This is a genomic window from Sporomusa sp., assembly GCF_035561155.1.
Taxonomy (GTDB): Bacteria; Bacillota; Negativicutes; order Sporomusales; family Sporomusaceae; genus Sporomusa.
The window spans coordinates 1-42443 of the sequence record NZ_DATMYD010000162.1 but is presented as its reverse complement, the minus strand read 5'-3'; the positions used below and the strand labels follow the sequence as shown (position 1 = coordinate 42443).

Annotated in this window: 35 protein-coding genes, 9 tRNA genes and 1 riboswitch; of the genes, 39 read left to right on the top strand and 5 right to left on the bottom strand. The window is 44.7% G+C overall.

The features are described 5' to 3' along the window. The first annotated feature begins 226 nt into the window (after positions 1 to 226). From VN447_RS22735 to VN447_RS22675, 13 genes are all read left to right on the top strand, one after another. Positions 227 to 302, top strand: a tRNA-Asn gene (locus VN447_RS22735). Between the two features lie 8 nt (positions 303 to 310). Next, a tRNA-Ser gene (locus VN447_RS22730) sits at positions 311 to 401 on the top strand. Between the two features lie 103 nt (positions 402 to 504). Then, positions 505 to 579, top strand: a tRNA-Glu gene (locus VN447_RS22725). 180 nt (positions 580 to 759) lie between these two features. Continuing rightward, positions 760 to 835, top strand: a tRNA-Val gene (locus tag VN447_RS22720). A gap of 8 nt (positions 836 to 843) precedes the next feature. Continuing rightward, positions 844 to 920: transfer RNA gene (locus tag VN447_RS22715), tRNA-Asp, on the top strand. A 4-nt stretch (positions 921 to 924) separates the two neighbouring features. Beyond that, a tRNA-Phe gene (locus tag VN447_RS22710) sits at positions 925 to 1000 on the top strand. Positions 1001 to 1005: 5 nt separating this feature from the next. Next, positions 1006 to 1080: transfer RNA gene (locus VN447_RS22705), tRNA-Gly, on the top strand. Between the two features lie 7 nt (positions 1081 to 1087). Continuing rightward, positions 1088 to 1162 (top strand) — tRNA-Cys (locus VN447_RS22700). Positions 1163 to 1170: 8 nt separating this feature from the next. Then, positions 1171 to 1259: transfer RNA gene (locus tag VN447_RS22695), tRNA-Leu, on the top strand. Between the two features lie 250 nt (positions 1260 to 1509). Further along, entirely contained in the window at positions 1510 to 2109 is a 600-nt protein-coding gene (locus VN447_RS22690; RefSeq protein ID WP_325528649.1) for a carbonic anhydrase, read from the top strand. Positions 2110 to 2335: 226 nt separating this feature from the next. Next, the gene (locus VN447_RS22685) at positions 2336 to 2599 is read left to right on the top strand and encodes a GlsB/YeaQ/YmgE family stress response membrane protein (protein WP_325528647.1); all 264 of its coding nucleotides are present in this window, start codon (positions 2336 to 2338) and stop codon (positions 2597 to 2599) included. A gap of 282 nt (positions 2600 to 2881) precedes the next feature. Then, the gene (locus tag VN447_RS22680; RefSeq protein ID WP_325528645.1) at positions 2882 to 4591 is read left to right on the top strand and encodes a methyl-accepting chemotaxis protein; all 1710 of its coding nucleotides are present in this window, start codon (positions 2882 to 2884) and stop codon (positions 4589 to 4591) included. Positions 4592 to 4755: 164 nt separating this feature from the next. Beyond that, a complete protein-coding gene (locus VN447_RS22675) occupies positions 4756 to 5190 on the top strand; it encodes a hypothetical protein (protein WP_325528643.1) in 435 nt (144 codons plus the stop codon). 3 nt (positions 5191 to 5193) lie between these two features. Here VN447_RS22675 and VN447_RS22670 read toward each other — a convergent pair whose 3' ends face one another. From VN447_RS22670 to VN447_RS22650, 5 genes are all read right to left on the bottom strand, one after another. Next, the gene (locus VN447_RS22670) at positions 5194 to 5772 is read right to left on the bottom strand and encodes a carbonic anhydrase (RefSeq protein ID WP_325528641.1); all 579 of its coding nucleotides are present in this window, start codon (positions 5770 to 5772) and stop codon (positions 5194 to 5196) included. Between the two features lie 141 nt (positions 5773 to 5913). Next, positions 5914 to 6444 carry a hypothetical protein gene (locus VN447_RS22665; RefSeq protein ID WP_325528639.1) on the bottom strand — a complete coding sequence of 177 codons (531 nt, stop codon included), beginning with the start codon at positions 6442 to 6444 and terminating at the stop codon, positions 5914 to 5916. A 100-nt stretch (positions 6445 to 6544) separates the two neighbouring features. Further along, complete coding sequence (thiC, locus tag VN447_RS22660; protein ID WP_325528651.1) at positions 6545 to 7846, bottom strand: phosphomethylpyrimidine synthase ThiC; 1302 nt, start codon at positions 7844 to 7846, stop codon at positions 6545 to 6547. A 67-nt stretch (positions 7847 to 7913) separates the two neighbouring features. Beyond that, positions 7914 to 8011, bottom strand: a riboswitch (TPP riboswitch). Positions 8012 to 8052: 41 nt separating this feature from the next. Then, positions 8053 to 11502: a pyruvate carboxylase gene (gene pyc, locus VN447_RS22655; protein ID WP_325528637.1), complete on the bottom strand. Its 3450-nt coding sequence runs from the start codon at positions 11500 to 11502 to the stop codon at positions 8053 to 8055. A 143-nt stretch (positions 11503 to 11645) separates the two neighbouring features. Then, positions 11646 to 11840 carry a hypothetical protein gene (locus VN447_RS22650; protein WP_325528635.1) on the bottom strand — a complete coding sequence of 65 codons (195 nt, stop codon included), beginning with the start codon at positions 11838 to 11840 and terminating at the stop codon, positions 11646 to 11648. Positions 11841 to 12000: 160 nt separating this feature from the next. Here VN447_RS22650 and VN447_RS22645 point away from each other — a divergent pair, with 160 nt between their 5' ends. From VN447_RS22645 to VN447_RS22520, 26 genes are all read left to right on the top strand, one after another. Beyond that, positions 12001 to 13887 (top strand): ATP-binding protein, encoded by a 1887-nt coding sequence (locus VN447_RS22645; RefSeq protein ID WP_325528633.1) that lies wholly within the window; start codon positions 12001 to 12003, stop codon positions 13885 to 13887. A gap of 34 nt (positions 13888 to 13921) precedes the next feature. After that, positions 13922 to 14632 (top strand): response regulator transcription factor, encoded by a 711-nt coding sequence (locus tag VN447_RS22640; RefSeq protein WP_325528631.1) that lies wholly within the window; start codon positions 13922 to 13924, stop codon positions 14630 to 14632. A gap of 213 nt (positions 14633 to 14845) precedes the next feature. Further along, positions 14846 to 16963, top strand: coding sequence for a CDC48 family AAA ATPase (locus VN447_RS22635; RefSeq protein WP_325528629.1), 2118 nt, complete (start codon positions 14846 to 14848; stop codon positions 16961 to 16963). A 98-nt stretch (positions 16964 to 17061) separates the two neighbouring features. Continuing rightward, complete coding sequence (locus VN447_RS22630) at positions 17062 to 17754, top strand: oxalate oxidoreductase subunit delta (protein ID WP_325528627.1); 693 nt, start codon at positions 17062 to 17064, stop codon at positions 17752 to 17754. 30 nt (positions 17755 to 17784) lie between these two features. Beyond that, positions 17785 to 18075 carry a 4Fe-4S binding protein gene (locus VN447_RS22625; RefSeq protein WP_325528625.1) on the top strand — a complete coding sequence of 97 codons (291 nt, stop codon included), beginning with the start codon at positions 17785 to 17787 and terminating at the stop codon, positions 18073 to 18075. Positions 18076 to 18087: 12 nt separating this feature from the next. Next, complete coding sequence (locus VN447_RS22620; RefSeq protein ID WP_325528623.1) at positions 18088 to 19332, top strand: oxalate oxidoreductase subunit alpha; 1245 nt, start codon at positions 18088 to 18090, stop codon at positions 19330 to 19332. Between the two features lie 16 nt (positions 19333 to 19348). Then, a complete protein-coding gene (locus VN447_RS22615) occupies positions 19349 to 20311 on the top strand; it encodes an oxalate oxidoreductase subunit beta (protein WP_325528621.1) in 963 nt (320 codons plus the stop codon). Between the two features lie 130 nt (positions 20312 to 20441). Further along, positions 20442 to 22022, top strand: a complete 1581-nt coding sequence (locus VN447_RS22610) for an L-lactate permease (RefSeq protein ID WP_325528619.1) — start codon at positions 20442 to 20444, stop codon at positions 22020 to 22022. 39 nt (positions 22023 to 22061) lie between these two features. Then, positions 22062 to 22292 (top strand): hypothetical protein, encoded by a 231-nt coding sequence (locus tag VN447_RS22605; protein ID WP_325528617.1) that lies wholly within the window; start codon positions 22062 to 22064, stop codon positions 22290 to 22292. Between the two features lie 61 nt (positions 22293 to 22353). After that, positions 22354 to 22938 carry an HPP family protein gene (locus VN447_RS22600; protein ID WP_325528615.1) on the top strand — a complete coding sequence of 195 codons (585 nt, stop codon included), beginning with the start codon at positions 22354 to 22356 and terminating at the stop codon, positions 22936 to 22938. Positions 22939 to 22942: 4 nt separating this feature from the next. Continuing rightward, positions 22943 to 24235 carry a chloride channel protein gene (locus tag VN447_RS22595; RefSeq protein WP_325528613.1) on the top strand — a complete coding sequence of 431 codons (1293 nt, stop codon included), beginning with the start codon at positions 22943 to 22945 and terminating at the stop codon, positions 24233 to 24235. A gap of 123 nt (positions 24236 to 24358) precedes the next feature. Beyond that, the gene (gene thiM / locus VN447_RS22590) at positions 24359 to 25165 is read left to right on the top strand and encodes a hydroxyethylthiazole kinase (RefSeq protein WP_325528611.1); all 807 of its coding nucleotides are present in this window, start codon (positions 24359 to 24361) and stop codon (positions 25163 to 25165) included. A 26-nt stretch (positions 25166 to 25191) separates the two neighbouring features. Next, positions 25192 to 25695, top strand: coding sequence for an energy coupling factor transporter S component ThiW (gene thiW, locus VN447_RS22585; protein ID WP_325528609.1), 504 nt, complete (start codon positions 25192 to 25194; stop codon positions 25693 to 25695). 165 nt (positions 25696 to 25860) lie between these two features. Beyond that, complete coding sequence (locus VN447_RS22580; RefSeq protein ID WP_325528607.1) at positions 25861 to 27177, top strand: hypothetical protein; 1317 nt, start codon at positions 25861 to 25863, stop codon at positions 27175 to 27177. Between the two features lie 278 nt (positions 27178 to 27455). Then, a complete protein-coding gene (locus tag VN447_RS22575) occupies positions 27456 to 28250 on the top strand; it encodes a DUF3100 domain-containing protein (RefSeq protein WP_325528605.1) in 795 nt (264 codons plus the stop codon). Then, positions 28250 to 28702: a hypothetical protein gene (locus VN447_RS22570; protein ID WP_325528603.1), complete on the top strand. Its 453-nt coding sequence runs from the start codon at positions 28250 to 28252 to the stop codon at positions 28700 to 28702. The genes VN447_RS22575 and VN447_RS22570 overlap by 1 nt, the downstream gene beginning before the upstream one ends. 36 nt (positions 28703 to 28738) lie before the next feature. Next, positions 28739 to 30055 (top strand): amidohydrolase, encoded by a 1317-nt coding sequence (locus tag VN447_RS22565; RefSeq protein WP_325528601.1) that lies wholly within the window; start codon positions 28739 to 28741, stop codon positions 30053 to 30055. 319 nt (positions 30056 to 30374) lie between these two features. Beyond that, a complete protein-coding gene (locus VN447_RS22560) occupies positions 30375 to 30941 on the top strand; it encodes a glycerol-3-phosphate responsive antiterminator (RefSeq protein ID WP_325528599.1) in 567 nt (188 codons plus the stop codon). A gap of 297 nt (positions 30942 to 31238) precedes the next feature. Further along, a complete protein-coding gene (locus VN447_RS22555) occupies positions 31239 to 32015 on the top strand; it encodes an SDR family oxidoreductase (RefSeq protein WP_325528597.1) in 777 nt (258 codons plus the stop codon). Positions 32016 to 32087: 72 nt separating this feature from the next. After that, positions 32088 to 33536, top strand: a complete 1449-nt coding sequence (locus VN447_RS22550; RefSeq protein ID WP_325528595.1) for an FAD-binding oxidoreductase — start codon at positions 32088 to 32090, stop codon at positions 33534 to 33536. Positions 33537 to 33549: 13 nt separating this feature from the next. Further along, positions 33550 to 34359 (top strand): hypothetical protein, encoded by an 810-nt coding sequence (locus VN447_RS22545; RefSeq protein ID WP_325528594.1) that lies wholly within the window; start codon positions 33550 to 33552, stop codon positions 34357 to 34359. Continuing rightward, positions 34356 to 35312, top strand: a complete 957-nt coding sequence (locus tag VN447_RS22540) for an electron transfer flavoprotein subunit alpha/FixB family protein (protein WP_325528592.1) — start codon at positions 34356 to 34358, stop codon at positions 35310 to 35312. Before VN447_RS22545 ends, VN447_RS22540 begins: the two co-directional genes overlap by 4 nt. Positions 35313 to 35327: 15 nt before the next feature. After that, the gene (locus tag VN447_RS22535) at positions 35328 to 36869 is read left to right on the top strand and encodes an FAD-binding oxidoreductase (RefSeq protein WP_325528590.1); all 1542 of its coding nucleotides are present in this window, start codon (positions 35328 to 35330) and stop codon (positions 36867 to 36869) included. Positions 36870 to 36923: 54 nt separating this feature from the next. Beyond that, the gene (locus VN447_RS22530; RefSeq protein WP_325528588.1) at positions 36924 to 38357 is read left to right on the top strand and encodes an FGGY-family carbohydrate kinase; all 1434 of its coding nucleotides are present in this window, start codon (positions 36924 to 36926) and stop codon (positions 38355 to 38357) included. Between the two features lie 591 nt (positions 38358 to 38948). Next, on the top strand, positions 38949 to 40568 hold the full coding sequence (locus tag VN447_RS22525) for a BCCT family transporter (protein WP_325528586.1): 1620 nt from the start codon (positions 38949 to 38951) through the stop codon (positions 40566 to 40568). Positions 40569 to 40867: 299 nt separating this feature from the next. Continuing rightward, positions 40868 to 42301, top strand: coding sequence for a sigma-54 interaction domain-containing protein (locus tag VN447_RS22520; RefSeq protein WP_325528584.1), 1434 nt, complete (start codon positions 40868 to 40870; stop codon positions 42299 to 42301). Positions 42302 to 42443: the final 142 nt, after the last annotated feature.

The following is a 42443-nucleotide window of genomic DNA, read 5'->3' as shown; positions in this document are numbered from 1 at the left end:
GGTTGATAGGCCAGATGTGTAAGTGGCGCAATCCACTCAGCTGACTGGTACTAATAGGCCGAGGACTTGACTTAACAACCTCGTTTGCATGAAGTGCAAACATTGAACCTAATGCGCAATGCTTTTCTTCTGTGAAGTTTTGAAGGAACAAGATATTACCAAAAGTTACAAGTTGCAGACAACGAGTAATTATGATAATATATAGTTCCGTCAGAAAACAAAACATTCCTCGATAGCTCAGCTGGTAGAGCAATCGGCTGTTAACCGATCGGTCGTAGGTTCGAGTCCTACTCGAGGAGCCACACTATTTGGAGTGGTACTCAAGTGGCTGAAGAGGACGGTTTGCTAAATCGTTAGAGGTCGTGAGGCCTGCGTGGGTTCAAATCCCACCCACTCCGCCATAAGCAGCGAACTAGGTTCTCACGAGCCGATAGGCGAAATGAGAACCTATGTGAGTCGCTTAGTTCTGAGCGAGAGCGAAGAACTATCTTATTATTAATTATTGGCCCGTTGGTCAAGCGGTTAAGACACCGCCCTTTCACGGCGGTATCAAGGGTTCGATTCCCTTACGGGTCACCATAAGCAGCGAACCGGGTTCTCACGAGCCGATAGGCGAAATGAGAACCTGAGTGAGTCGCTTACTTCCGAGCGGAAGTGATAAGCAGAGAGTCAGGTCTTTAGGAGCGAGAGCGACGCGAAAACCTGTGCGAATCGCTTAGTTCTGAGCAATAGCGAAGAACATCCTTATGCTAGTTACACGGGCGATTAGCTCAGCCGGGAGAGCGCCTGCCTTACAAGCAGGATGTCGGCAGTTCGATCCTGTCATCGCCCACCATTTCAAACGGCCCTGTGGTGTAGCGGTCTAACATGCCGCCCTGTCACGGCGGAGATCGACGGTTCAAATCCGTTCAGGGTCGCCATTTCGCCTCGGTAGCTCAGTCGGTAGAGCAGAGGACTGAAAATCCTCGTGTCGACAGTTCGATTCTGTCCTGAGGCACCATTTAAGCGGAAGTAGCTCAGCGGTAGAGCATCGCCTTGCCAAGGCGAGGGTCGCGAGTTCGAATCTCGTTTTCCGCTCCATACATTCGGCGACATAGCCAAGTGGTAAGGCAGAGGTCTGCAAAACCTCTATTCCCCAGTTCAAATCTGGGTGTCGCCTCCAATAATCATGCCGGGGTGGCGGAACTGGCAGACGCAACGGACTTAAAATCCGTCGGAAAGAAATTTCCGTACCGGTTCGATTCCGGTCCTCGGCACCAGTAACATCAAGGCTTCGCAGGTTTTTGCCTGCGAAGCTTTTTTTGCGCCTACTTTTAAGATAGATCATCTGGTGCGTGGGACGACCATCCGCCTGCGACAAGCTTGTCAGTAGCCTGGCGGGTTTTCTTTTTTAGGTGATGCTATGGAAGCAGCGGTTGGTATGGTTAAAATATAATGCTATAATATTTATAGTTATTATCCAAAATAGTAGATAGAGTACGAGATAGAATAGTATGATAGGAGATCATAATGAGTATATTAGAACAAGTATTAGCAGCTAATCGTCATTTTGTTGAATATTTGCCTGATGAATATATTCACTATTGTCCTGAGACTAGCAAATTGCCTAAGCGGCATTTAGCGATTTTTACGTGCATGGATACACGATTGGTTGATTTTTTAGAACCGGCAATGGGAATCAAACGCGGTGAAGCAAAAGTGATAAAAAATGCAGGCAATTCGGTGACTGGTCCATTTGAAGCTACTATTCGCAGTTTAATTGTAAGTATCTACGAGTTAGGTGTAAAAGAAGTAATCGTGATTGGGCATCTTGATTGTGGTATAGCTCATACAACGGCTGAAAGTCTTATTCAAAAGATGTTAGCACGAGGAATTTCGATGGATGCCATCAAGATGATAGAAGCAGAGTTGAAGGATTGGATAGACCACTTTCATCACCCCGTAGATAATATAGAGGAAGTGGTTATAAAAATTCGTAGTAATCCACTTATTCCTAAGGATGTACCTATTCATGGTTTGATATTTAATCCGCAAACAGGACAAATTGAGGTTGTAGTGGATGGCTATCAGGCTTGTACAAATAGTAATGTCGCAAATCGGGAAGAGTAAAACTCGAGGCACTTGGTGAGTTTAACTTGCATGGCTGCGATTTCAGGATGGTGCACTTTTCCTTTTCGTTCTTTGTAATTAATATCCATGTCCTGGAAATAGAACAGGCCATCAGGTCAATTATCAAAAAAGAGAGAACAATGGTAAATTTACTCCGATACCATGGTAGAAGCCTGCTAATATCCTGATTAGCGGGAATACTAGATATGGAAAGGAGGGAAATATATTGAGTAGTACAATTTGGTTGCTAATTATAGGAGCAGTTGCAGGCTGGCTGGCAGGACAATTTGTAAGAGGTCATGGGTTTGGAATATGGGTAGACATGATTGTCGGGGTAGTTGGCGCATTTATTGGTAGCTATCTACTCGCAGCAATTGGAATCGGAACCTATGGCTTAATTGGAGAGCTTATCGCAAGTTTTGTCGGGGCCGTTATACTTGTTTCGATAATTAGAATGTTTAGTGGTAATCCGGCTAGAGATAAAACATAATGGGAAAAAGAGGATAGATCTCCAGATGGGGACTATCCTCTTTAATATTTTCTCCTTTAATATTGTCTTTTTAATTCGGCCACAGGACTCATTTCTATATCCTCCAGGTTATACATCTTCAGAATAATTTGTATCTTGTCTAATAATGAGATAACAGGCTCTTTTTTTTCTTCAAAAGCAACAACATGCTTTTTGTAAATAAGATTCATAAAACCTATGAAGGTAAATTATGGTAAAGAACGAATATCTATATACAAATTAACAAGTATTGGGGGAGGACGTATGAATAGGTTGTCTGACCTAAAAACCGCCACAAAGATTTATGGATTAATAATGTTTACGGTGTTATGTTTAATGGGGGTCGGTTTTGTAGGAATATATTCAGTCCGAACATTAAGTCATCAAATGACAATAATGTACAAAGAACGGTTAGTGCCTGTCCAAATACTTGGCGAGGTTCGCTTGATTAGCAAGGATTCAGAATCGAAATTGCTTGAACTAATCTTAGCAAAAGATCAGGGTAAACAGCAGATGATTATTCGGAATATTCAAGATAATACTGGTAAAATAAATAAACTACAAGAAGAGTATAAGCAGATACAACTAGATACATATCAAAGAAGCAAATTGGATGATTTGGAAAAAGAGTTGACAGAATACCGGAAGGCTCGTCAAGATATTATTAAGCTTGCTACAAGCGGGCGACAAGATGATGCTGTTGCCTTATACACTCAGAGTATTCCTTTATTTCAAAAGGCAACAGAATTGAGACGCGAACTGATCGACTACAATAAAAGTTTAGCCGAAGAATCAAATGTACAAGGGATTAACGAGGCATCACAAGTGGAAACGGTAGTCTTGGTTGTCACTGTATGTACTTTGATGTTAGCATGCACTTGTGGTTGGCTGATCGTACGGCTAATTGCCAGACCATTGAATCTACTTATGATAAAGGTGCGTGAGGTTGCTGAGGGAAACCTTGCCCAGCGGGTCAATATCAATTCTAGAGATGAAATTGGTCAACTAGGGACTGCCTTTAACAGCATGACAGAAAAGCTATGCCGTTTAATTGGTCAGGTAATCGGCACAACTGAGCAGGTAGCAGCCTCTTCCCAGCAATTGACAGCCAGCGCGGAACAATCTGCTTTAGCCGCAAACCAGGTAGCCTCTTCCATCACTGATGTTGCTCAGGCTTCTCAGGGCCAGTTCCAATCACTGAATCAAACTCGGAGTTCTGTAGGAAATATATCATCTATGATTCGACATATTGCATCAAATGCTAATGCTGTAGCTATAGATACAGATAAAGCTGCTTATGCTGCCCACGGCGGTAATAAAGCAGTTGGAACTGCAATTAGTCAGATGGAACGCATCGAAAAATCAGTTGAGGAATCGGCACAGGTAGTAACTACTTTAGGGGCTCGCTCTGAAGAGATTGGTCAAATAGTGAGTGCAATATCAAATATTGCCAGTCAAACAAATCTATTGGCCCTAAACGCAGCAATAGAGGCAGCTCGCGCTGGTGAACAGGGGAGAGGGTTTGCTGTAGTTGCTGACGAAGTCCGAAAGTTAGCAGAGCAATCACAAGCGGCGGCCAAGCAAATTGCAGCACTGATTGGGGAAATACGCCAAGATATTAATAAAGCTGTTATCGCTATGAGTGAGGGAACTAAAGAGGTTAAAATCGGGACGCAAGTAGTTCACACTTCAGGTAAAACGTTTCAGGATATTGTGGGCCTTATAGAGAATGTATCTAATCAGGTCAAAGCCATATCTACGGATATTCAGGTAATATCTGAGAGTAGCAGCCAAATCGTCACAGCTGTTCAAGAGGTGGAGGAAACCGGTAAAGACATACTTGGACAGACTCAGACAGTCTCAGCCGCTACTGAGGAGCAATCGGCAGCTATGGAGGAAATTGCTTCAGCCAGCCAGGCCTTGTCCAAAATGGCCGAGGAACTGAGTGTGGCCACTAGAAAGTTTCGGATTTAGCGATTCCTCTCAGGCCTGCATAGTAAGATAAATAAAACAAACGCGCTAGTCTATAGTGCGTTTGTTTTATTTATAAGATTTTTTATTACAAGATCTCAACCATGGTTTATACATACCAAATTTTGTAATACTAAGTACTACTAGAAAAAAGGAGTGATTGTTTAGTGGCCCAATGTGGACATACCGGCGAAAGTGATGAATCTAAATTGCTATGTGTTAGCTGCAATACAACTCAGTTTGAGATTGTAGACAAAACGGACGCAGGTGAAGTGATAGCCCGTTGCGGTTTGTGCGGACAAGAGACCGATCTTGGGGTTATTGTTGGCGCCCGCTATGGTGGGGCTGTAGAGGTAATCGCTGCACTCAGGACCTTATACGCTGTCAGTCACTATAAGGCACAAAAAAACAAAGATGAGATTAGTGAGATCAGATATTGCAGAAAACATGACCAGCTTCAAGAGATCATAGCAGGACCTGTATACCATAATCCATTGGACATGGCGGCTGATTTATTCAAAATCATCGAGAATACAAGTATCAACGTAATTGAGGCAAAAAAACTAATTGATGCTATGATAAAAAAACAGAATAATGAATAAATTTTAGGTATAATCAAAGAGTACGTTGCCGTCGTGGATATTGTGAATGGCTCCAATAATTTGGAGGCCTTTAGCATTAATCGCTTTTCTAAGAACAGGGCTAGCTGACTTTAACTTATCAATGTTAAAGTCAATGTTAGCCTTAATTGCATTTGGGAGTAATTCACCTGTACGAGTCTTGGCACTTTCGATGGCAGGTACGATAGCCTGCAGGATGGAACAGATATGTAACGAAGCCTGGTCGCCTGTTAAGGCGGCTTTAACCGCGCCACAGTCTTGATGCCCTAATATCAAGATTAGTCGTACCGCGAGATATTCAACTGCATATTCGAGACTGCCCAGTACAACAGTGTCCACGACTTGGCCTGCTGTTCGCACAACAAATAAGTCCCCAAGTCCTTGATCAAAGATAATTTCGGGGGGGATACGTGAATCTGAACACCCCAATATTACTGCAAATGGCTGTTGGCCCTGAGTTAGTTCAAGACGCTTTTTATAGCCGATGTCAAGCTTAGCATACCTCTCCGTTACATATCTCTTATTACCTGCGATTAGCTTCTCCAGGGCTTGATAGGCATCCATAAATCATCTCCTCCTTATTTACACAGAAAGATTATAGGACAATAACCCAAGTATCTGAAGATTACAACCTGCTAAAAGAGAAAATGGTACTGTCACAAGTATTAAGCGCTAATTACTTGCGAACAGTACCACAAAGAGATCTTACAACGCAGATGACTTACGTCTAGATCCTGCAAAAAAACTTACTGGCTGATTATTCACGGGTTCTAATATCAAGTCAGAGAATAAGTTACCTACGTCTTCTAATATTGTAAAAAGCAATGTTGGGTTGAGCAGCTCAGCAGTATATCCATATGTAGTGATAAAGTGCTGGTCGCGGTAAATTGTCACTGAAACATGCCCGCTTTCCGCGAAGTTGTCTTGCTGGCGGAGTATTCTTGCATGCATAGCATCTAACAAGTCGAAAGAACGAGCATGGTCAGTCTGTACATTATGTTTTTTCGATAAAGCTCTATAGACCTTACCAAGAGACCCATATTCTGATTTAGGTGTTACTTCAGTTTGAAATTGGGTTAATCTGTCTAGCTGTTTTCCAATACAGTCAAAGGCTGCCTGGAAAAATATGAAGGTGATAAACCATCGGAAATTATGTTCATGAAGAACATAATTTTGACGGCAGCAAACAAGTGCTTGAAGCATATTCTTGAAAAATTGTATGCGTTCATCATCCAAATAATATCTGTCACATGTGTACAACAGTTTCGAACGGTAGAAATCCACTAATCGCTGTAATTGCACTGTTTCCGAAACGGGTGTCATGTGCGTATTCATGTTATACGACGCTCAAGTCTTCCCCATTAAGGATTTTTTTCATGTTCTTCATGGGGCACATTTTGCCGCACATAGTACAAGTATCTTCACACTCAGGCTGGGATTCCTTGCGGTATCTTCTTGCCTTTTCCGGGTCAATAGCTAATTCAATCATGCGGGGAAAGTCTACATCGGCCCGGGCAGCACTCATCTGATTATCCCAATCGCGTGCGCCGGGTATTCCTTTGGCGATGTCGGCTGCATGGGCTGCAATCCGGGTGGCGATAATACCTTCTTTCATATCATCCAAATTGGGCAAGCGCAGATGTTCGGCCGGTGTTACATAACAAAGGAAGTCTGCACCGCTGGCAGCAGCGATAGCGCCGCCAATCGCGCTCGTAATATGATCGTAGCCAGGTGCAATATCGGTGACAAGTGGGCCCAAAACATAAAATGGCGCGCCATGACACAATCTTTTTTCTAAAAGCATATTAGCGGCAATTTCATTAATGGCCATATGACCAGGGCCTTCGATTATTACTTGCACATTTCTGGCCCAGGCGCGTTTAGTTAATTCGCCGAGAGTAATAAGTTCCTCAATTTGCGCAGCATCGGTTGCGTCATGGATGGAACCCGGACGACAGGCATCGCCCAAGCTTAATGTTACATCATATTTTTCACAAATATCCAGAAGTCTATCGAAATATTCATAAAAAGGATTTTCCCGGTTATTCAGTTCCATCCAGGCAAATAACAATGAACCGCCACGGGAAACAATGTTGGTCAACCGTTTGTTTTGTTTCACTCGCTCGGCTGTTTTCTGGTTCATGCCGCAGTGAATGGTCATAAAATCTACACCGTCTTCAGCATGTCTTTCAACAACTGAAAAAAATTCGTCAACTGAAATATCTTTTAAATCCTTATCAAGCATTCCGACTGCATCATACATCGGTACAGTGCCAATCATCACAGGTGAATTTTCAATCAGCCTGCGACGAAACTCCCGGGTTTTACCATAGCAACTTAAGTCCATAATGGCTTCGGCTTTTAATTCAATGGCTTTTTTTGCTTTTTCTAATTCAAGCTCAATATCACAGCAGTCTTTTGAAACACCTAAATTAACATTAATTTTGGTACGAAGTTTTTCACCAACCCCCTTAGGGCTCAGGCTGGTGTGATGACGGTTTGCAGGGATGACAACCCTGCCGCTTGCCACTAATTCGCGCAGTAACTCAAGATCAATGTTTTCCTCCTGAGCTACTCTACGCATCTGTTCGGTGAGGATGCCTCGTTTTGCGGCATCCATTTGTGTAGTATACATAATTATTTTCCCCTTCCTCTTTAATTATATTTTAGCTATAGGCGGAGGTGAGGGTAGGCAAGCTTCTTTGCTTTGTAATGAAAAGCTTTCCTACGGTGGTACTAACCACATCAGGTTCGAGGGTTGGATTTTAATCCTCTCAGCCGTCTGGCACCCCTAGCTATAACTAATTAACAATGGTAACGCGGTCTTAATAGACAGTATGTCAGCTACGCTTTTACTGTTTTCAAGAGTTCAATCAACAAGTCACCTGTTTCCACAGGGTCTTGAGGTTTTACATACAATTCTTTTATTACGCCGTCAAATGGAGCTTGAATGGTTGTTTCCATTTTCATGGCTTCAGTCACTACTAAATGTTCGCCCTTTTTGACATGATCTCCTCTTTCGATCATGACTTTCACAACTTTTCCTGTCATGGAAGCGCCAAGATGATTAGAATTGTCTTTTTCGGCTTTAATACGGGAGATGACAACTGTTTTAATGTTTTTATCCTTGACAACAACTTCCCGGGGCAACCCATTCAGTTCAAAATTGACAATCCGGGTGCCGTCTGGAAGCGGTTCCTCGACAGAAATAAGCTTAACTACAAGAGTTTTTCCTTCTTCAATATCAACCCTGATTTCCTCCCTGGGTTTTAAGCCGTGGAAGAAGGTCGGTGTATCCAGAATAGATACGTCGCCATAGGAATTGATAAAGTTGACCCAATCGGAAAATACTTTCGGATACAGGGAGTAGGCCAGCATATCAGAGGTAGTTACAGGGCGCTGCAGCGTGCCTGCCAACGTATCACGGATTTCAGCAAAATTAGCCGCTTCCAGCAGTTCACCAGGACGTTTGGTTAACGGTTTTTTTCCTTTTAGAATGATTCGTTGCAGCTCTTTCGGGAAGCCCTGGTAAGGCTGGCCGATTTGTCCGGAGAAGAACTCCACGACAGAGTTAGGAAAGTCTAAGGTATCGCCTGTTTCATAGATGTCGTCTTCTGTCAGGTTATTTTCGACCATGAACAAGGCCATGTCGCCAACAATCTTAGAAGAGGGGGTTACTTTTACAATATCCCCAAACATGTCATTTACTTGGCGATAAATCTCTTTGACTTTATCCCACTGGCTTTCGAGGCCCAATGATTTAGCTTGCTGTCTCAGGTTGCTATATTGTCCGCCAGGCATTTCATGCTGATACACCTCAGGATTTGGGAAAAAGAGGCTGCTTTCAAAATCTTTATAATAAGCGCGGACATCTTCCCAGTAATGGGATAACTCATTCATTTTACGGATATCAACAATCGGCTGCCGTGCATGCCCCTGTAAAGCGTAATACAGGCTGTTGCCGCTGGGTTGGGACGACATGCCGGACAAGGAAGAGATGGCGGTGTCGACAATGTCTACACCGGCGTCAATTGCACGGGCGTAGGCATAGATACCATTGCCGCTGGTGTCATGCATATGAAGGTGAATAGGGATTTCGACAGTATCTTTAAGCGCAGACACAAGTTGATATGCGGCCTCCGGTTTCAGTAAACCGGCCATATCTTTGATGCACAGCATATGGGCGCCGGCTTTTTCGATATCTTTGGCCATATTTACGTAGTATTTCAAATCATATTTATTGCGTGAAGGGTCAAGGATGTCGCCTGCATAACATATAGCGACTTCGGCTACCTTACCGGAGCGCCGCACTGCGTCAATCGAAGCAGACATACCGGCGAGCCAGTTCAAGCTGTCGAAAATTCGAAAGACGTCAATACCGGCTTCAGCGGCTTGCGCGACGAAAGCACGAATGACATTATCGGGATAACTGGTATAGCCGACGGCATTAGAACCGCGCAATAGCATTTGAAATAAAATATTAGGGGTTTGTTTTCTCAGGTCCTCAAGGCGTTGCCAGGGATCTTCTTTTAAAAATCTGTAGGCAACATCAAAGGTAGCGCCGCCCCACATCTCTAGAGAAAATAGATTTGGCAGCATATGTGCGGTAGGAGAAATAACATTTAACATATCATGTGTCCGCATCCGGGTAGCCAGGAGGGATTGGTGAGCATCCCGCAGCGTGGTATCGGTCAATAAAACTTCTTTTTGTTCTTTAACCCAAGCCATCAAGCCTTCCGGGCCATGCTGATCAAGAATCTGTTTGGTTCCATTAGGCAGTGGGCCTGTGGGCGTTTGCGGAAGTCTAACCGGCGGGAAACCTGGTTTAGAGCGTTTAGTCAGCCCCTCAAAGCCATTGATAGTTGTTTCAGCTAAGTATTTAAGAAGTTTAGTCCCTCGATCCTGAGGTATCGGGAAGACAAAGAGTTCGGGAGTTGTATCGATAAAGGTGGTGTAATAGTTACCACTTAAAAAGTCTGCATGATTAACTACGTTATAGAGAAAGGGTATATTGGACTTTATTCCGCGGATGCGGAATTCATTGAGGCAGCGCTTCATTTTAGCGATAGAACTTTTATGAGTGAGGCCCCAGGTAGAGACCTTAACAAGCAGCGAGTCATAATAAGGTGTAATGACTGACCCCGCATACGCATTACCGGCGTCAAGACGCACACCAAAGCCGCCGCCGCTGCGATACGCTGTTATTTTTCCAGTATCAGGCATAAACTGGTTCGCCGGATCTTCGGTAGTTACCCGGCACTGAATGGCATGGCCGTTACAGGTAATGTAGTCCTGATTAGGAATGCCAATACTCTCATCACTTAAGCGTGCACCATCGGCAATATGCAGCTGGGCTTGAACAATGTCAATACCTGTGATCATTTCAGTAATGGTATGTTCTACCTGGATACGGGGATTAACCTCAATGAAGTAAAATTGCTGGTCAGGTGTAACCAAAAACTCAACAGTGCCAGCACTAATATAACCAACAGCCTTCATCAATTTGACTGCAGCATTGCAGATATCATGCCGTAGTTCTTCAGATAGTGATATGCTGGGCGCAATTTCGATTACCTTCTGATGGCGGCGTTGAACAGAACAGTCTCTTTCATATAGGTGGATGATATTGCCATGCCGGTCTCCCATAATTTGAACCTCAATATGCTTGGGGTATTCGAGGAGACGTTCGAGGTAGATTTGGTCATCGCCAAAAGAAGCTTTTGCTTCTGATTTAGCGCGCATATAGGACTCTTCAAGAGCGGCTGCCGTCCGGACAATCCTCATTCCCCGGCCGCCGCCGCCCAAAATTGCTTTGATGATGAACGGATAGCCGTAGCGTTGAGCAAAAGCTTTGACATCTTCCACACTGTTTACCGGCCCGTCACTTCCAGGGATAACCGGCAGGCCTGCGGCTACAGCCTGGGCACGCGCATTGATTTTATCACCAAACATGGCTAAATGCTCAATGTCTGGCCCAATAAAGATAATACCTTCTTCTTTACAGCGTTTGGCAAGATTAATGTTTTCAGATAGAAAACCGTAACCAGGGTGAATGGCATCCACACCACGGTTTTTAGCTATACGAAGTATGCCTTCAATGTCTAGGTAAGCGTCAACCGGGCTTTTATCCTCGCCTACTAAATAGGCTTCATCGGCTTTATAGCGGTGTAATGAGAATATATCTTCTTTGGAATAGATTGCAATTGTGCGTATTCCTAACTCATTACAGGCGCGGATGACCCGGATTGCAATTTCGCCGCGATTGGCAACAAGCACCGTCTGAATTTTTTTCATCTAATTCCCCTCCCAAAGCAACCAATAGTGCATTATAAAAATACAACTGTCATTGGTAATTTACCACTGATTTACAAAAAAGACAAGATGTATTATGAAAAATATTATAGTTATAACATGTGGAAAAACGGCGCTCTACGTATCTATAAGTCTACGCTTTTAGCATATTCTACATAGCTTTTTATTAATTCTTTTATTTCTTTGGTAACTGTCTCTTTTATAGAACCTGACGGAGGAGGACCGTTACTTACATCTACAGGACCTTCCGGTTTTTCGGAGATTTCCGGGGCTGCCTCAAAAGGCACGGGACTTTGTAATTTAGGCTCTTCCTGTATCACTTGTTGTCCCTCCAATTAAATAGATTTTGATAAGTCTGAAAATTTCTATGGAAAATAATGTAACATAGTTATATAATAAGTAATGGAAAGTTATCAAGTCAATTGAACAACAAAAAAAACAAATAAAAAAACAAAAAAAAATGAAACAAGGTGGTCTCTGATGGATTGGCTGGCGCGGATACTTGAGTCGATTAAACATGAGATCAATACAGGAACAATCTGTGAATTAGAGCTTGAAGGCGAGCCTGTTTCCTATGTCAAAATGCCCAAAGATAAATTTGCTGAAGAACTTAGCAGATTTACGGAAGCTCTCATAGAATCAGCAAAAAGTAATACCTTTACGCCATTCAAGGTTCACATCAGCTGGATGTGTAAACTCCGGCTTGAACAAGGGGTCAGGCTTTCTGATATTATGGCTTTTTTTGATCTGTATGAAACATCTGTAAAAGATGCAATGTCAATATTTCTTAAAGAAGATTTGGTTAGTCTTAATAAGTATCGTCGAGATATTGATTCATTATTGGACAGGGCCCGGGTATTTGTTTCTGAATATTTTTTTACGCTCTATGAAGAAACAGTCTATGAGCAGTTCGAACAGTTAAGAACAATTAACGAGATTACGGCCTACCTTACTTCTTCGCTTGATTTGAATGAAGTATTAGATTTTATTGTAGTCAGCGCGGTACGTTTATTTAAGGCCGACTGCGGCAGTATTTTGCTCATCGATAAAAACGGCAGCTTACATGCGCCGGTTACAGCAGGTTGGCATGAAACAAGCTCGTCTGCGGTCATTTCAGAAACAATAGCCTATACAACAGGGGTTATGGATTGGAATTATGAAGATTTGCTGTCAGATCATATGCACAATGTTTTTAAAAAAGAGAGTCTGTCCAGAGTAAAGGCGATCAAACTCTACCTCCAGGAGCTAACCATTGGAGTTCTCATTATAGGCTTTCGGTCTACCCGGAGAACTACACCGGTTGATCAAAAACTTCTTGAGACATTTGCCAATCACGCAGCGATCGCTGTTCACAACGCCCAATTGTATGGTGATGCTGATTTTAAGCTGAAGCAGCGGATCCATGAAGTAACAGTCATTTTGGAACAAAAACGTGCTATCATGCATTGTATGAGGGAAGGCGTTGTTGCCATCAATGTTGATGGCTATATCAATTTGGCTAATCATGAAGCAAAGCGCCTGCTTGGCCGGGAGGATAATATTATTGGCAGGCATATCAGGGATATTATCCCCAATTCCCGGTTACCTATCGTGATAAAAAACAGGCAAGCTGAATATGACCAGGAGCAGGAAGTAGGAAATAAGGTTATTATTACAAATAGAGTGCCTCTCATTGTAGGCGAGGCAGTCATTGGCGCCATTGCCACCTTTCGGGATAAACAGGATGTCAAGTTATTGGCAGAGGAATTAGTGGGTTTAAAAAGCCTGTTAGAATCCATGCGGGCCCAATCACACGAATTTGCCAATAAGCTTCATGCCATATCCGGCCTGATCCAGATGAAACAGTATGATAAAGTAGTGGAACTCATCACATTGATGTATAAAAGCCAGCAGGACTTGGTTAGCTCGATCGTCAAACGAGTTAAGGACCAGGCAACAGCCGGACTGCTTATCGGAAAAATTAGCCAGTCAAGTGAACAGGGGATTACCTTACGGCTCAACCCCCGCAGTAAAATGGGCGACCTTCCGCCTTCGTTCAGCAGTTTGTCGATGGTAACAGTGCTGGGCAACTTAATCAGCAATGCGATGGAAGCGGTTGCACAATTACCTGCTGAGCGGCGGGTCATTGACGTATACGTCTTTGAGGGGAAGCAACACTTGAATATTAAAGTTAGTGATTTAGGCAAAGGCATACCTGAACCTTATAAGAAAAAAATATATCAGCGGGGTTTTTCTACCAAACAAGGGAATAGAGGGGTTGGACTAGCCCTAGTCAAGCAGGAGGTGCAAATTTGCGGAGGGAAGATTACGGTCAATTCACGTGAAAACGAAGGCACCACATTCTGGATAAAGATACCGGTAGGGTAAACCTTGGAGCCTAAACAGTAGGGAGGGGCCGGATATGGGAATCGATATTGTTATTATAGAAGATGACCCTATGGTACTCGAGCTTCACCGGCAATATATCGGCCAGGTGAAAGGATTTAGGTTAATAGGACAAGCGGCCAATGCTGCAGACGGGTATACTATTATAACGAAATTTAAACCGCAATTGGTGATACTGGATGTTTACATGCCCGGAGAGAGCGGTATTGATCTACTGCGCCGGGTTAGGGCGGAAGGTATTAATATAGACGTTATTTTAGTTACGGCAGCTCACCGTTCAGAAACAATCCAACAAGGTATGCAGTGCGGTGTTGTGGATTATATCATCAAACCGTTCACTTTCCAGCGTTTCAAAAAAGCGTTGAGGAGTTACCAGCAATATATTGAACGAATAAGAAATAGCCAGCAGCTATGTCAGAAGGATATTGACTGTTTAAAGGGCACTGCCTTAGGTGAAAGCAATCCGAGCAGCCTTGACGATTTAAAAGACAATATTCCTAAAGGTCTGGACAAAGCAACCTTAGAGTCAGTGCTTAAGACCATTAATATGCAGCCCGGATATTTTACAGCAAGTGAGATTTCTAAACTGGTGGGTATATCGCGCGTGACCGTCCGGCGTTATCTAAACTTTCTATACGATAATGGCTGGCTAAAGGGAATTCTCTCTTATGGCCCGGTTGGAAGGCCGTTGCATAAGTATATTAAGGACGATCCATTTTCAATATAGGTTACTATGGTTGAACTAGAAGAGATGGTAAACAACTCAGAAACGAGCTGCTTTACCATCTCTTTTATGGTTCTTATGGGGCAAGCTTGTGATTTATATTTACAAAATTATCCTTATTTACCATATAGTAGCCAAGTTTAAGGCGTGTACCTTATAATTACAACTGTAAGATGTTACCAAGAAAGACCACTTCTAAAGGAGGATAACCAGACAATGGAAAAACCCCTATCCTTTAGAGTCGCCGACGCTATGCCGGAAGATGTTGGTCAGGGATACGTTCGGATTGATAATGCAGAAATGGATAAGCTTGAAGTCATTATCGGTGATATTGTTGAGATTCAAGGCCGAAAAACTACCGTGGCCAAAATAGTCCCTTGTTTTAGCCAATTTAAGAATCAAAACCTAGCCCAAATTGAATCTATTATCAGAGAGAATGCCGGGGTCGGGATTGACGAACGGATAACCTTAAAGAAGGCCGTGCGTCAGCCAGCGCAGACAGTGATTTTGAGTCCATTGGACGTTACCATAGATTTTAGTGACGCCCAAGATATCAAACACTTAGAGCGTGTGTTAAACGGACTTCCAATCATAACCGGCGATCGGGTCAAGGTTAATCTAGCCGGGGCTAGGAGTCAGTACTTCACTGTTATCGGTACAGCGCCGCAGGGACCGGTGGTCGTCAATACAGGAACCAAGCTTAAAGTGACCAAAGCAGACGGAGCGGAAGACCGAAGTTTTAGAGCGTCATATGAAGATGTAGGCGGTCTGGACAAAGAACTTCAGCGCGTTCGCGAAATGGTAGAACTGCCGCTTAAGTACCCGGAGATTTTCCGGCAGTTAGGGGTAGATGCTCCCAAGGGAGTTCTGCTCTATGGTCCGCCGGGAACGGGTAAAACGCTGATGGCCAGAGCGGTAGCCAGTGAAACAAACGCTGCTTTTATGCACGTTAATGGCCCAGAGATTATCAATAAGTTCTATGGTGAAAGTGAAGCACGGCTTAGAGAGATCTTTGAGACGGCACAACGGCGGGCACCGGCCATCATCTTTATTGATGAGATTGATGCCATTGCTCCCAAGCGGACTGATGTAATCGGTGATGTTGAAAAGCGGGTTGTCGCCCAGTTGTTAGCCCTTATGGACGGATTGAGAAATCGGGGTCAGGTCATCGTAATCGGCGCTACCAATGTACCAGATATGGTCGATCCAGCACTCAGGCGCCCCGGCAGGTTTGATCGCGAATTATCCATTAATCCGCCCGATAGAGTCGGAAGATTGAGAATATTAAAAATACACACTCGCTCAATGTCAATTGAGGGTTCGGTCAATTTGGAGAAGCTTTCGCAAATGACCCATGGTTTTGTTGGCGCAGATATAGCCATTCTCTGCAAGGAAGCTGGAATGAACGCAGTGCGGCGGTTATTACCGCAAATTGATTTCACATCAGAGATTAGTGAAGACGATTTAGCCAAGCTCAAGATAACCATGGATGATTTTTACGCTGCATTCCGGGAAGTGGAACCTACAGCGACCCGGGAGTTTTTCTCAGAACGCCCCAACATAAAGTGGGAACAGGTCGGAGGCATGGCCGATATAAAAGAAAACCTACAGGCCATGATTGAGATGCCGCTGCAGCACCCGGAATTATTTAAAGAATCGCAGCACAATATGCCGAAAGGCTTTATGCTGACAGGGCGGCCGGGAACAGGCAAAACACTGATTGTAAAAGCACTTGCCGGTTCCAGCGAAGCACACTTCATATCGGTAGATGCCGCAACACTTAATTCCCGCTGGTTTGGTGAAGCAGAAAAAGGCCTACGGCTGATTTTCAAACGGGCTAAACAGATTGCCCCATGTATTTTATTCTTTGATGAAATAGACGCTTTGGCGCCTGTACGCGCGGTAACAGACAGAAATGGCACTGACCGGTTAGTAAGTCAGCTGCTCCTGGAACTGGACAGTTTAATGGACAGCTCCAACGTAATTGTTATCGCAGCGACCAACCGGCCTGATATGGTAGACCCGGCTCTGATGCGGCCAGGTAGATTTGACTTCAGCGTAGAACTGCCGATGCCTGGTAAAGACGAGCGCCTGGAAATATTCAAAATTCACACCGCGAAATTGATACTGGCTGATGATATTGACTTCAATAGCCTGGCGCAATCCACCGAGGGGACGGCAGGTTCTGACATTGAGGCCATCTGCAAACATGCATCGTTGTCAGCCATGAAACGCTATGTTAGCCAACCGCAGAGTATAGCTACTATGTCTGGTGTTTACAAAGTATTAAGCGAGGATTTTAGCTGTGGTCTGCGACAAGTATTAAGAAAATAGAATGGCGTATGCCAACGGGGGTGAGTATCAAATCTAGTTAGAGGGGTTCTGACGGTCACCTGTTGTCAAATCTCAAAGTAATAAAAGGGGGAGAGAAAATGACACTGGCAGTTGCTGTTGATGCCAAGATGCAGGAAGTTACTGTATGGACTCGGGGTGTAACCCGGGCCAAAGAAGCTCGCGACACTGCTACCCTGCTCGCCAAAGCAGGTAGCCTTGAAGGAAAGTATAATCAATCCTTCGACAACTATGTGGATCTGCCTGACCGTATCAATGTTCCGGTTAAGAGTTATGCCCGGATCAGTTCTGAGCCTATCGAAACATATTATGAATATGAAAACTATCGTCCCGACATTGTAGTAATTGATGAAGAGACTATTGTTAAAGGCAACGATGTTCTTAAAGGCTGCAAGGATGCCTGCGTTGTTGTCATCAATACTAAACGTGATGTAAATAAGTTAATCAAGTATCTTTCTCCAAAAGAAAACGTGAGCAAAGTAAAAGCGGTTGCCGCTATAGCCGCTGATGATCTGGGCGCAGGTCTATATCATACCTTTGATGGTACTGAAGGTTGTATTGATGATACCAAGATTGGTGCCGGTGTCGGCGCTGCTATGGCCGCTGCGGTTGCAAAAGCCAGTGGTATCGTTAAGTTAGAATCCCTGCTAAGAGTTGCTGAAAACAAAGACGCTGTTCAAAAGGGATGGGACACTGTAGTTATATTGCCGATTTGCCAAGGCGAAGCTGGCTGTCCTACAAATCCGAGCAGACTAGAACTTGAATGGAAATAATCAGTTGGTAAAATTCAAGGAGGTGTAAATATGGCAAAGGTTTATAAACAAGTGCCATTTGCTGCTATAATTCCTTCTCCCCAGACCGAGAACGAAGGTATGATTACCGGTAACTGGCGGTTTCTCCGTCCTGTAGTTGATAAAGGTCAATGTACCGAGTGTAAAACCTGCTACATTTATTGTCCAGACGCCTGCGTTAATTACGCCAAGGACGACGGAGTCAGCTTCAACCTCAAGTATTGTAAGGGTTGCGGTATCTGCAGCAACGTCTGTCCGGTTGGGGCAATTAGTCGAGTGCCTGAACTTGATTTTGATGAATAAGGAGTGAATAAGATGCCAATTAAGAAAAAAGGTACAGGTTTAACTGCGGTTGCAGATGCTTGGCAGCTTGCGGATATTGATGTTTCAGCATCCTATCCTATTCGCCCGTACACTGCAGTCATGGCTGAATTGGCAAAACGGATTGCTAATGGCACCATGCAGTGCGAAATGGTTCATGGTGAAGGCGAACATGCACAGTTTAGTATTGCTCACGGCGCTTCCATGGCGGGTGCACGTGCCACTACCGGTACTTCCGGTGTAGGCGTTACCTATGCGTTTGAAACTTATTCACCAATTGCCGGCAGCCGGTGTCCTATCCAAGCCCTCATCGGTGACCGTACGCTTGATCCCCCCGGTGATTTCGGTTCTGAGCACACTGACTGCTTGACACTTCGCGATAATGGCTGGATTTATGGCTGGGCCCAAGACGCTCAGGAATCCTTAGATAATAGCTTGATTTACTTCCGGATTGGTGAAGATCCTGAAATCATGTTGCCACAAATCGTGGCCATGGACGGTTATTTTGTAACCCATATTGCTCAGGATTATATAATGCCTGATCAAGAGCAAGTTGACAGATTCCTGCCTAAGTTTAATCCGAAATTCCGCCTTGATGTTAACAACCCTGTTATCATGGGGCCGCAAATCGAGCCGGAAATGGGACCTCCGCTTGAGTGGGATCGCCATATTGTCATGAATAAAGTTAGAGAAAAAATCGTTCAGGTAACTGAAGAATTTGCACAAGTATTCGGTCGCAAGTATGCTCCGTTCGTGGAAGAGTATATGACTGAAGATGCCGACATGGTATTTGTTTTGATGGGCGCTCACGCGGTTACCTGCCGCAGTGCGATCAAATATCTCCGTGAAGCCGGCTATAAGATTGGTTTGTGCAGACTCCGTTGGGTTCGCCCATTCCCGGATGAAGCACTTGCTCAAATTCTGCCTAAATTTAAAGTTGCCGGCGTTATTGATACCGGTACATCTTATGGCGCTCCTTGCGGCGGCGGCGTTCTCTCTACTGAGGTTAAAGCTGCTATGTCCGAAGTTGCGGGCAAGCCGATTATTCAAAGCTTTACCTCCGGTTTGGGCGGCGAGACAATCACTCATGAAGAGTTCTTCGCTATGGCCGAAATGATGAAGCAAACCCTGAAAGCCGGAAAGATTATTCAAAGCGGCACTTGGGTTAACTTCAATGATTATCATGAAGGCGCTTCCCAGATCAATGCTGCTAAAAATGAAGCTGCCCCCAGTAAATAATAAGGAGGAGTAAACGATGGCAGTTGCTGAATTAATTAAGTCAATTGCACACACGACTGATCTACGGGACACTTATGTTCCTGGTCACCGCACTTGTGCTGGTTGCGGTCCGGCTCTTGCGTATCGCCTGGTAGCAAAAGCTGCAGGTAAAAATACAATCTTTATTGGTCCAACTGGTTGTATGTATGTTGCTAACACTAGTTATGCCTGTGGTCCCTGGGCTGTGCCCTGGACTCATGCGCAAATCACAAACGGTGGCGCAGTAGCTTCCGGTATTGCTGAAGCTTTCCGCATGATGATTAAAAAGGGTAAAATTCAGGACGAATTCCCTAATATTATCGTAATGGCCGGTGATGGCGGCTGTTCAGATATCGGTCTTCAGGCCATGTCGGCTATGTTCTATCGCGGCCATAAGGTTCTTTGCGTAATGTATGATAATGAGTCTTATGCCAACACTGGTATTCAGGTTTCTCCGTCCACCCCGTACGGTGCTACTACTATGTTCACCCCGGCCGGCCCGGCGATTCCGGAAGCCAAGAAACATCATCTGAAAGACCCTATGCCGATATTCCTGGCTGGCGGCCATCCATACCTCAAGTATGGTGCAACGGCTTCCATAGGCTATCCAATTGACCTTATGAACAAGATTCGTAAAGGTCTTGCTGAAGATGGTCCGGCGTTCGTTCATCTTCATTCTCCGTGTCCTAAGGGCTGGTCGTTCCCTGCTGACCGGACCATAGAGATTGCTAAACTCGCTGTTGAGACCGGCATGTGGAATCTTTACGAAATTGAAAACGGCGATTGGGCTAATAAGAAGTTTAGTGTTATGCCGAAGAAACTTAAGCCTGTTGACGAATATCTCCAAACACAAGCCCGTTTCTGCCATCTGCAACCTGAGCATGTGGCCGAAATCCAAAACTTCGTCAACAACCGCGCAAGAACACTCGGTATGGAAGTTCCTCTGCCGCCTGCTAAGTAAGGCAGCTTAAAACACTATAGGCATTAAGCCGTAAGTCCCTGGCTCCTTCATGAACAAAAGGAGCCAGGGACTTACTAATGTAAGTAATCTTTGTTCATGAATGAACAAAGGTTTGAGGAGGCTCGGTTGTATGGATAAGGGTGTGGCCTTAACCTTTACGAACTGGATACTAGCTTTCCTACCTATATTAGTCTTGCTATCTACCATTTTACTCTTTAATTGGGGCGCGCCAAAATCAGGAGCCGTCTCCTGGTTTACGGCGGTCATCATTGGTTTGTTTGTCTTTGGCGGCGATTCTCAGTTGCTCGCCTTAGCCAATAGCAAAGGCATGGCAATGTCACTGTATGTATTACTCATTATCTGGGGCGCTGTTTTTCTCTATAACCTGGTTGAGAAGATTGGTGCGATAAAAGTAATTGGTGACACCATGATAAAAGTAACTGAGGAAAAATTATTGCAATGTTTACTCATGTCATGGTGTTTTGCCAGCTTCATGCAAGGTATTGCCGGCTTTGGCGTACCTGTTGCAGTTGTGGCGCCCATTATGCTAGTAATGGGCTTCCCGCCGGCCATCGCGGCTGCTACTTGTTTGGTAGGACACTCTTGGTCCATTAGTTTTGGATCGATGGGTTCATCCTATTATACTATTCAATTGGTTACCAAAATCCCTGGCGAGGTTATAGGACCCTGGATGGCGCTTTTGTTTGCTGTACCTATCTATGCCACCGGTATTGCTGTGTGTCATATTTACGGCGGTTTTGCGGCAGTTAAAAGAGGCCTGCCTGCTGTACTGATAACAGGGACTGTCATGGCTTTCATGTGCTGGTTCATGAACAAGATGGGGGCAGCCCAGTTGGCTACTCTGATTCCAGCGCTTTTTGGCTGTGGTACTATGGCTGTTTTAGCCAAGACAATCTATCGTCATGAGTCTGTCGAGGATGAAAAACAACATGAAGCACCGGTTATGGGCTTTAACATGGCGTTCTCTCCGTACTACATCTTAATTGCGCTCTGTATTATGACTCAGATCAAAGCCATCGCGAATGTTTTCGCTCCCTATACCTGGGGGCTAAATTATCCAGCAGTGACGACTGCGGCTGGTTTTGCCGTCAAGGCCGAGAAAATGTATTCTAAAATCAATATTTTTTCGCATCCGGCTCCGCTGTTGCTTACTGCAGCAGTTTGTGGTTACATCATCTTCAGAATGACTGGTAAGTGGAAACAAGGGGCAGCGACTGAGGCTCTCAAGGCCACCTATTCCCAGTGTGTTCCTACCAGTATCGGTATAGCGACCATGGTTATGATGGCGTTAATTATGAACGATACCGGTATGACAAACATGCTGGCACAAGGGATCGCGAAATCAACAGGTGTCTTGTTCCCGATATTCTCGCCGTTTATCGGTGTGTTGGGGGCATTCCTTACCGGTAGTAACACTAACTCTAATGTAATGTTTGGCTCCTTACAGTATGAGACGGCCAAGGTGCTCGGGATCAGTACTGTCATCATGTCGGCCGTCCAGTCTGTTGGCGGCTCGGTAGGCTGTTCAATCGCTCCATCGAAGGTCTTAATTGGTTCTGCAACTGTCGGCCTTGATGGACGTGAAAGCGAGGTACTGAATCGCACAATACCTTATTGTATAATCATTTCGCTGCTGGTGGGCATCAACGCCTGGATTTTTGCCTACATGTTGTTTAAGGATTTGCCTTAGGTCAACTTAAATTGCGAAATATGCAAAGGAGGTACTGTGATGACTGCAAATCTTACGCCTACCCCAAATCAAAATCAGAACGTTGTTATCAAGCCTGTTCCTTGGGGGAAGAAATATCGTACTCCGCTCATGAATGCAGCTTTCTGGGCATTTTGGGTTGGCTTTGTTTTGGCACATCAAGGCGGCGTGACAAATAATAGCTTATTAATCAATCTTTCGTATCTGGTGTTTGCGTTGGCGTGCTTAGTACCGCTGGTTACAAAAAAATAGTTTTCCCGGGAAATGCCGTTCTTACGGCATTTCCTATTTCTACTACGAAGGAGGAGCGTAAATGACTAACGGCGTACCCCAAAAAGAAACTCAGGCAAAAAAGACAACTTGGGCGGAACACATAGTTCCTTCAGGTAGTGAATATTTGCAAAAGATAACTTCGGTGGGCAAATGCGGCGTAGGCTCACCGCCTGCTTCAGAGTGTTTTTGGGCACTCGTCGGATCGTTTGCAGGTATTGGCATAGTTACCTATCTTACTTTTCTGCAAGGAATTCCTGTTTTAGTTGCCTCTTTAGGAGCATCGGCCTGCTTGATTTATGGGGTTCCTTCTGCGCCGTTTGCTCAACCAAGAAACGCAATAGCGGGACATTTACTGTCAGCTGCTATCGGCGTAACTGTATATCAATTAGCCGGGGCTTATTGGTATACAGCCGCCTTTAGCGTAGGGCTCGCGGTAGCTGCTATGGTAGGCACGAGAACCGTTCATCCACCAGCCGGGGCAACTGCCTTGATTGCCGTAATTACTCAGCAAAGCTGGCTGTTTCCCCTATTACCAGTAGGCGTTGGTATTTGTATCCTGGTACTTATTGGAATCGTTGTTAATAATATTGCCGCCAAACGGCAATATCCATGCTATTGGTGGTAGAAATATGAAGTCAGATCATAGGTGGTTCTGGTTTGAAAATATATTGGAACAAAACAATTCTATTATTTATGTTCTTAAATGGAGTTTTCTGGGGATAACGACTGGGATCATTGCCGGGATGGGTGTGGCAGTATTTCTAAAATTATTGGCTTGGTCAATTGGCGTATGGACGAAAGCGTGGTATTACTACTTTTTTATCCCTGTTATATTATTTGTAAACAGTTGGTTGGTCAATTGGTTGGCGCCCCAAGTAGCAGGCGGTAGTGATAAAGTGATTGAAGCCATTCACCGGCAGAACGGTTTTCTTCACCTGTCAGAAGTACCGGTAAAATTAGTGGCGACTGTTATAACAATTGCCGCTGGGGGCTCAGCTGGAAAAGAGGGTCCTGCCGCCCAAATTGGTGCAACCCTTGCATCAGCCTGGGCCAGGTTTTTGCAGGTCAGTAACGCTGACTGCCGCAAAATCGCCATCTGCGGTTTAAGTGCCGGTTTTGCCGGTGTGTTTGGTACTCCTGTTGCCGGCGCAATCTTTGGAGTAGAGGTGTTATTTGTCGGGAAAATTTTGTACGACACCTTGTATCCTGCTTTTGTAGCAGGGCTGACAGGCTATTACGTCTGCCGGCTTGCCGGAGTTTCTTATTTTTATCTTCAGGTCAGTGTACAGCCTGAGTTTCTCCTGATCATTCAAGCCATTATACTGGGACTCGTGTGCGGTATGATGGCTATATTTTTTATTAAAACGATATTTTGGAATCAGAGATTTTTTTATCTTTTACGGCTGCCCAGCCAGGTAAAAGCATTTGTGGGCGGGATAATGCTCACTCTCATTGGGTATGCTGTCAGCCCACTGTATTTGGGTTTGGGTTTGGAATTGTTAGAGACAGGTCTCAGGGGGCAGGCAATTGCCAGTGATGCATTTTTGTGGAAAACATTGGCTACAGGTATAACCCTCGGCTGCGGCGGAACAGGCGGTATTATTACTCCCATTCTTGTAGTTGGGGCTGTTACCGGTAACTTGTTTGGCCAGCTTTTTGGGACTTTGGACATATCAGTCTATGCGGTGATTGGCATGGCGGCGCTGCTGGCAGGAGCGGTCAATACTCCGGTGGCAGCCGTACTTATGGCAGCCGAATTATTTGGCGGTGACATAATTCCCTATGCGGCGATAAGCTGCTTTGTTAGCTACCTGGTTTCAGAGCATCGCAGTGTTTATCCGAGCCAAGTTATCTTTACCGGCAAGAGGCCGTATTTGTGTGACGATGAAGGGAAGTCTGTTGGCTCTGCGGGTAAACCTTAGAAATCAATGTTTTTTACTGACAAAAGACACATGGACGAAGGAAGTCGCCTTAGCAGAGAGAATATTAGGGAAGTAGACAAATAAACATGAAGCATTGTACCAAGCATCGCGGAGGTTACGAGGATGGATATATTGTATAACGTTGCAGACAGTCTTCGCTTATTGAGGGAAAAAAGACCACTCATCCACCACATTACAAACTACGTTAGCATAAATGATTGTGCCAACATCACGCTGGGTATTGGTGCGTCTCCCGTTATGGCAGAAGATATCGACGAGGTACAGGAGATGGTTTCTTTCGCCTCAGCGTTAGTACTCAATATAGGTATGCTGAATCCAAGAAAACTAGAAGCAATGATCGTTGCCGGCCAACAAGCCGTTCAGAAGGGGATTCCTATTATTTTTGATCCTGTTGGCGTTGGCGCAACCAAGCTGCGAATGGACGCGGCCCACAGAATCCTCACTGAACTTCAAGTAACTGTTATACGCGGTAACCTGTCGGAAATTAAAGCGTTACTGGGGCTCAGCAGCGATATGCACGGTGTTGATTGCCTGGCAGAAGCAGACAATGGCCGGGAGATTGCTCAAAAACTCTCAGAAAGACTGGGCTGTGTAGTAGCTATAACTGGTAGGACTGATGTTGTTGCCTATGGTAGCCGTGTTTGTAGCATCTATAACGGTCATGCTCTCTTAGCCGGAATTACAGGGACAGGATGTATGACGGCCTCGTTGATTGCCTGCTTTTGTAGTGTGACAAACGATCCGTTTATTGGTACAGTCGCCAGTATCGCAACTATGGGGATCGCAGGAGAACTTGCCGAGAAAAGGCTTACACCTAATGAAGGGCTGGGGACTTTCCGGGTGCGGCTTCTTGATGCGATATCTACTATGAATCCGGAAAATCTATTGCAGCTGATCAAACTCAGCTAATTTCTTAACGAGGAGCAAAGATATATATGCAAATTAGAAAACTAGCCTATACGGCTATCTTTATGGCCGTAGGTGTACTTTCTGCTCATTTGGTTTATATCCCGGTTGGCATTGCAAAATGTTTTCCCTTACAACATGTTATCAATATATTGCTTGCCGTACTTTTGGGAACACGCTATTCTGTCAGTGCTGCCTTTGGGATTTCGCTGTTGCGTAATATTTTAGGGACCGGGTCTTTTCTAGCTTTTCCCGGAAGTATGGTCGGCGCAGCGTTGTCCGGGATCTTGTATAAGAAGACCAATAGTATCTGGGGCGCAATTATCGGCGAGGTTATTGGTACGGGCGTTATTGGTGCATTGTTGGCTTATCCTGTTGCAAAATATTTCATCGGTTCGCAAGTGGGCGCTTTCTTTTTTATTGTTCCCTTCCTCGTTAGTACTGTTGGGGGCAGTGTTATAGCCTACTTCCTATACAAAACCTCTATTCCCGCCATTCTTTACGAAAAGCTTAATGTTGGCGGCAGAGGCTAACAGGTTGCGAGGGGCAATACCGTGCCAAGAACGAAAGCCAGTGGTTAAAAACCGCTGGCTTTCGTTTTTAGGTTTGGCCCATGATATAATAAAGGACAAACCCTATCCGACTAAGAACTAATAAAATATCTAAAGCAATTGAGAACGTCAACCAAGGAGTAATGTATGCACAGAATTGGTGTAGTCGGTCCTGACCGCTCTGTAGACCGGATCCTGAAGGTGGCCGAAGAATTTAATCATGGAATTGAATTTATTCCATTTGCTTATGAAGATGAGAATGAAATCCAATCGATTTTACAACAAAATCGTGGCAAGGTGAAAGGCTGGCTTTTTTCTGGTCCAGTTCCGTATATCATTGCCGAGGAGTTTCTGGAAGCAGACGATACTGTGGCCTATTGTCAAACAATGGGTGGGGGATTTTACCAGTGCTGTCTGCAAATGGCTTTTGCTCACAACGTGATTTTACAGCGTATCTCTGTTGATATAGTTGAATCCGAAGTGGATATAGAAAAACTACTCCACGCAACAGGGATACCATGGCGTGATTTTTACATTAAGTATTACAATCGTCAGTATAATCCGGAAGAGATAATCCAGTTTCATCTTCAATTATGGCGAGCGGGCAAAATTGATGGAGTCATAACTGCTTTGCGTAGTGTTATGAATGCGCTGCAAAAAGAAGGAGTGCCTGTTTATCACTTTACTTTAACTGAACGAGAAATTTATCAATCGATAAAAATTATTATTGAGAAGGTAAAGTCATCGTACTTTAAAAATACCCAGGTAGGTCTGGTAATTATTGAAGTCGGCAGCTATGGGGAGATTATTGAAAAGGCTAAGTCGCCTTATGACTTGCAACTTTTAGAGTTGAGACTTAAGGAGATTTTATTGCCTCTGTGTAAGAGTTTGGATGGCTATCTCTTGGATAAAGGAACAGGTGTGTATGAGATTTTTAGTTCCCGCGGGGTAGTAGAGCGAGAAATAGCCATGCTGCAAGATACGATTGAGCGATTAATATTGGCGGTAAATATTGACGTCCCTATCACAGCCGGCATCGGTTTCGGCGAAACGGTTTTTGCAGCTGAGATCAATGCGCATCGAGCTCTGCGTAACACCAGAGGGCACAAAGAGGCCCCGATCGTTATTGTGCAGGATGATGGTAAAATGGTCGAAGTAGAAAGGCACGACAAGGTATTGAGTTATGATTTTTATTCCAATGACACTGACTTGCTGAAGAAGTTAAATCAAGTCAGTGTGGGAATCAAGACCTACCGCAAAATCGAAAACATCATACAACGTATGGGATGGGGGTCTTTTTCGACCTCCCAGTTAGCCTCTCAGATGTCGGTTACCGAACGGAATGTTCGGAGGATTATAACCAGTCTCTGTGATGCTGGTCTGGTCGAGCATGCTGGCGAAGAGTCTGCGGTGACGAGGGGGCGGCCTAGCAAGTTGTATCAACTTGCTACGTCCAGAAGCTAAAAGGGTTTCCCTATTGCTATATATAATTTACCGTTCTTTTCCGTAAGATTAAAACCCGCTAAAACATTATGTTTTAAGCGGGTTTTTAGCATGTAATTCCCACAGCCCCTGTTGGTCTGTCAATAAATTTTTGCTTGATAGTTCTGATTATACTGTTATATAATTAATTTCGGAAAAGTTCCGAATATATTCCAAAAATACAGAGGTGATTTGTAACAACACAAACGACTTGGTCGCAGGAACTGGTTTTACACAGTAATAATTTGGGGAGTGATGTAATGGACATTTTGCGCAATTGGAAAATTCACGTTTTAGTGCTCATCATTGTTGTTATGTCAGAGAAGATTGGTATTGTAAAGTATGGTCTAATAATTCTGTTGCCTTTACTGCACGCAATGATATTAGGCGGCGTAGTCAGTTTTCCCAGATTTAATATTCTATCAACAAAGCAAATGGAAGTGGCCGCCGGGATTTTGCCGCTTTCTATGATGCTGCTAATAGTCAAAATTGGTTTGGATATTGGTCCGAATATTTCCCTGTTGTTCCATTCGAAAGGGGCGCTGCTTTTTCAAGAAGTAGGGCATTTTTTCGGTACTGTTCTGTTGGGGTTGCCGATTGCCGTACTTCTAAAGATGGGGAGAGAGGCCATTGGGGCAACTTATTCAGTTGCTAGAGAACCGAATATTGCCATCATTGCTGAGAAATATGGTCTTGATTCACCGGAAGGCCGCGGCGTAATGGCGATGTATATTTGCGGAACACTATTTGGTGCCGTGTGGCTGGCGATTTTAACCGGTGTAGTGGCCAAACTGGGAATTCTCCATCCCTATGCCTTAGCAATGGGATCAGGTGTAGGTAGCGGCAGTATGATGGCCGCTTCGGTTGGCTCAATTATTGCGGCCTATCCGGATATGGAACAACAAATCCGGGCCTATGCGGGGGCAGCCAACTTGATGTCTACTATTTTGGGCATTTACATAAGTCTCTTTCTTTCTTTGCCGTTGGCGAACAAACTGTATAATTTTTTAAGTAAGTTTCAGAGCAATGAAGAGACTGCAAAGGAGACGGTATAATGAGCAAATTGCTGAATATGGCCATCGTCCTGATAATAACAGGATTGTTTGTGACGGTTGCTAATATGATCGGCTATAAAGTAGATTGGTATAGTTCGTTGCTAGGCATTACTATTATAGTCGTGATTGGCCTTATTGGAATGGCTATCAGTCAAGTACCAGTGTTCAATAAATTGCCGATGGTTTTTTGGATCTCTTTTGTTGCTGTCATTATCTCTCTCCCTGGTTTTCCCGGCAGTGCATGGATTATCCAAACGACAAAAAAGGTACAATTTTTAGCCATTACCACGCCTATTCTGGCCTATGCCGGGCTTTCGCTGGGGAAAGATATTGAGATGTTTAAAAAGTTGTCATGGCGTATCGTACCAGTAGCGCTGGCTGTAATTACAGGGACGTTTATCTTCGCTGCCATTATCGCCCAATTTGTTTTAAAATGGGAAGGCGCGATTTAGTCATAAGATAAGCAAGATTGGTGCTGGAGGTAGACAATGACGAAAGCAGAATTAAAGCAGAAGGTTTGTCAGGCAATTGAAGCAAAACGGGAGCAGATTATTGAGCTGGGAGAGTCTATCTATCGTGAACCGGAGCTAGGTTTTAAAGAAATTAAGACTGCCGCCAAGGTAGAAGAAATATTTCGTACATTGGGTGTATCTTACGAAAAAGAGTTGGCCCTTACCGGCGTGAAGGGACGGCTCAAAGGTAAAGCGTCCAACCGCACTGTTGCTGTCTTAGGTGAACTTGACGCTGTTATTTGCGCCGGACACCCGGCAGCAGACCCTTTAAGTGGTGCTGCTCATTGCTGCGGTCATAATACTCAGATTGCACTGCTAATGGCTGTAGGCATGGCGCTGGTTGATACCGGTGCGATGGAGTTTCTGGCTGGCGATGTAGTACTGTTCGCTGTTCCGGCTGAGGAATATGTTGAAATTTCGTACCGCAACAAGCTGCGTGAAGAAGGCAAAATCAAGTATCTTGGCGGCAAACAAGAATTGATTTACCGGGGAGCCTTTGATGATATTGATATGGCGTTACAAATTCATTTGATTACCAATGCCGCATCAGATTGTTTTGTCCGGCTTGGCAGCACCAGCAACGGATTTATTGGCAAATTGGTTCAGTATCGGGGAAAAGCCGCCCATGCCGCAATGGCGCCTTCTGAAGGTATAAATGCTCTGAATGCGGCTATGTTAGGCGTTATGGGAGTTCATGCGCAGCGGGAGACCTTCCGGGAACAGGATTATGTACGGTTCCATCCGATTATTACCCAAGGCGGCGATTTGGTTAACGTTATCCCTGACGATGTACGCATGGAGAGTTATGTTCGCGCCGCGAGCATAGAAGCGTTACGTGACAGCAATATAAAAATTGACCGCGCTCTGCGTGCTGGTGCTGATGCGGTGGGTGCTGAAGTGTCTATTCAAAGTTTACCCGGTTATTTGCCGATGAATAATAACCAGGATCTCAATCAAGTGTTTAAGGCCAATGCGGAAGTTTTATACGGACAAACGCAGGTGGTTACAGGAACACATGAAGCAGGCAGCACCGATACAGGTGATCTTTCTCACATCATGCCGACTATCCATCCTTGGCTTGGTTGTGTTTCAGGTGCTCTGCATAGCAAAGATTACACTGTGTCTGATTCCCACGCGGCTTATATCAAGTCCGCACAGGCACTGGCTATGACTGTTATTGACCTATTATATGGTAATGGCGAAGTAGCAGAGAAGATATTGAATGAGTATAAGCCACTGCTAACGAAAGAACAGTACTTGGACTTTTTAAATTCGTTTAATCAAGCTAATTAATAGGATATAATGTCATGAGCCCACAGTTTCACGACACTTTTATCAATGGAAGCATCACTTTGTCTGTAGGCAAGGTTATGCTTCCATTGATAATTTTCAGAAAAAATCAGTAATTTGTGACAACTTGCTTGACAAGTAACTTTTTCAAAGACATACTGAAGATGATTAAACCATGAGAATTTCTGGTGTAATGAGTTCGAAAAAGAGGCGGCTTTTGCCGCAATCGTATCAATGAAGGATGTCGCGTTTCAATAGGGCGGTCTCGAACGGTGCATTATCAGGGGAATTTGGGAAAGTTACATTGTTGGAGGTTTTCATTATGAGCAGCAACTTACAAGCCATATTGGAAGATAACCCGGTTATCGCCGGAATAAAAAATGATGCGGGTTTAGAGGCGGTATTGACTTCCGATTGCAAAATAGTTTTTATATTGTACGGGAATATCTTGAACATCGGCGACATTGTAAAGAAAATAAAAGCCAGTGGAAAAATATCTTTTATTAATGTGGATCTGCTTGAAGGGCTTTCGCATAAAGAGATTGTTGTTCAATACCTGAAAGAACACACGAAAGCCGACGGCATTCTCAGTTCCAAAGCATCCATGATCCGAGCTGCGAGGGCGCAAGGATTTTACACCATTCACCGGTTCTTTTTAATCGATTCCTTTTCTTTTCATAATCTGGATAAGCAAATTGACATTTCGCAACCTGATTGCATCGAAATTTTGCCAGGCTGTATGCCGAAAGTGATTTCCTGGGTAATTGAAAAATTTGACCTACCTGTCATTGCGGGTGGCTTAGTTTGCGAAAAGGACGATGTGGTTGCCGCGCTGAAAGCCGGTGCTGTCGCCATTTCTTCGACCAATACGGCGGTATGGAGTGTGTAGGCCCACAAAGCCCGGGAAGTGTGCGTTTAGATTTAGCTTATGGCAGTTATTTAATGAATATTTAGAAATGAATAAAAAGTCTTGACATTTTATTAAGCTGTTTATATACTTAAAGCAATTACTAGTGTACAGAGGATAGTAATTTCCGCAAGGGAATATACTGTCCTCTGTTTTTTTATGTTAACTGTAGGGGCGAAATTAATTCCGCCCGATCCGGAGGAAGTGCCAGGAGGAGCGAAAAATTCCCTTGCGGCGAGAAGAGGCAAAAGGGTTAGAGTTAAAAAGGAGGCAAAAATCATGAGTATTGTGGATTTTTCAATGGATTATTTTTCGCTGAAAGGCAAAAATGCGATTGTCACCGGGGGAAATACCGGATTGGGGCAAGCCTTTGCTTTGGCTTTGGCAAAAGCCGGAGCCAATCTGCTGATTCCAAGCTTTATGGAAGATGACGGTACTACAAAAAGAATGATCGAAAATGAAGGCGTAAAGATGGAGTTCATGAAAATAGACATTACTGAAGAAGGGGCCGCCAAGAAAATCATCGACCGCTGCGTCGACGCGTTCGGTTCTATTGATATTTTGGTGAATAGTGCAGGCATTTGCAAGCTCGCCACCGTACTGGAATTTGGCAGGCAAGAGTGGGATCCCATGATTGATGTAAATTTAACCGCGGCTTTTGAATTAAGTCATGAAGCGGCGAAGCGAATGATTCCCCAAAAAAGCGGTAAGATCATCAACATTTGTTCCCTGTTTTCCTTTTTGGGAGGTAAATGGTCGCCGGCCTATGCCGCGACCAAACACGCGTTAGCCGGATTTACCAAGGCGTACTGTGACGAACTGGGACAATACAATATTCAAGTTAACGGGATTGCACCAGGATATTATGCAACAGATATTACAAAGCAAACCAGAAGCAATCCGGAGACCAACAAAAAGGTATTAGATCATATCCCGGCAAACCGTTGGGGAGAAACGCTGGATTTGATGGGAGCGACGGTCTTTTTGGCCAGCAGAGCTTCGGACTATGTCAATGGTCACTTGCTGGTGGTGGATGGCGGATACTTAGTCAGATAATACGGATTTTTCACAACAAGAAAGAACCGGTTTAGGAATTAATTTCGTTTTACAAAAAGGAGAAGAATGGCAATGAAACTTACGCGGGAGCAGATTGTTAAAAGTCTGAATGACATTGTGGGAGAGGAACGCGTTATTACCGATGAGCAGGTTTTAAAAACCAGCAGCATTGATCGCTTCCGAAAGTACGAAGATATCTGCGGCGTATACACCCAGCCGATTCCAGCGGCAGTCGTTAAGGTCAAGAATACGGAACAAGTGGCCAAAGTATTAAAGTTCATGAATGAAAACAAATTGAATGTTGTGCCCAGGACCGGCGCATCAGCTACGGAAGGCGGGCTGGAAACTGCCGTGGAAAACTCGGTGGTCATTGATGGATCGGACATGAATGAGATGATAAACATTGATCCTTACAATATGCTTGCAACGGTTCAGTGCGGTGTTTCCCTGCAATACCTTGAAGATTCTCTGCGTGAACAGGGATATACAACCGGCCATTCGCCACAGTCAAAACCTCTGGCGCAAATGGGGGGATTGGTGGCAACCCGCAGCATTGGACAATTATCTACACTCTATGGCGGGATTGAAGATATGGTTGTTGGCTTGGAAGCCGTGTTTCCCAATGGTGAAATCACAAGAATCAAGAATGTGCCTCGTCGTGCCGCCGGGCCTGATATCCGGCATGTAATTATCGGGAGCGAAGGCGCCCTTTGTTTTATCACGGAAGTCACTGTCAAAATATTTAAGTACATGCCGGAAAACAACCGCTTCTATGGATATACCCTTGACAATATGAAGACCGGATTTGAAATACTGCGGGAAGTCATGGTGGAAGGCTACAAACCCTCCATCGCCCGTTTATATGACGTGGAAGACGGGGCCTTTCATTTCTCCCACTTTGCCGAAGACAAATGCGTATTGATATTCATGGCCGAAGGTCCGCAGGGAATCGCGGAAGTGACGGGCAAAGCGATTGAGGAGATCGTTACCAGATATCCGGAATGCGCAAAAGTCGACAGCAAATTGATTGAACGCTGGTTTGCCCATTTGAACTGGGGACCCGACAAAATTGCTCAGGAAAGAACGGAAATCATGGAAACCCGGAACATCGGATTTACAACAGAAGTATCAGGATGTTGGGACGTAATCAACGAGATCTATGAAAACTGCGTGCAAAGAATTCGGGCGGAAGCGCCGGACATCACCATGGTAGGCGGACATTCCTCTCACAGCTACTTGAATGGGACCAATATGTATTTTGTTTACTATTACAATATTGTGGATTGTAAACCTGAAGAAGAAGTGAAGAAATACCACAACCCCATTAATCAGATCATTGTTGAAGAAACTGTCCGGCTGGGTGGTTCAATTGTTCATCATCATGGCATAGGAAAAGCGAGAGCACCTTGGATTAAGGACGAGTATCAATCATCCTATTATATTCTTGAGACATTAAAGAAAGCGTTTGACCCTAATGGAATCATGAATGCCGGCACCATTATTCCCCTAAACGCCAAATAGCATGGACATCCTAGTGTGCTTTAAAGTGGTGCCTGATTTGGACATGATGTCTGCGGAGGACTGGGTAGTTAAGGGTCACTCGCAGGTGGATACGGGTTGTGTGCCAACTATGCTCAACCCTTATGATGAAAGCGCTCTTGAATTGGCCCTAAAGCTCAAAGATGCCAACACTGGAAATCCCGTGGATTTGCAACTGACCGCCTTAACCATTGGCACGAATCGTTCCCATAAGGTGCTGAAAAATTTGTTGGCGTTGAAGTATGATCATGCCGTAAGGGTGGACTGCGGTCTTGATCTTCGGTTTAATGCCCCGGCCGTTGCCGCAATGATTCATCAGTATATGAAAAGCCAAAGAAACCATCAGGTGATTCTTTTCGGGAGTCAGAGCAATGAAGGGGATAATGGAAAAACCCCGCTACTGGTGGCGGAAAGCCTGGGAGTTCCTTGCATCAACGCTGTAACCAACGTTACATTGTCGGAGCAAAAGGGCTGCCTGGACGTGACCTTCAGGCTTGATGACTGGCTGATTGAGCAGACGGTTAAGCTGCCCGTGGTATTGGCAGTGGGAAATGCTCCCAATACCTATATCAGAGTTCCCACCCTGAAGGACAAAATGCAGTCTTCCCAAAAGGAAGTAGAGGTGTACTTCCTTAAGGATTTGGGGCTGGCAGAACAGGCGCTTGAAGAAGCAAATGACATTGAAATCATTGAACTGTTCTACGAACAGCATGAGCGAAGCGGTGTGTTCATACAAGGCCGGAATGCTGCGGAAAAAGCAGATGTGCTTTATGAAGATTACATAAAGAAGCGAGTCAAGACATGAAAATAGCGATTGTTCTGAGCGGTAGTCTACAATCCATTATCAGTCAAGCAGAGGAATTAAACGGTTATATGAACCGAAACTTTTCCAAAGTAGAGGAAATGGAAGCATGGATTGTAGCAGCTCAAGAGGTTGATGTGAAAACCATTGGTTTTTCACATAAGATTACGAGCGTAAAGCTTGTGGAAGTCCGGACCAATCATGTGGCCGAAGAGTATTTGGAAGCGATAACCAAGATGTATGAAGGCACAAAGCCGCAGATCCTGGTATTTGGCAGCGACTGGTTTGCCACCGGTCTGGCGGTCAGAACCGCCTATCGGTTAAAAGGCACTTCGTGTACAGGCGTAAAAAGCAGCCAATATGACGACGGACGTTTTTTGGTTGAAAAGGCGGTTTATTCCAATCATTTGACGGCAAAATTCCGAATGAAAACCCGTCCGTTCTGCCTTTCAATCGCAAAAGGGTTTAAAGAAAAAACGGAATTTGCGGCAAAGCCGCCGGCAGTGGAAAGGCTTGCATTTGCCTCTTCCCTCAGTACGGCTTGGCTGCAAGGGTACCGGTGCGAGCAAATGAAAACGCCCGCGGGGCTGTCTGCGGCTAAAATTGTTGTTGCTGTAGGCAAAGGCATCGGCAGCAAGGAAAAAATTCCGTTGCTGGCAGAACTGACAGAACGTTTAGGGGGCGAGCTAGGGGCCAGCCGTCCTGTCGTTATGAATGCCTGGCTGGGCATGGATCGGCTCATTGGCGCATCAGGGTCGATTCTCTCCCCGGAGGTATGTATTGTAATCGGCGCTTCGGGCGCTGCAGCATTTGCAGTTGGGATAGAAAAAAGCAAGCTCATTATCGCCGTGAATCGTGATGAAAAAGCGCCGATACTCAAAATCGCGGATGTGGCCATTTGCTCTGATTATCAGGAATTTGTCGATGAACTGATCAAACGGTTAAATGCAGAATGATAAAGTGGTGATACAATGACGACGGAGTGGATTCAACCCTTCGAGGCAAGATTTGAGGACTATCTGAGAGATGAGTCCAAAATGAGTGGGCAAGCGGCCAGCATTTCTTTTCCGGAAACCAAAGAGGCTGTTGTTGCGATCGTCCGGCAAATGATAGGTGCTTCCATCCCTATTACCGTGCAAGGCGGCAAAACTGGTATTTGCGGTGGGGCAGTACCCTTGTCTGGGCATGTCCTGAATTTGTCTTGCCTGAATAGAATCCTAGGTCTTCGCAAAATTGGCGAAGGATATTTTCTTAAAGTTCAGGCCGGAGTCCGGTTAGATGAATTAAAAAAACAGCTTTATAAAAGAAGCTTTGAAACGCACGGTTGGGACGAAGAATCGTTGGCAGCGCTGGCGGCGTTTAAGCAGGACAACGCTTATTTTTGGCCGCCGGAGCCGACAGAAACTTCGGCAACCATTGGGGGTATTCTCGCAACCAATGCCCAAGGTATATGCGGATATTTATATGGTGATACCCGGCAATACGTGGAGGAATTAGGCCTGATTGACGGTCGGGGGAATGAAATAACCATTCCCAGAGGGGAATACAAGCTTCATGCACAACAGTGGATATTACCAGTCGAAGAGTCCCCTGCCGCGAATTCAGATATCTTGAAACTGCAGCAAGATGGTGATTGGCTGGACCTTTACCTGGGTAGTGAGGGGATGTATGGAATTATTGTCGATGCGACCCTGCGCTTAATCGAACGGCCCCAGGAAATATGGGGCGTGGCATTCTTTTCTGAAGGACAGGACAACCTTTTCCAATTCGCGGAAGAATTAAGTCGTGCAGCCTATAAAGAAGGCACCGCTGCCATTGCTGCCATCGAATATATTGATAAGGCGACCCTGGATTATATCCGGAAATTGAAGGAAGTGGCTACAAATTTGCAGGCACTGCCGTCGGTCGACGAAAAGTACGCGGGGATGATCTATATCGAACTCCATGGGGAACAGGAGGGGGATATTGAAACGATTGCAGAAAAACTGATGGAGTTATCCGGAAAATGTGGCTGTGATGAAGAGTTTACCTGGGCTCTATCCGGGGTAGAGGAAATTGAGAAAATGAGGGCTTTTCGTCATGCCGCGCCGGAGTCAATTAACATGGCGCTGGAGCAAGCGAGACGATCGGACCCGCGAATCATGAAGCTTTCTACCGATATAACGATGCCGAATCAGAGTTTTGGCAAGGTTCTTACGATGTATCAGCATGACGCAAGGGAAAACGGGGCTGAAATTGCTATTTTCGGACATGTGGCTGGCAATCATGTGCATGTAAACTTTCTTCCTAAAAACTATGAGGAATATGTAGTTGGTAAAAAACTTATTGAGAAGTGGACGATCCAGGCCGCCCGGGAAGGGGGCATTGTTTTCAGCGAGCATGGTGTAGGGAAAATAAAAAAAGAGTTGTTTAAATTGGTAACCGACCATGAGGTCTTAAGTCACATTCACAAGGTCAAGAAAGCAATGGATCCGAAAAATGTGCTGAATCCGGGCAATCGGTTTGATGAATAGTCATTCAAAAAAAACAGGTTTGTGATTTTATATAGAAGGACGGGAGCGAGGGTAATGAAAAAGAAGTACATCATCGGCGTCGATGGTGGGTCGCAGAGTTCCAAGGTGATCATTTTTGATCTGGAAGGAAACATTGTTTGTGAGGGTAAGCAGAATTTGCGACCTATGAGCTTGCCCGCGCCGGGTGTTGTAGAACATCCGGATGATGATTTGTGGGATTCCATTGTCGCCGCAAGCAGGCTGGCGATGAGCAGTTTTTCCGGCAACCCGGAAGACATTATTGGTATAGGGCTGTGTACGATTCGTTTTTGCCGGGTGTTACTAAAAGAGGATGGTACCTTGGCTTCACCCGCGATGAGTTGGATGGATGAAAGGGTGTCCAGACCCTATGAGCATATCAACCCTTCCGTTAAATATGTTACCACAACGTCAGGATATATCACCCATCGCCTGACCGGGAATTTCCATGATACGGCCGCCAATTATCAAGGGCAATGGCCCATTAACACCGATACCTGGCAATGGAGCGAAGATCCGGAAGTTATAAAGAAGATGAATATTCCCCGAGAAATGTTATTTCACTTAAAAATGCCGGGAACCATTTTGGGTCATATGTCAGAAAAAGCAGCGCAGATCACCGGCCTTCCCGCCAGCATTCCCGTAGTTGCAACCGCTAATGACAAAGCGGTTGAAGCCTTAGGTGCCGGGTCATTGGCGGAAAATACGGCGCTCATTTCTCTGGGTACCTATATTGCCTCGATGGTGCACGGCCATGAAAATCCGAAGGATACAATGCAGTTCTGGACGAACTTTGCCGCAATTCCCAATCACTATCTCTATGAAAGTTATGGTATCCGGAGAGGGATGTGGACGGTCAGCTGGTTTAAAAACCTTTTGGGTGATGATATCGCTTTAAAAGCGGAAGCTCTCAGCATTACGGAAGAAGAGTACTTGAATCAGGAAGCACAAAAAGTTCCCGCCGGCAGTGATGGGTTAATGACTGTTTTAGATTGGTTGGCGCCTGTTCATGAGCCGTTTAAAAAAGGGTTGATGATTGGTTTTGATGCTCGTCACAGTGGCGCGCATATATATCGATCCATTTTAGAGGCAATCGCATTAACCATGAAAGATCGCGCGGATGCGATGTGCGCGGAATTGAGTATTGAACTGGATCATATCATTGTTTCCGGTGGTGGCTCCAATAGCAGTCTGTTTATGCAAATTTTTGCCGATGTGTTTGGTGTGCCGGCTTCCCGAAATATAGTAAACGGCTCGGCCAGTTTAGGATCGGCTATTTGTGCGGCGGTTGCGGTGGGCGCGTATGATAGCTATCAAACGGCCACTGAAAAAATGGTAAAGATTAGGGATACCTTCCAGCCCAATAAAACGAACACTGATTTCTATAAAAGGATAAACGACGAGGTGTATAAGCATATTACCGCCTATACCGATGAGATCTTAAAGAAATCCTACCCGATTTTTCGCTGAACAAAAGCAAGGAATGTTTTGAGTCTGTTAGTCCGTTATCAGGGGTTTTATCATCGCTCATTTCACCGGCGACAACTTATTTAACGAATATTTGGAAATGAACAAAAATTCTTGACATTTTATTAAACTATTAATATACTTAAAGAAATTACTAGTGAACAGAGAACAGTAATTTCCGTAAGGGAATATACTGTCCTCTGTTTTTTTGTGTAAATTTTGGGGCGGGGAATCTGTGCTAACCGTGTATTGACAGAAACGGTTGGGATAAAGATGCCGGGCTGCCAGAGGAGGAATGATTTCGGCTTTCAAAGTAAGCCAGCACAAGCCGCGGCGAAGTACTGAATGTTTGGGGAGGAATGAACATGTACACATAATCAAAGCAATCACTTTAAACCATTCTAGTTTTGGCCGATCAGCCTGAGATACTGTTAATGTTAATAATGAATGTTCTATCTTTGTAAATCTGGAAGCGGTTTTCCCAGTTCTTTGGCGGTTATCATCGAAAAAGCCCTGTAACGTATTCAAGGCTCGCTTTTCAAGTTGAATGAAATTTGAAAAGCCATACTGATGTACAAAAAAGGAGGAAATACTATGGGAAAAATCAGACCGATCGCGTTTTGGCCTCCGGTAATTCTTTTTATTGCGGCATGCGCGTATAACTTCATTGACAAAGACGGCTTTGGTAAAATGATCGGAATTGCAAACAAATGGTTAATGGGCAATTTTGCCTGGGCTTTCTGTTTAGGAGTTTTGGCAATGCTCGGTGTCGTCGTTTTCGTCATGTTTTCCAAGTTCGGTGATGTGAGAATCGGCGGAAAAGATGCTGCTCCTATGCTCGACGATTGGCGTTATTTTTCTATAACCTTGACCAGCATCATTGCTATCGGTATTTTGTTCTGGGCTACGGCAGAGCCACTCTACCATCTGACAGCCCCTCCGAAGTCTCTCAATATTGTGCCCAACAGTCCGGAAGCGGCCGTGTTTGCAATGTCTACACTGTTTATACATTGGGGATTCCTGCCGCTGGCAATCTACGCCGTACCTTCCATAATGTTCGCGTTTGCGTACTATAACATGAAAAAGCCTTACAGTCTTGGTTCTACCCTGACACCTGTCTTTGGCGACAAGGTGCTCGGCAAATGGGGACAGGGAATCGACGCAGTCTGTATGTACGCGTTGATCGCCGGTATGGCAGCCTCCCTGGGAACAGGGGTTCTCTCAATCGCAGGTGGGCTCAATAAACTCACAGGAATCCAGACTGGCTCGTTCCTCTGGGCAATGGTTGATATCGCGGTAGTACTGACCTTCGTACTTTCTTCGATTACTGGCCTTTTCAACGGAATCAAAAGGCTATCGGAAATCAACTCCATCGTCTTCTTTATCATGGCGATATTCGTATTTGTCTTCGGTCCGACATTCTGGCTTCTAAACATCGGTGCGGAAGCGTTTGCAAATCACCTGCAGACATTTTTCACCAAGGCAGCATTTACAGGCGCTGCGGCTGGCGATCCCTGGGCCGGTTGGTGGACCATATTCTACTGGTGCAACTGGCTGGCATGGGCTCCGGTATCGGGGATGTTCCTGGGAAGAATCTCCTATGGCCATACCATCAGAAAAGCTCTGACTGTTCAGTTCGTACTTCCGGCTCTGTTTGACATCATATGGATGGTCATATTCGGCGGAGCCGCCATCCATAGCGAACTGGCCGGTGGCAAACTTATGGAGGCCATGGCCCAAGGGCCAGAATTTGCAGTTTACGCTTTTTTAGATCAATATCCGATTGCCTTAATTACGATTTCCGTATTCGTATTCTGCATGTTCCTATCCTATGTAACGGGTTCTGACGCCTATACCACGACGCTTGGCGGCATGAGCACGACTGGCGTTTCGCCCGCCGACCCGGAACCGGCCATGAGCATGAAGATTTTCTGGGGCGCAATCATCGGAACTTTGACATGGGTGATGATTTCTACCGCGGGGGTGGACGGTGTCAAAATGTTATCAAACCTTGGCGGTGGTCCAGCACTGCTTCTTGAATTGTTGATTTGTTTTGCTCTGGTAAAGGTTGCAGTCAACCCGAGCCACTACGATACATTCAAAAATGACTATCATGCCGACGGAAGCCCGATCAAATCGAAAGCTAAGAAGGCGCTGATGTCTGAAGAAGCGGTTACCGAGGCGTATCATGGAAAACCGACACTGAAGGTATAAGTGAGAGCCTGATAAACGATCTAAAATTCACGATGTTCATTATGTAACGGCGCCACCCCGGTCTATGACCGGGGTGGCGCCGTTAGTGCCGGGAAGTGAAGAAATTTATCTACAGTTTTGGCAGTAAAATCATATACTAGGGAGGATAATCTAGTAGCGGGCTAGTATTTGTTAAACATAATAGGAATATTGTTAAGACTGATTAACTAACAGGCGTTACAATGAGGCAACTTTCGGATGAATACCAATAACATAAGCTATCTAGAAAGAGGGGCGACTGTGTGAAGGAGTCTAAGAATGTGTCAACTGAAACTAGCCAGCTGAGCAGAGAAACACTATTAAAAATTCTAGATAATTCGTATGACGCGATTTTTGCTACTGATGGTAAAGGTGTAACCATTTATGCGAATAAAGCCTGTGAAAAGTATTATGGGATCAAACCAAGCGATGTAATTGGCAAAGATTCGTGGCAATTCATGGAAAAAGTCGGGTGCTACCCACCGACTGCCCCTATCACACTTCATAGTAAGGACAAGCATACACTGGAACAAACGACGCGAACTGGCGCCAAAATGTTGGTAACCAATAATCCTATCTATGACCAGGGAGGAAACATTGAATTATTGGTTCAGAACTGCCGTGATGTCAAACAATTAGAAGATACAAAGCGGGACTTAGAACAAACAAAAGAATTACTGGCGCGGATGCAAAACGAGGTGGTGGCATTAAGAAAAAAGGAACTGCGGAATGTTACGCTTGTAGCAAACAGCAACCAGATGAAAGAAGTGCTACAATTGGTAGACAAAGTAGCTGCTGTAGATATTAATATCTTGATTTTAGGCGAAACAGGAACCGGTAAGAGTGCTCTTGCCAAGCATATCCATAAGCTTAGTTCACGCAAAGACGGACCTTTTATTAGTATCAATTGTGCGGCTATTCCTGACGAACTGATTGAGTCGGAGCTGTTTGGGTATATGGGCGGTGCCTTTACCGGTGCTCTTCAGAAGGGCAAGACAGGTCTTGTTGAATTAGCTGACGGCGGCACATTGTTTTTGGATGAAATAGCTGAATTGCCGCTACGGCTGCAAGGGAAGATTTTAAGTGTTATTCAAGAACGCCGTTTTATTCCAGTAGGTGGTCGTCAGGTGAAAGAGACAGATTGCCGGATAATTTCGGCTACAAACAGGAACCTGGAAGAGATGATCGAGCGGGGAAGTTTTCGTGAAGATTTATATTACCGGCTTAATGTTATTGAAATGGAATTAAGACCGCTGCGGGAGCGGCCTGATGATACTATGGCGCTTATCTATTACTTTTTAAATCAATTTAACAAAAAATACAAGAAGGAACATAGCATATCTCCTGAGTGCAGGGACATCTTGCTTGATTATTCATGGCCAGGAAATATCAGGGAACTTGAGAATATGATTGAGCGGCTTGTTGTGGTTGTGGAGGATTCTGTTATTAATGTTTGTCATTTGCCAAGAGTTTTTTCTGAGGCATTTTCGAAAAAAATTCAGTTATTGGATGTGGATGAGCCTCAAGCCAGTACATTAGATACAGCTGTTATTCAGGTGGAGCGTAAAATGGTTGTGGAAGCATTTCGTAAATATGGTAGCTCCCGTAAAGTTGCACATGCACTTAATATCAGTCAGAGTAGAGCTCACCGGCTGATCGAGAAATATTGTAATTACACTGAAACTATTGCTAACAATCAAGATATTCACGACTAATTGTGAAGCATAAATGAATCAGTTGGGTTTCGAATATGAATCGAAATCGCTATCAAATGCTCAATTAAACAGAATATTTCAGTAAGTTATTGTCTGAATTTTATTTAAAATATCTTGGATAAATGCTAAGAAAGCAAGGAAT

Excerpts from the sequence above, each read along its gene's own strand:
- VN447_RS22595 (WP_325528613.1), top strand. The coding sequence starts at position 22,943 with ATGAAGTCAGATCATAGGTGGTTCTGGTTTGAAAATATATTGGAACAA.
- VN447_RS22540 (WP_325528592.1), top strand. The coding sequence starts at position 34,356 with ATGAAAATAGCGATTGTTCTGAGCGGTAGTCTACAATCCATTATCAGT.
- pyc (WP_325528637.1), bottom strand. The coding sequence starts at position 11,502 with ATGAAAAAAATTCAGACGGTGCTTGTTGCCAATCGCGGCGAAATTGCA.
- thiW (WP_325528609.1), top strand. The coding sequence starts at position 25,192 with ATGCAAATTAGAAAACTAGCCTATACGGCTATCTTTATGGCCGTAGGT.
- VN447_RS22635 (WP_325528629.1), top strand. The coding sequence starts at position 14,846 with ATGGAAAAACCCCTATCCTTTAGAGTCGCCGACGCTATGCCGGAAGAT.
- VN447_RS22555 (WP_325528597.1), top strand. The coding sequence starts at position 31,239 with ATGAGTATTGTGGATTTTTCAATGGATTATTTTTCGCTGAAAGGCAAA.
- VN447_RS22535 (WP_325528590.1), top strand. The coding sequence starts at position 35,328 with ATGACGACGGAGTGGATTCAACCCTTCGAGGCAAGATTTGAGGACTAT.
- VN447_RS22670 (WP_325528641.1), bottom strand. The coding sequence starts at position 5,772 with ATGGATGCCTATCAAGCCCTGGAGAAGCTAATCGCAGGTAATAAGAGA.
- VN447_RS22640 (WP_325528631.1), top strand. The coding sequence starts at position 13,922 with ATGGGAATCGATATTGTTATTATAGAAGATGACCCTATGGTACTCGAG.
- VN447_RS22630 (WP_325528627.1), top strand. The coding sequence starts at position 17,062 with ATGACACTGGCAGTTGCTGTTGATGCCAAGATGCAGGAAGTTACTGTA.
- VN447_RS22600 (WP_325528615.1), top strand. The coding sequence starts at position 22,354 with ATGACTAACGGCGTACCCCAAAAAGAAACTCAGGCAAAAAAGACAACT.
- VN447_RS22575 (WP_325528605.1), top strand. The coding sequence starts at position 27,456 with ATGGACATTTTGCGCAATTGGAAAATTCACGTTTTAGTGCTCATCATT.
- VN447_RS22645 (WP_325528633.1), top strand. The coding sequence starts at position 12,001 with ATGGATTGGCTGGCGCGGATACTTGAGTCGATTAAACATGAGATCAAT.
- VN447_RS22615 (WP_325528621.1), top strand. The coding sequence starts at position 19,349 with ATGGCAGTTGCTGAATTAATTAAGTCAATTGCACACACGACTGATCTA.
- VN447_RS22680 (WP_325528645.1), top strand. The coding sequence starts at position 2,882 with ATGAATAGGTTGTCTGACCTAAAAACCGCCACAAAGATTTATGGATTA.
- thiM (WP_325528611.1), top strand. The coding sequence starts at position 24,359 with ATGGATATATTGTATAACGTTGCAGACAGTCTTCGCTTATTGAGGGAA.
- VN447_RS22620 (WP_325528623.1), top strand. The coding sequence starts at position 18,088 with ATGCCAATTAAGAAAAAAGGTACAGGTTTAACTGCGGTTGCAGATGCT.
- VN447_RS22570 (WP_325528603.1), top strand. The coding sequence starts at position 28,250 with ATGAGCAAATTGCTGAATATGGCCATCGTCCTGATAATAACAGGATTG.
- VN447_RS22550 (WP_325528595.1), top strand. The coding sequence starts at position 32,088 with ATGAAACTTACGCGGGAGCAGATTGTTAAAAGTCTGAATGACATTGTG.
- VN447_RS22605 (WP_325528617.1), top strand. The coding sequence starts at position 22,062 with ATGACTGCAAATCTTACGCCTACCCCAAATCAAAATCAGAACGTTGTT.
- VN447_RS22560 (WP_325528599.1), top strand. The coding sequence starts at position 30,375 with ATGAGCAGCAACTTACAAGCCATATTGGAAGATAACCCGGTTATCGCC.
- VN447_RS22610 (WP_325528619.1), top strand. The coding sequence starts at position 20,442 with ATGGATAAGGGTGTGGCCTTAACCTTTACGAACTGGATACTAGCTTTC.
- VN447_RS22690 (WP_325528649.1), top strand. The coding sequence starts at position 1,510 with ATGAGTATATTAGAACAAGTATTAGCAGCTAATCGTCATTTTGTTGAA.
- VN447_RS22625 (WP_325528625.1), top strand. The coding sequence starts at position 17,785 with ATGGCAAAGGTTTATAAACAAGTGCCATTTGCTGCTATAATTCCTTCT.
- VN447_RS22525 (WP_325528586.1), top strand. The coding sequence starts at position 38,949 with ATGGGAAAAATCAGACCGATCGCGTTTTGGCCTCCGGTAATTCTTTTT.
- VN447_RS22530 (WP_325528588.1), top strand. The coding sequence starts at position 36,924 with ATGAAAAAGAAGTACATCATCGGCGTCGATGGTGGGTCGCAGAGTTCC.
- VN447_RS22565 (WP_325528601.1), top strand. The coding sequence starts at position 28,739 with ATGACGAAAGCAGAATTAAAGCAGAAGGTTTGTCAGGCAATTGAAGCA.
- VN447_RS22580 (WP_325528607.1), top strand. The coding sequence starts at position 25,861 with ATGCACAGAATTGGTGTAGTCGGTCCTGACCGCTCTGTAGACCGGATC.